This is a genomic window from Burkholderia gladioli (assembly GCF_000959725.1).
Taxonomy (GTDB): Bacteria; Pseudomonadota; Gammaproteobacteria; order Burkholderiales; family Burkholderiaceae; genus Burkholderia; species Burkholderia gladioli.
On sequence record NZ_CP009322.1, the window covers coordinates 401,970 to 459,640 of the forward strand.

Genomic DNA, 57,671 nt, shown 5'->3' on the forward strand with positions numbered 1-57,671 from the left:
GCGCCAGCGCTCGATCTACACGCTCGAGGCGCACCTGAACTACCTGCACGAGATCAGGCTCGGCACGGCGGTGCATGTCGACGCGTGCGTGCTGGAGGTCGACGCGAAGCGCATCCATCTGTACCTGGAGATGTTCGCCGAAGGCGTGGCGGGGCCCGTGTCGGCCAGCGAGCAGATGCTGATGCACATCGACACCAGCGGCCCGAAGGCCGCGCCCTTCGATGCCGACGTGGCCGAGCGGCTGGCCGGGATGGTGGCGCGGCAGCAGGGGCTGCCGGCGCCCGCTTATGCGGGGCGCGTGATCGGCTTGCCGCCGGCGCGTTCCGCGCGCTGAGCCAGGCACGGGCGATGGCGCTGGAAGCGGGAATCGCCGCCTTCGTCGCGCGCGTGGAGGCCGAGGGCGGCGATGGGGGAGATCCGCACGCGCTGTCGATCGAGGCGCTGCGCGAGGCTTACGAGGCGTTCGCCGCGCGCTGGACGCCGGCCCGGCTGCCGCCCGGCGTGGTCGCCGAGGATGCCGTGATGTTCGCGCCGGCGGGACATCGCCTTGCCTTGCGGCGCTACCGGGCCCGCGAGCAGCCGCGCGGCACGGTGTTGTTCTTCCATGGCGGCGGTTTCGTGCTCGGCTCGCTCGCCAGCCACGCGTCGATCACGGCACGGATCGCGGCCGATACCGGCCTCGACGTGATCGCCGTCGATTACCGGCTGGCACCCGAGCATCGCGCCCCGGCCGCGCACGATGACGTGCGTGCCGTGACGCGCGCCGCGCTGGACGGCAGCCTGCCGTTCGGGCCGACGGCGTTGCCGGTCGCGGTTGCCGGCGATAGCGCGGGCGGCACGCTGGCGGCAAGCGTGGCCGCCTGGTTCGGCGCCGAGCTCGCGGCCGTCGCGCTGGCTTACCCGATGCTCGGCCTCGAACCCGAATCGCCCGCCGCCGAAACCGAGGCGCATGCGCCGATGCTGACGCTCGACGAGGTGCGCCTGTACCGGCGTCTCTATTGGGGCGATGCCGCGCCGCCGGCCGGCACCGTGCCGCTGTTCGCGGCCCGCTTCGAGGGCTTGCCGCCGCTGCTGGCGGTGGGGGCCGAGCACGATCCCTTGCGCGACGACGCGCGCGTCTACGTCGAGCGCATCGTCGCGGCTGGTGGCGAGGCGCATTTCCACTTCGGCTCCGGCCTCGTGCACGGCTGCTGGCGCGCGCTCGACCTCAGCCCGGGCGCGGCCCGGATGCACGTGACGATCTGCGAATTCCTGGAAGCCGGCGTGATGCGGTGCGCGCGGCGCATGTGAAACATGCGAATGGCGCGTTGGTGCTCGAGACAGGCAGCGGCCAGTGCGCGATCGATTTCCTCGTGCTCGGTCGCGACGAGGCGGCGGCCCTGCATTTGCGCTGGACGGTCGCCATCGAGGTGGCCGGCTGATCGATCGGCGGCGCGCCGGAAACCGGCGGCCGGTTCGCTCACGCGTGCCGCAATAGCTGGCACATCGGCTCGTTCGCCATTTCCATGGTCATGCCGCTGCGCTCGTAGTTCTCGTTGCGATAGCTCGCATGCGATCCGACCGGCACGTCCGAGCCGGGGATCATGCCCGCCCCCACGCCCGCCCGATTCAATTCATGTTCGCATTGCCCGACGAACGAACGCAACGCATGGATCTGCTGCGCGTCGTACGAGCCCGTCGCCGGGTTCGGCTGGAGGTAGAGCGTGAACTGGGCGCCCTGCGTCACGCGATCGTTGGCCGGGCTCGGCGTGGCCGCGCCCGCGCGCGCCATGTCGGTCAGCTTGAAGCGCGTGACCGGCGACTGGCTCGAGAACAACAGCGGAGCCAGGGCTGCATAGGCGCGCGCGAACTGTCTCGGGTCCACGCTCAGATGCACCTTGTGGCCGTCGAAGGGCGCATTGGGCGCTGCGTGCTTGGCGCGGACATTGATGAAGTAGTCATTGCCCAGGTTCGAGGTGCTGTGATGGGGTGTTTCGATGGTCGGCGAGCCGAGATCGTCGAGCGAGGGCGGCCGGCTGGTCGGCGCGATGGCCGTCGGCGAGACGCCATGCAGTTGCTGCCTGATCTGCGCAGCCTGCGCGGCAAGGCGCTGGTTGGCGCCCATCACGGGGGAGCTCGGCGAGGCGTGCGCATGGCCGCTCATGCCCAGGCCGCCGAGATTCAGCGACGGCGCCATCGGACGACGCAGGCCGCCGCCGGGGCGCGAGGCGCGCTGGCCCGGCATGCCTGGGAAATTCTGCGCCGTGCCGGCGCTGCGATTGCTCGGCGATGGCGTGGCCGCCGCTGCCGCGTGGCCGGTTTGCGACGGCGAGGCTTGGGCGGTCTGGTTGGTGTTGGGCGTGGGGATGTTCAGTGACAGGGTGGGACGGGGCATGGACCTTCCGCGGCGGTTCGAAAAACGGCCAAGCTTATCGGCGGGCTTCGCGCGAGGCATTTTGTTATACGAAGAAAACCGCCCTGATGCGAACCGGCAGGGCCGCTCGACCTTGGGTGAAAGCCGTGCCTGGCGTGACTTGTCGGTGCACCTGAGCGCGCCGTGCAAGCAAAAAAATACCCCGGACCGAAGCCGGGCCGAGGTGGAGTGCACGCCGTCTGTTGGCACGAGAACAGCTGCGAGTCGAGTATAGAAAGCCGTTCGACGGCTTTCAAAATGAAAAACAGAAGGAATCTTCTGCGATTCGGCTGGCAAAACGTCGATTTGCCGATATTGCGAGAGCGCCGGCGAATAAAGGCTCGCGCTGGTGAGATTGCCCTTGGCTCGAGGAAACAATCGCCTTCCCGGGCCTGGAAATCGTCAGAGGATCCACCGAACCCAAAATGAAAAACGGCACGACCTCGTCGAGGATCGTGCCGTTCGTCACGGCTCGGGATCGTGCTGGAATCCGGCGCGGCGAAACGCGGCTCGCGCCGCCGTATTCCATGATTCCCAGGAAACACATTGTTGCACCACTGGCAACGATGATGCGGGCCTTCTGCAACTCTTCCCGATCGGGACGGGTGCCCCCGGATCGAAAAAAGGCCCGGGCGCCAGGCGCCCGGGCTAAGCCGTCCCTGATGGGGCGGCGGAGGTTTGGGGCCTGAAAACGACGACGAGCCCGTGGCGGGCTCGTCGTCGAAACGGGCTGCCGCCGGGGCAGCCTCGCAGCTACTGCTTAGTGACCGAAGTAGATCGAGTCACGTGCCGTGGCGGCCGGTGCCACCGCGCTGCCCGAACGCACCACCGGCGCTGCCTGCGAGCCGTAGCCGCTGGTGTCCGTGCCCGCCACGCGGGCCTCGGCGGCTTGGATGTCTTCCGGGTAGTACGGGCTCGCGACGCCCGGATGATACCCGGCCTTCTCGAGTTGAACCAGTTGCGCGCGCACTTCGGCGCGGGTCACCGGCTGGTTCGTTTGCGCGAACGCGGCGACCGAGGCGGTAAGGGCAAGAGCGGCAACGACTGCTTGAGTAAGCGACTTCATGATATGACCTCCGTATCTTTGTTTGGTGTGTCGCCTTCGACTGGATGTCGTCAGCGAGTGATGTGAATCGTAGTCCTCGCGATACCTAGGGTAAATACTGGTTTCGGTGATAGATCGTTGCTTAAATCGATAAAATCGCGGGTCGTCAATGGTCGGAGGAATGCATGGGCGGCAACGATGCCGGGACGTCGCCCGAAGGCGCGAGCGGCAACTCGATTCGAGCGACCGAGGCAGAGGACCAGCGGGGTGAGGGAGCGGCAGACGTAAAAGCAAAAGCCCCGCGAATCGCAGGGGCTTTCAGGCATGGCGAGGCATGGAGCGCGTGTGGAAACGCCTGAGGCGGGCGGGCGCCGCAAAAGGAAACGCCGCGAGTGGATCGCGGCGTCCGGCTGGGGGCGGCTTACTTGCCGCTGTGCAGGCCCAGCACCTGGGCGGCGGAGATCATCGCGCCGGCGTTCGCGGGGGCGGGACGCTCGGCAGGGCGAAACACCTCTTCGCCGCGCTGGATGGTCTGTCGCGACAGCGCGCAGGTGCCGGTGCGTTGCGCGAAGCGGCGCCGCCAGCGCTGCTCGCCGTAGTGGCAGCGGCCGGGTTCGACCCAGCGAACCACCAGCAGCGTATCGGATTGTTCGAGAATTTCGACGTGAACGTCGGAGGCGTCGAGCACTGGCCTTGATTGGGAAGACTTCATTTGCCGTTTCCTAAAGCTCGTGCGGTATCGGCCTAGGCAGTATTTGCAACTGCGATTTGTCGATTCCGTAGCGGTTTCCAATAAGAATCTGGGGCTAAATGTAAGCGCCTGCGACAAGAAAAAACATCCTGTCTGGCTCGAATTACATTTTGCCGATTTAGAAACAATCGACGAGCCCTGTCGGGCGCACAAAGAAAAAACCCCGGAGGGGATCCGGGGTGGAAAAAGGAGCGAGCCACACGGCAGACGCCTTACTCGCATAGGCATCTGGGGTGAGGACCGTGTTGAGGTAGCTCGCCCTTGGAGACGGTTCAGTGCACGTCGTACATCGATCGGCCGTTGATCGTGAACGGGTCTTGGGCCCGTTTTCCTGCTTCGGCCGTGTAACGAGGCTGTGCACCATAGCCGGCATTCACGTTCGCGCTGTCCTGCGCTCGCGCCTGCTGGGCGGTGGCGCCGGCGGATTGCGACGGGGCCTGCGCGTCATCGCCGGCCGCGAAGGCGGACGAGGCGAATGCCAGCAGGGCGGACGCCGCGAGGATCGAATAAGGCTTGCGCATCATCATCGGCTCCTTGCGAAAGGTCGGCTGGCGACCGGCTGTTTCCACCGTGCCTGCCGTCGAACGTTTCCGGACAACAGGCGCAATGATGCAATGCGCAAGCCGCTAGCAGCGTGACGCGTGGATGGCAGTCCTGTCAGGAAAGGTAGGTCGGAATGGATACGACGGCTAAGCGGTTGGACGATCGAAACGCAGTGTCTTCATTTCCTGAACACTGCGTTGCGCATTTGACGCCATTCACGGCGCGACGCAATGGATTGGCAATGCTTTATGCGCCGGTTAATCGCGCGGGGACGAATGCCGATTCGAATCGTCATTGCCTCAGCGTATGAAGCGCGTCGCGCTGAACGGCGCGAGATCGATCTCCGGCGTCTCGCCGCAGATCGCCTGCGCGAGCAGCCGGCCCGTGATCGGGCCGAGCGTCAGCCCGTGATGGTTGTGGCCGAACGCGAACCACATGCCGCGATGGCGCGGCGCCGCGCCGATCACCGGCCGCATGTCGGGCGTGCAGGGGCGAAAGCCGAGCCAGGGTGCCGCGTCGAGCCGCTCGCCCAGGCCGAAGCTCGGGCGAGCGATGCGTTCGGCGCGCGCCAGCTGGATGCCCGTGGGCGGCAGCGAGCGGGCCGCCAGCTCGATGCCGGTGGTCAGGCGCAGGCCGCGCTGCATCGGCGCGATCACGTAGCCGTGCTCGATGTCGACCACCGGCGCCGACAGGCGCGGCAGCCCGGCCGGCGGCGCGTAATGCATGTGGTAGCCGCGCTTGTCGCGCAGCGGGATGCGATAGCCGAAGCGCGAGAACACCAGGTCCGACCAGGGGCCGAGCGCGATCACCACTTGGCGCGCCGAGGCCTCGCCGTCGGCGGTGTTCACGCGCCAGCCGCCATCCACCTGGGCCAGCGTGGCCGCGTCGCCGCGCAGCAGGGTGCCGCCGTCGCGCTCGAATTGCGCGGCATAGGCGGCCACCAGCGCGCCGGGATTCGATACGGCCTTCGGATCGAGCCAATGGATGGCGCCTGCGAAACCTTCGCCGAGCGAGGCTTCGCGCGAGCGTAGCGCCGCGGCGTCGAGCGCCGCGTAGCGCAGGCCGTGGCTGCGCGCCAGCTCGGTGGCCTCGGCGACGCCGCGTTCGAGCGCGCGCGGCGAGCGGAACGCCTCGAGCCAGCCGCTGCCGTGGATCAGTTCGGCAGCGCCGGGGCTGCGCGCGGCCAGCGCCTCGTGCTCGATCACGCTGCGCTCGATCAGCGGGCGCAGGTCGCGCGCGGCCGCGGCATGGCGGGCCGGCGCCGATTCGTGCCAGAAGCGCAGCAGCCAGGGCGCGAAGGCCGGCAGCGAACGCGGATGCCAGTACAGCTCGGTGGCGCGGTTGGCCGCGTAGCGCAGCAGGGCCAGCGGGCTGCGCGCAAACGCATAGGGCATCACCGACGAACGCTCGATCAGCCCGGCATTGCCGAAGCTGGTGCCCTGGCCGGGCGCCTGATGATCGACCAGCGCGACGCGGCGGCCGCGCTCGCGCAGATGGCGGGCAATCGACACGCCGACGATGCCGGCGCCCAGAACGATATCGTCGAAATCCATGTCGGTCGGTGGGTGAGGGAGAGTCGCTGAGGAAACCGAAACAGTGGCTAGCGCGAGGATGATCGGGACAGCTCGACATCGGCCTCGTATTCGATCACCAGATCCGATTCGGCGATCGCCACGCAGGGCAGGATCCAGCCTTCGCGCTTTTCCTCGGCGCTGAGCCCCGGCCATTCGATCCGGTAACGGATCCGGCCTTCGCGCAGCCGGCACAGGCAACTGCGGCAGGTGCCGTTGCGGCAGGAGCGCGGCAGCGAGATGCCATCGAAGCCGGCCGCCTCGAGCAGCGACAGCGAATCGGGCGACTCGAAGCTGAGGCCGATCGGCTCGATACGGACCTGGAACGCGGATTCGGATTCGCTCATCAGGGGCGGCAGAGGGTTCGGGGCGGGATCGCCAGCATACCCGATGCGCGCCCGGTCCGGCGACGCGCTCAGGCCGCGCCGCGCCGCCGCCGCAGATGCCGGTAGACGGTATTGCGCGCCAGGCCCAGTTCGCGCGCGGCGGCCGAGATATTGCCGTGATGGCGGGCCAGCGTGCCGTCGATCAGCGCGGCCTGGTGCGCGTCGAGCGTGGTGGCGGCGCGCTCGGCGAGGGCGCCTGCCGGCGGCGCCTCGGCGATCGAGGGCCCCGGCTCGTCGGCCTGCCGCGGGCAGTCGAGCCAGAAATCCTCGGGCAGGTGTTCCAGGTCGATCTCGGGCGCGTCGTCGGCCAGCATGCCGGCGGTGCGCAGCACATTGGCCATCTGCCGGAGGTTGCCCGGCCAGCGGCAGCGCGCGAAGGCGGCCAGAACGGCCGGGGACACACGCTCCGGCAGCGCGTCGGTGCGCGCCAGCCGGGCCAGCATGCGCCGCACCAGTTCCGCCAGGTCGCCGCGCTGCGCGAGCGGCGGCAGCGTCACCGACAGCCCGTTGATGCGGTAGTAGAGATCCTCGCGGAAGTCCTGCCCGGCCATCATCGCGCGCAGGTCGCGATGGGTCGCGCAGACCACGCGCACGTCGACGGGCTGGGCGCGCCCGCCGCCGAGCGGCACCACCGCGCGCTCCTGCAGCACCCGCATCAGCCGCACCTGCTGCGCCAGCGGCATGTCGCCGATCTCGTCGAGGAACAGCGTGCCGCCGTCGGCCTGCACGATGCGCCCGGCGCTGCCGCGCCGGCGCGCGCCGGTGAAGGCGCCGTCCTCGTAGCCGAACAGCTCGGCCTCGATCAGCGAATCGGGCAGGGCCGCGCAGTTGACGGCCACGAAGGGTCCGTCGCGGCGCGGCGAGGCGTGATGCAGCGCGCGCGCCAGCCATTCCTTGCCGGTGCCGGTCTCGCCGAGGATCAGCACCGGCAGGTCGCGGCCGCGGATCTTGGCGACACGCTGCAGGATCGTCGCCATGCGCGCGTCGCCGGTGTCGAGCGTGGCCAGCGTGATCGCGTCGGGGCTGTCCTCGCGCGCGGCGGGGGCCGGCGCCGGCTGGCGGGCCGGCGTCGCCAACGGCGCGCGCGGCGCGATGCGGGTCTTGCGCGCATCGGCATAGTCGCAGCGCGCGATCACGCGCACGCCGCTGGCCAGCGTCAGCGCGAAGCTGGCGCCCGGTTCGCGTGCGGCCTGGTCGGCGAGCCGCGCGAAGGGCAGGCCGAACAGCTCGTCGCAAGCGCGATCCTGCAGCGCCTCGAGCGGCGCGCCGAGCTGGAACTGCGCGCTGCGGTTGGCGGCCAGCAGGCTGCCGTCGGCGCGGAACGCCACCAGCCCGCCGAACAGCGAGTCGACGAACTCGGCATGGGCATGGAACTGCACGCGCAGCGCCGCCTCGCAGGCGTTCGCGAACAGGTGGTTCTCGATCAGTTGCGACGACATCTTCACCAGCGCCAGCGTGTGCGGGCCGAAGCCACGCGGGTCGCCGCTCACGTCGAGCGCGCCGAGCGGGCGGCCGAAGGGATCGGCGATCGGCGCGCAGGAGCAGGACAGCACGTGGTTGGCGCGCAGGAAGTGTTCGCCGCCGTGCACGGTGATGGCCTGCTGCGCCGCCAGCGCGGTGCCGATCGCATTGGTGCCGCGCGCCTGCTCGGCCCAGGAGGCGCCGGGGCGCAGCGCGACGCGGTTGGCCTTCTCGACGAAATCCGCGTCGCCGATGCTGTGCAGGATCATGCCGTCCTGGTCGGTCAGGAGTACGAGGCTTTGGGTATCGGCGATCTGGGCGTGCAGCGCCTCCATCACGGGACGCGCGTGCGTGTAGAGCGAGCGGCTGCCGTCGATCAGTTCGCGCAGCGCGCCGGCCGACAGCGGCGTGTAGTCGGGCCGGTCCGACACGCGCAGCCCGACCGAGGCCGAGCGCGCATGGGCCTGCGCGAGGACGTCGAGTCGGCTGTCCGCGGCGGGCAGCACGGAGGATTGCGGCATGTCTTGTCTCCTGGGTCGCCGTCGGCGCGCCCTTGTTGGGTTCGCGGGCCTTGGCCGAGGCGCCGCAGGTGCCCATCATACAAGCGCGAACGGGCCGGCGCGATGGCGATTCGCCTCGGCGTGCGATGCCCCGGCCTTCGCGAGGCGAGCGGTGCCGAACGGTTTTTTGCACCGCAAGATGAGGCGATCGGCCCGGCGCGCAAGGGCGATCGCGGCACGGCTGCCACGCGGCTTGCGGCACGCGCGCATTAAGCAGCGGCTGCTGAATTGCGGCGCCCCGCGACGCTGCCCGGCACCACCGCGGGGCACGGCTCGGGGTTTCTCCGAGCCGGCCTTGCGTGTCGGCGCAAAGCGTCTACAGTGAATGCAACCGGCTCGTTCCGGGCGCGCCCCTCATGACTCGCGCACCGCCTGCCGGCCGTCCCGCGTTCACCCCTGGCCCCGGAGGCCGTCCTGGTGTGCGCGGCCTTTTGCATTCTCGTCACGGCAGAGGCGGCGCCATGCAGATCCATTTCCCGAACGAAGCCCCCGAGTATTCGGGGCGTGAACTGACGCTGGCCTTCGCGGCGCTGGTCGACGGCGAGCGGGTGTGGTGCGAGATCACCGCCGAGGCGCTCGAATCGCATTTCGGCGCGGCGTCGCCGAGCTTCGAGGACATGCTGGGCGCCTTCGCGAACCACCGCCCGCGCATCGAGGCCGCCGCCCGGCGGCTGCTGGCCGATACGCGCGCGCGGTGCGTGACGCTGCGCAGCGGCTACGTCCGTTTCCACGAGGCCCATCAGCGCTGAACGCGGCGCGCGGGGCCGACGCTTCTCGCGGGAAGCGTGCGTTTTCATTCCTTCGGATTGCAGACGGCCGGCTCGACCGCTTCGGCGGGGCTAGCGCGCCTAGCGCGAGCGCGACATCGAGCGGCGCTCGCCGCCGTCCGCGCTGCTTGAGGAGGCTGCCGCCGCGGCGGCGGGCCGGTCGGTGTCGAGCGCGCGATCGAACTCCTGGGCGCGCAGGCGGATCTTCTGCGCATAGGCCTGCGAGCCGCCGTAACGGCGCATCGCCACGTCGAGGTCGCCGTTCGCGCCCTGCATGTAGCCATAGAGGATGGCCGAGCCGATCTTGATGTTGGTGGTGGGCTCGGTCAGGTCCTGGTTGCGCACCAGGCCGCGATGCACCGAGGGCACCACCTGCATCAGCCCGGTCGCGCCGTTGGCGCCCTTGGCCTTTTCCCGGAAGCGCGATTCGATCGAGATGATCGCCAGCAGCACGGCGGGCGGCAGCGAGTACTTGGCGGAGGCGAGCGTGACGGCGTCGGAGATCTGCTCGGCCTTCTGCCGGGCGACGCCGAACTTGCGGATCAGGTAGGTGGTGACGGGGCCGTGGTTCGCTTCGGCGCCCTGCGCCAGCGGCCCCGAGGCGGCCATGCCGGAGGCGGCGGAGGCCAGGGCGGGCGCGGCGGCCAGCATGGCTGCATCGCTGCGGTCGGGCGCGGCGGGATCCGCGAACGCCGTGGACGCGCAGCCTAGCAGGAAGACGATCGAACAGGTGAGCCGCCGCATGGATCTCGGGAACGATACCGGGGCGCATAGTATAGCCATCCCGGCCGGCCGGAACATATCGGCACGATCCAGGGGCCGGCGGGCCGCGCGAGGCGTTCGCCGGGCCGGAAACGGCGACGCCGCCCGAAGGCGGCGTCGCATGCCGGGCGGGGCGCGAGGCTTATTCGCCGCCCAGGTAGAAGTAGCGGAACAGGAACACGATCGCGATGATCCACACGATCGCCTTGACCTCCTTCGCGCGCCCGGTCAGCAGCTTGAGGCCGGCATAGGCGATGAAGCCGAAGGCCACGCCGTTGGCGATCGAGTAGGTGAAGGGCATCAGCAGGGCGGTCAGCGCGGCCGGCACGGCCTCGGTGGCGTCGTCCCAGGACACGTCCACCATGTCGCGCAGCATCAGGCAGGACACGTAGAGCAGGGCCGGCGCGGTGGCATAGGCCGGCACCACGCCGGCCAGCGGCGCGATGAAGAGGCAGGCCAGGAACAGCACGGCCACCGTCACCGCCGTCATGCCGGTGCGCCCGCCCGCCTGCACGCCCGAGGCGCTCTCGATGTAGGCGGTGGTCGACGAGGTGCCCAGCACCGAGCCGGCCACGATCGCGGTGCTGTCGGCCAGCAGGGCCTTGTTCAGGCGCTGCATCTTGCCTTCCACCAGCAGGCCGGCGCGGTTGGCCACGCCCATCAGGGTGCCGGTGGCGTCGAACAGCTCGACCAGGAAGAACACCAGGATCACATTGATCACGCCGGTCGACAGCGCGGCCTTGATGTCGAGCTTGAACAGGGTGGGCTCGATCGAGGGCGGCATCGAGACGATGCCGTGGAACTGGTTGCCGCCGAAGAAGAACGACAGCACGGTGACCGCCACGATGCCGATCAGGATCGCGCCGCGCACGCGCAGCGCATCGAGCGTGACGATCAGGAAGAAGCCGACGATCGCCAGGATGGTGGTGGGCTGGTGCAGGTTGCCGAGCGTGACCAGGGTGGCCGGGCTGCCGGTGATCACGCCGGCCGTCTTCAGCGAGATGATGCCGAGAAACAGGCCGATGCCGGCCGTGATCGCCACCCGCAGCGTCTTGGGGATGCCGTTGATGATCGCCTCGCGCACCCGGAACAGGGTGACCAGCAGGAACAGGCAGCCGGAGATGAACACCGCGCCGAGCGCGGCCTCCCAGGTGAAGCCCATGCCCTTGACCACCGCGTAGGCGAAGTAGGCGTTCAGGCCCATGCCCGGCGCGCAGGCCACCGGGTAGTTGGCGTACAGACCCATGATCAGCGAGGCGAGCGCGGCCACCAGGCAGGTCGCGACGAACACCGATTCCTTGGGCATGCCGGCATCGCCGAGAATCGCCGGATTCACGAAGATGATGTAAGCCATGGTAAGGAAGGTGGTCACGCCCGCCAGCAGTTCGGTGCGCAGGTCGGTTCCGGCTTCCTGGAAGCCGAAATACCGTTTGATCGAGTCCATGAAGAGGGTTCTCCGGTCGGTGGTCGTCTTGCTCGACGTTTCGTTCGTGTGACTGGTTTTCGTGGCGGCTCGCGCCGCGCGCGCGTCCTTCGGGACCGCGACGGGCGGGATTGTAAACGCAGCACGAGCGCGCGCCTACGATTGCCGGGCACGGCACCGACCCGCTACGATGGCGGCTCGTGCGCGCTCGCCCGGCCCCGGACGAACGCCGACATACGATAAGTCGCCAAAAATACCCGAGAGAGCATGTCGAACCATTCCGAACCGAGGCACGCGCGCCGGCTGCCGCGAGCCTGCTGCCAGGCATTTCGAGTGCCGCGTGCGTTGACTTGTGCTGGGTCGTTGCCGGCCATCCCCGCGATCCTTTCGATTTCGTTGCGCGCGCATCGATTGGTGTCGAGACCGGCGCTGGCACGCGACGCACGCATGGAGGGCAGGCGATGAAGCCCGAACGCCACCGCATCGATGCGGCAACGCCGCCGTGGATGCCGGTCGCCTTCGCCGAGGCAGGCATCGCGCGCTACGGCGCCGGCCGCAGCAATCCGCGCATCGTCGAATACAACGGCGCCACCAACCTGGCCGGCTACGACGACAAGATCTCCTGGTGCTCCTCGTTCGCGAACTGGTGCATGACGCGCGCCGGCCTGGCCGGCACCGGCTCGGCGCTGGCGCGCTCCTGGCTCGACTGGGGACGCGAACTGGCCGAACCCGTTTACGGCTGCATCGCCGTGCTGATGCGCGACGATCCGAACAGTTGGAAAGGACACGTCGGTTTTTATCTGCGCCACGAAGGCGACTCGATCGTGCTGTTCGGCGGCAACCAGCTCGACGAAGTGCGCGAGCTGGCCTATCCGCGCGCGGAACTGCTCGCCTATCGCTGGCCGCACGAGATGCAGGGCCGCTGAACGCGGGAAGCGATGGATTTCACGCGGCCGCAATGGCGGCGTCCATCGTTGCAGGCGGCTCGCACCGCGATTGTGCATCGCGTCGGGCACGAAAACTGTTCCGTATCGTCCACGCGACACCCGCCGGAAACGCGTTCGTGAAGCCATCCCTTGCCACGCCTGGATTCACGGGCTTTACACATCCGACAATTAACAATGGATCGGAAAGAATCGCATTTTGGATGTAAAAGATTGCAAGGCGCTATCGCGAAAAAGAGGATTGGACTCTAGGATGTGATGGTGGGTCGGACGACTTGGAGGACGCCGATGCAGCGACACGAGATTCGCCGCGTCGACGTCCCGGCAGCAGGCAAAACCGGTATTCGCCGGGCCATGGTGGCCTGGATTCCCGTTCGAATTCATCGGTCGATACGGAGGTAAGCATGTTGAACTGGATCAGTCGTTGGGCGATGCGGCATGCCCCCACTCCCGAGAAAACCGCCGCCTCGATGCTCGTCACGGCGCGCATGGAGTTGTTCACCGCCGAGCAGCGCGTGATCGACGCGAAACTGCAGGCCGACTACTGGCGCACGCGCGTGTCCTTCCTGGAAGAGGTGCAGAAGCAGGGCATCGATCCGTGGGTCACCGCTGCCGCGCAGCCGGCCGCGGAACCCGCGCCGTCCGCTGTCGCGCGCGGCCAGGGCGGCCCGCGCCTGGCGGCCAGCACCTGACATGACGGCGTGCTTCGCCGTCTCGCGCGCCAAGGCGTGATGGCGTGTCCATCCTCTCATTGCCGAATCGAACGGGCTCGCCACGCGCGCCCGTTCTCCTCGCGCATCGCTTCATTCAGCCGGGCCGCTTAGCCCTGTCCGCCAGTTCGCGCTCGCGATAGGCGGCTGGGCTCAGCCCGCTCCATCCCTTGAAGGCTCGATAGAACGCGCTCGGCTCCGCGAAGCCGGCCGCGCTCGCCACGTCGGCCACCGTCAGCTCGCTGTCGGCCAGCGCCGCGCAGGCGATCTCGTAGCGCAGCGCATCCTTGATCTCCTGGTACGAGGCGCCTTCCTGGCGCAGCTTGCGCCTGAGCGTAGCCTCGGCCACGTGCAGGCGTGCGGCGATGCCGGCCGCATCGGGCCAGTCGGCCGGCAAGGCTGCGCGCAGCACCGCGCGCACGCGGCTCGCCAGCGAATCGGGGTTGCGGTACTTGACGATGAAGTTGCCGGGCGCGTTGCGCAGGAAGGTCTTCAGCGAGGCGCCGCTCTGTACCACCGGCAGCGTCGCGAAGGCCGGATCGAACTCGACGCAGGACTCGGCCTGGTCGAAGCGCAGGTCCTCGCAGAAGATCTGTTGATAGTCGCGCGCGACCTCGGGCGGCGCGCTGCGCAACTGCGCGCGCAGCACCGGGATGCGCCGCCCGATCAGCCAGCAGGTCAGCCCATACACCACGATGAAAAAAGTCGCGTAGGCGAACACCGGCGGCCTCGCGTCCGCCTCGCGATGCACGAAGCGCAGCCGCACGCGCTGCGCGTCGACATCGAGTTCGGCGTGCAGGTCGTCGAGCACGCCGCGCATCACGTTGAGCGCGCGCGACAGCGCGCTCAACCCGCTGCGCGCGCCCAGCGCCGCCTGGCTCATGGCGATGAAGGTGCCGCTGCGCATCGGGTGAGAATCCTGGCCGAAGAACTCGTCGTCGAGCGTGCGCGCGATCGCGTTCCAGAGCGCGCCGTACTGGCGCGCGCTCACATGCGCCTCGGGATCGGCCAGCGCATCCGGCGCGATGCCGGCCTGCGCGAGCAGCGCGTCGGGGTCGGCGCCGCCCTGGCGCGCGAGCGCGATGCTGGTGGCGACCAGGCGGATCGAGACGGTTCCTTTGTCGGCGGCTTTCATGCGGGGTAGGTCCGAGGTGCGGGCGGCGCGGCCCCTGGCGGCGAGGCACGCGCTTTGGGGGCGAGATTCGGGGCGATATGGCACGCACGAACCTGCTATGGCAAAAACGATCATTGTAATTGAGTGCGGCGAGCATCGAAACACCGGCCCGCCTTGCCTACACTGAGGTCATCGACGAACGAATCAGTTACCGGCTGCCGCGGCGCGGCACCGGATCAGGAGACAGGCCCCGCCATGGATGCGCTCTATACCGAAGACCAGCGGATGATTCGCGACAGCGTCCGCGATTTCTCCACCGAAGTGCTCGCGCCGAACGCGGCGCAATGGGACCGCGAGGGCGCGCTGCCCGATCGCGTGGTCGCGCAGATGGGCGAGCTGGGCCTGCTCGGCATGGTGGTGCCGGCCGAGTGGGACGGTTCGTATACCGATTACACCGCTTATGCGCTGGCGGTGGAGGAAATCGCCGCCGGCTGCGCGTCCTGCGCCACGCTGATGAGCGTGCAGAACTCGGTGTGCTGCGGCCCGATCCTGAACTACGGCACCGACGCGCAGCGCGATCGCTGGTTGCGCGAGCTGGCCTCGGGCCGGATGGTCGGCTCGTTCTGCCTGACCGAGCCGCAGGCCGGCTCCGAGGCGAACAACCTGCGCACCCGCGCGGTGCTGCAGGACGGCCGCTGGGTGCTGAACGGCAGCAAGCAGTTCATCTCGAACGCCTCGCGCGCCGGCGTGGCGATCGTTTTTGCCATGACCGATCCCGAGCAGGGCAAGCGCGGCCTGTCGGCCTTCATTGTGCCGACCGACACGCCCGGCTTCAATGTCGGCAAGCCCGAGAAGAAGCTCGGCATCCGCGCCTCGGACACCTGCCCGATCACGCTGGAGAACTGCGCGATCCCCGAGGAGAACCTGCTCGGCGCGCGCGGCGAGGGCCTCAAGATCGCGCTGGCGAATCTCGAGGGCGGGCGCATCGGCATCGCCGCGCAGGCGGTGGGCATCGCGCGTGCCGCCTTCGACAAGGCCTGCCGCTACGCCGCCGAGCGCACCCAATTCGGCAAGCCGATCAAGGAGCACCAGGCGATCGCCGAGAAGCTCGCCGACATGGCCACCCAGCTGAGCGCGGCGCGCCTGCTGGTGCATCACGCCGCGCGGCTGCGCACCGAAGGGTTGCCCTGCCTGTCGGAAGCCTCGCAGGCCAAGCTGTTCGCCTCGGAGATGGCCGAGAAGGTCTGCTCCGATGCGATCCAGGTCCACGGCGGCTACGGCTACCTGGCCGATTACGAAGTCGAGCGCCATTACCGCGATGCGCGCATCACGCAGATCTACGAAGGGACCAGCGAAGTGCAGCGCATGGTGATCGCGCGGCAGCTCTGATCCGGCACGCGAGGCCGGCGTATGATCACCACCACACGACGACGCACGAACCAACGTTGCGCGACGAGACGGAAGGAGACGAAACGATGACGGCACAGGCTTTCCTCGATGCCCGCGATTTCCTGCTGCGGCACCGGACCGACTACGACACGGCCTATCGCGATTTCCGCTGGCCGCAGCTAGCGTCGTTCAACTGGGCGCTCGACTACTTCGACGCGACGGCGCACGGCAACGAACGCCCCGCGCTGTGGATCGTCGATGCCGCGACGGGCGCGGGCGAGCCGGTTTCGTTCGCGCGCATGTCGGAGCAATCGTCGAGGATTGCCAATCATCTGCGCCGGCTCGGCGTGGGCCGCGGCGACCGCCTGCTGCTGATGCTGCCGAACCGCGTCGAGCTGTGGGAGACCATGCTGGCCGCGATGAAGCTCGGCGCGGTGGTGCTGCCCGCCACCACCCAGCTGCCCGCCGAGGAGATCCGCGATCGCGTGACGATCGGCGGCGCGCGCTACGCGGTGATCGACGCGGCCGAGGCCGCGAAATTCGACCAGGCCGGCGTGGAGGTGACGCGCATCATCGTCGGCGGCGCGCGCGAGGGCTGGCTGCGCTACGACGAGGGCTACGCCGCCTCGGCCGAATTCGCGCCCGACGCGCCCACCCACGTCGACGACACGCTGCTGCTCTATTTCACCTCGGGCACCACCTCCAAGCCGAAGCTGGTCGAGCACACCCATCGCACCTACCCGGTCGGCAGCCTCTCCACGCTGTACTGGATCGGCCTGCAACCGGGCGACATCCACTGGAACATCAGCTCGCCGGGCTGGGCCAAGCATGCCTGGAGCTGCTTCTTCGCGCCCTGGAACGCGCAGGCCTGCGTGTTCGCCTTCAACTACACGCGCTTCGATCCCAAGCAGGCGCTCGACGCGCTGGTGCGCTACGGCATCACCACGCTGTGCGCGCCGCCGACGGTCTGGCGTATGCTGGTGCAACAGCCGCTGGCCTCCTATGCGGTCAGGCTGCGCGAGATCATCGGCGCGGGCGAGCCGCTCAATCCCGAGATCATCGAGCGCGTGCGCCGCGCCTGGGGCATCACCATCCGCGACGGTTACGGCCAGACCGAAACCACCTGCCTGATCGGCAATTCGCCGGGCCAGCCGGTGGTGGCCGGCTCGATGGGCCGCCCGCTGCCGGGCTACCGCGTGGCTCTGCTCGATCCCGACGGCGCGCCGGTGGAGGAGGGCGAGATCGCGCTGCCGCTGGACGGCGAGCGTCCCGCCGGCCTGATGACCGGCTACGCCAACCACGCCGAGGCCACCGCGCGCGCGATGCGCGACGGCTACTACCGCACCTCCGACATCGCGCTGCGCCGCGACGATGGGTATTACCTCTACATCGGCCGCGCCGACGACGTGTTCAAGTCCTCCGACTACCGCCTGAGCCCGTTCGAGCTGGAGAGCGTGCTGATCGAGCATCCGGCGATCGCCGAGGCGGCCGTGGTGCCGAGCCCCGATCCGCTGCGCCTGTCAGTGCCCAAGACGGTGGTGATGCTGCGCACCGGCTACGAGCCCGATGCGGCGCTGGCCCGCGAGATCTTCCGCTTCTCGCGCGAGAAGCTGGCGCCCTACAAGCGGATCCGCCGGCTGCAGTTCGCCGAGCTGCCCAAGACCATTTCCGGCAAGATCCGCCGCGTCGAGCTGCGCCGCCGCGAGCTGGAGCGCGATGCCGATCCCTCGCTGCGCATGCCCGACGAATACTGGGAGGAGGATTTCCCCAATGAGTGAAGCGGGGCCGGCCGGCCCACGAGGATTGCCGATCGCCGTCGCGCGCGCCGTATAGAACGGCGCGCGTGCGTCATTCACCGGCCGCCGCGCGTTTCGCGCGACGGCCTTCAAGGAGAGCCGAACCATGAACGCAACGCCGATGCCCCGCGCGGGGCAGTCCCTGCCGACGGTCAAGCTGCTGATCGACGGCGAATTCGTCGAGTCGGACACTCGCGAGTGGCGCGAGATCGTCAATCCGGCCACCCAGGAGGTGCTGGCGCGCGTGCCCTTCGCGACCGTCGCCGAGGTGGACGCCGCCGTGCGCGCCGCGCATGCCGCGTTCGCGCAATGGAAGAGCACGCCGATCGGCGCGCGCATGCGCATCATGCTGAAGTACCAGGACCTGATCCGCGCCAACCAGCAGCGCATCGCCAGGACGCTGACGGCCGAGCAGGGCAAGACCCTGCCTGATGCCGAGGGCGACATCTTCCGCGGCCTCGAGGTGGTCGAGCATGCCTGCTCGATCGGCTCGCTGCAGCTCGGCGAGTTCGCCGAGAACGTGGCCGGCAGCGTCGACACCTACACGCTGCGCCAGCCGCTGGGCGTGTGCGCCGGCATCACGCCGTTCAACTTCCCGGCCATGATCCCGCTGTGGATGTTCCCGATGGCCCTGGTCTGCGGCAACACCTTCGTGCTGAAGCCTTCCGAGCAGGACCCGCTGTCGACCATGGAACTGGTCGAGCTGGCGATCGAGGCGGGCGTGCCCAAGGGCGTGCTCAACGTGGTGCACGGCGGCAAGGAAGTGGTCGACGCGATCTGCACGCACGAGCTGGTGAAGGCGGTGTCCTTCGTCGGCTCGACGGCGGTCGGCACCCACGTCTACCGGCTCGCCGGCGAGCACGGCAAGCGCGTGCAGTCGATGATGGGCGCCAAGAACCACGCGGTGGTGCTGCCCGACGCGAACCGCGAGCAGACCCTCAACGCGCTGGCGGGCGCCGCCTTCGGCGCGGCCGGCCAGCGCTGCATGGCCACCTCGGTGGCGGTGCTGGTGGGCGCCGCGCGCGACTGGCTGCCGGACCTGGTGGCGCGTGCGAAGACGCTCAAGGTCAATGCCGGCGTCGAGCCCGGCACCGACGTCGGCCCGCTGGTGTCGAAGGCGGCCAAGGCACGCGTGCTGTCGCTGATCGAGGAGGGCGTGGCCGCCGGCGCGACGCTCGCGCTCGACGGCCGCGGCGTGACGGTGCCCGGCTACGAGGACGGCAACTTCGTCGGGCCCACGGTGTTCACCGACGTGAAGACCGACATGAGCATCTATACCAAGGAGATCTTCGGGCCGGTGCTGGTGGTGCTGAGCGCCGACACGCTCGACGAGGCCATCGCCCTGGTCAACGCCAATCCGTTCGGCAACGGCGTGGGCCTGTTCACGCAGAGCGGGGCGGCGGCGCGCAAGTTCCAGAGCGAGATCGACATCGGCCAGGTCGGCATCAACATCCCGATCCCGGTACCGGTGCCGTACTTCAGCTTCACCGGCTCGCGCGGCTCCAAGCTCGGCGACCTCGGCCCCTACGGCAAGCAGGTGGTGCAGTTCTACACGCAGACCAAGACCGTCACCGCGCGCTGGTTCGACGACGACGCCACGGCCGGCGCGGTCAACACCACCATCCGGCTCGGCTGAGACGGGACAAGACAGCGATAGCTACATCGGGAGACACGTCATGAAGATCGGATTCATCGGCCTCGGCCACATGGGCGCGCCGATGGCGCTCAATCTCGTCAAGGCCGGCCACGAGGTGCGGGCCTTCGACCTCAGCGAGGACGCGCTGCGGCTGGTGGCCGACGGCGGCGCGACGCTGGCGGGTTCGGCGCGCGAGGCGGCCGAGGGCGCCGAGTTCGTGATCACCATGCTGCCGGCCGCGGTCCACGTGCGCCGCGCGCTGACGGACGAGAACGGCGTGCTGGCCGGGCTCGCGCCGGGTGCCACGGTGATCGACTCGAGCACCATCGACCCGGCCAGCGCGCAGGCCTTCGGCGAGCTGGTGCGCGAGCGCGGCGGCGCCTTCGTCGACGCGCCCGTGTCGGGCGGTACCGGCGGCGCCGCGGCCGGCACGCTGACCTTCATGGTCGGCGGCAGCGTGACCGAATTCGAGCGCGTCACGCCGGTGCTGACCGGCATGGGCCGCAACGTGGTGCATTGCGGGCCGACCGGGATGGGGCAGGTGGCCAAGGTCTGCAACAACCTGGTGCTCGGCATCTCGATGGCCGGCGTGGCCGAGGCGATGTCGCTGGGCGTGGCGCTCGGCATCGACCCGAAGGTGCTGGGCGGCATCCTCAATACCTCGACCGGCCGCTGCTGGAGCGCGGACACCTACAACCCCTACCCGGGCGTGATCGAGACCGCGCCGTCCTCGCGCGGCTACACCGGCGGCTTCGGCACCGACCTGATGTTGAAGGACCTGGGCCTGGCCAACGACGCCGCGAAGCAGGTGCGCCAGCCCGTCTACCTCGGCGCGCTCGCGCAGCAGCTCTACCAGACCGTGAGCAGCCGCGGCGACGGCCGGCTCGATTTCTCGGCGGTGATCCGCCTCTACCAGATGCCCGCTTCCAAGGATTCCCGATGATCGAACTCACTGAAATCGACGGCGGTGCGATCGCGTTGCTGACGCTGTCGCGGCCGCCCGCCAACGCCTTCACGGCCGAGGGCCTGGCCGAACTGGAGCGCAGCGTGGCGCGGCTCGAGGCGACGCCCGCGCTGCGCGCGCTGGTGATCACCGGCGCCGGCCCGAAGTTCTTCTGCGGCGGCGCCGACCTTGACACCTTCGCCGGCGGCGACCACGCCGTGGCGCGCGCCATGGCCGCGCGTTTCGGTGCCGCCTTCGCGAAGCTGCAGGCCGCGCGTTTCGTGACGATCGCCGCGATCAACGGTTATGCGATGGGCGGCGGCCTGGAGTGCGCGCTGGCCTGCGATATGCGGATCGCCGAGCGGCATGCGCAGATGGCGCTGCCCGAGCCGGCGGTCGGCCTGCTGCCCTGCGGGCTCGGCACCCAGACGCTGCCCTGGCTGGTCGGCGAGGGCTGGGCCAAGCGCATCGTGCTGGCCGGCCTGCGCGTCGATGCCGAGACGGCGCTGCGCATCGGCCTGGTCGAGGAGCTGGTGGAGACCGGCGCCGCGCGCGAGGCCGGCATCGAGCTGGCGCGCCGCGTGGCAGCTCTCGCGCCGCGCGCCACCGAATCGAGCAAGGCGCTGATCGCGCTGGCGCGGCAGGGCGTGCCCTTCGATGCCGCCGTCGCGCTGGAGCGCGAACGTTTCGTCGACCTGTTCGACACCGGCGAGCCGCGCGAAGGCGTGGCCGCCTTCTTCGGCAAGCGTCGCCCCGACTGGCACGCTGCCCATCACGGAGACAAGCAATGAGCATGGCGCTACAGGCATCCATGGTTTCTTCCGCCTCGGCGCCGGCGGCCGAGGCGTCAACGGCGTCCACCTCGGCCGGCGCGGCTGCTGCGGCCAGCAACGGCCCCGACGTGACGATGCGCGTGATCAATCGCGTCGCCGTCATCACGCTCGACCGGCCGGCCGCGCTGAACGCGCTCTCGCACGCGATGGTGCGCGAGCTCGCGGTGCTGGTGGAGCGCTGCCGCGCTGACCCGCAGATCCTCGCCATCGTGCTGCGCGGCGCCGGCGAGAAGGGCTTCTGCGCGGGCGGCGACGTGCGCGCGCTGTATCACGAGGCGAAGGCCGGCTCGCGCGACTGGCTGCAATTCTTCATCGACGAATACCGGCTCGACTACGCGCTGCACACCTTTCCGAAGCCGGTGGTGGCGCTGATGGACGGCATCACCATGGGCGGCGGCATGGGGCTCGCGCAGGGCGCCGCGCTGCGCGTGACCACCGAGCGCAGCAAGCTGGCGATGCCGGAAACGCGCATCGGCTTCGTGCCCGACGTGGGCGCCACGCACTTCCTGTCGGCGCTGCCGGTGGAGCTGGCGCTCTACATCGGGCTGACCGGCGTGACCTTGTCGGGCGCCGATGCATTGGTCGCCCGTCTCGCCGATCTTTGCGTGCCGGCCTCGTGGCTGGAGACCTTCGAGCAGCGCCTGGAACGTGCCGAGCTGGGCGGGCCCGACCTGCCGGGCGCGCTGCGCGCGGTGTTCGAGCCGCCCTGCAACATCGTTCCGCATGCCGCGCTGGATGGTCAGCTACCCTGGATCGTCCGGCACTTCGACCGGCGCTCCAGCGTCGAGCGGATCGTCGCCACGCTGCGCCACGATCTCGGCCGCGAGGAGAGCAGCCGCGAATACCGGCAATGGCTGCAGGCCACGCTCGATGCGCTGACCGGCCATTCGCCGACCATGCTGCTGGTCACGCGCGATGCGCTGCTGCGTGGGCGCCAGATGACGCTGGCCGAATCGTTCCGCATGGAGCTGTCGATCGGCTCGCGCGCGATCGAGGACGGCGATTTCGTCGAGGGCGTTCGCGCGCACCTGGTGGACAAGGATCGCCGTCCGCGCTGGGCGCCGGCCACGCTGACGGAAGTGCGCGGTGAGCGGGTGCGGCATTTCCTGAGCTCGCCGTGGAAGCTGGAGGCGCATCCGCTGGCGGACCTGGGGCAGGAGTGAGACGCGCGATCCGGATCAACGCCGGATCGAAACGAAAGGGGTGGAGAGCGAAAGCTTTCCACCCCTTTTTTCTTGACGATCCCTGCTCCGGCATTGGCAATGCCTATTGATTGATGCAAATCGTTTTATCTCGGAATGAACCCGGTCCGTGAAAATAGGTAGAACGGTTTTTGCGATCCTGAAATGAGGGATTCAGCTGAAAGGCTGGTGAAATGAATTTTGCTTTCATCAATTAATCGATGAATATTTAAGGATTCCATCGACAATCGAAATTCGAATATTTATCGCTTCTGGTCGATTGGGTTGTTGATATAATCGCTCCGCCTGTCACGCCCCGGCCTCATGGGCGAAGGGTTTGCCGGTTGACGTTCCCCACGAAGGGGCATGGCGCGCCGGCGGCCGATACACAGGAGCGCTCTCGCAGTATTTCAATACGCACCTCGCGTGGTCTCGCCTGTAGTCATCATCCGTGGCTGTTCATGGCGGCATATCGCCTAGGGCGATGTGTCGTCATTATTACGATCAAGGACGTGTATGAAAGACCTGACTCAAGGATCCATTACTCGCCATATTGTCACGATGGCGGTGCCGATTGCGATTGGCATGATATTTCAGGCCCTATATTATCTGGTCGATCTGTATTTCGTCGGCCGACTCGGCGAGGACGCGCTGGCCGGGGTGGGCGCGGCGGGCAACGTGACCTTCCTGGTGCTCGCGCTCACGCAGGTGCTCGGCGTCGGCACCGTCGCCCTTATCGCGCAGGCCGCCGGCCGCAAGGATCGCGACAGCGCGAACCTGGTGTTCAACCAGGCGGTGGCCTTGTCGGCCGTGAGCGGCATCGTGGTGCTGGTGCTTGGTTATGCGCTGACCACCCTCTATCTGCGCTCGATTTCGTCGGACGCGGCGACCATCGCCGCGGGCCGCACCTACCTCTACTGGTACATGCCCGGCCTGGCCCTGCAATTCGCCCTGGTGGCGATGGGCTCGGCGCTGCGCGGCACCGGTATCGTGCAGCCCACGCTGACGGTGCAGTTGCTCAGCGTCGTGCTCAACGCGATCCTCGCCCCGATCCTGATCGCGGGCTGGCTGACCGGCGCGCCGATGGGCGTGGCCGGCGCCGGCCTCGCCACCACCATCTCGCTGGCGGTCGCCACGCTCGCGCTGTGGGGCTATTTCCGCAAGCTGGAGCGTTTTGTCGGTTTCGACGGCTCGCTGCTCACGCCGCGCCTGGGCGAGTGGCGCCGCATCCTCGGCATCGGCCTGCCGGCCGGTGGCGAATATGCGCTGCTGTTCCTGTTCTCGGCGCTCGCCTACTGGGCGATCCGCGATTTCGGCGCCGCGGCCCAGGCCGGCTTCGGCGCCGGTTCGCGCCTGCTGCAGGGCTTGATCCTGCCGGGCCTGGCGATTTCGTTCGCGGCCGGCCCGATCATCGGCCAGAACTTCGGCGCCGGCAACGTCGAGCGCGTGCGCGGCACGTTCCGCTCGGCCGTGGTGCTGGTGAGCGTCGTCATGGTGCCGCTCGCGATCGCCGTCTACGCCTTCGCGCCGAGCCTCGTCACGGTGTTCTCGAAGGACGCCGGCGTGATCGGCCAGGGTAGCGCGTTCCTGCATATCGTGGCCTGGAACTTCATCGCCCAGGGCATCATCTTCACCTGCTCTAGCGTGTTCCAGGGGCTCGGCAACACCCGCCCGTCCCTGCTCAGCTCGTCGGTGCGCCTGCTGGCCTTCGCGCTGCCCACCATCTGGATCGCGATGCGCGGCAATTTCGCGATCGAATTGATCTGGTATTTCTCGCTGGCCAGCATGTTCATCCAGGCGGCCGTCAGCCTGCTGCTGCTGCGGCGCCAGTTCGACCTGCGCCTGTCGGGCGCGATGCCCGCCGCGACCTGAGGCAGACCCGGGGCAGGCTGCCCCGGGCGGCCGGCACCGGCCGGCCGCCGATTCGATTAGGAGGCTCGCAGGTGAACCAACCCGGCATCGCATTCCTGTTCTCCGGGCAGGGCGCGCAGTACCACGGCATGGGCCAGCCGCTCTACGAGCAGGCCCCGGTGTTTCGCCGCGAGATGGACCGGCTCGACGCGGTGGTGCGCGATCTGGCCGGCCTGTCGCTGGTCGATCGACTCTATCGCGAGGGGCGCCCCAGGTCCGAGCCGCTGGATCGAACGCTGTACAGCCATCCCGCGATCTTCATGGTCGAATATGCGCTCGCGCGCCTGCTGATCGAGTCGGGCGTCGAGCCCGATGCGGCGCTCGGCGCGAGCCTCGGCGCATTCATCGCGGCGGCGGTGGCCGGCTGCCTCGCGCCCGACGATGCGCTGGCGCTGCTGATCGGCCATGTTCAGGCGCTCGAGGCGCATTGCGAGCCCGGCACCATGATCGCGGTGTTCGCGCCGTCCAGCTGGCTCGAAGCCTCGGGTTTCGGCGATCGTGCCGAACTCGCGGCGCTCGGCATCGACGCGCATTGCGTCGTGTCCGCGCGGCTCGCCGACGCGCTCGAGATCGAGCGCTGCCTGGGTGAGCAGGACATCGTCTACCAGCGCCTGCCGGTTTCGTTTCCGTTCCACTCGCGCTGGACCCGCGCGGCCGCCGCGCCGATGGCCGCGCGGCTCGACGCGATCGGCCTGCGCGCCGGCCGGTTCCCGATCGCCTGCTCGACCGGGGAGGGCCTGGTCTCGCCGCTTCGAGGCGAGCACCTGATCGCCGCGCTGCGCGAACCGATCCGTTTCCAGCATACGCTGCGCATCGTCGATGCGGCGCGCGAGTTCGCCTATGTCGACGTCGGGCCGTCCGGCACGCTCGCGGCGCAGGCGCGCTCCGCCTGCACGCAGGCCGCGGCGGCCGGCCGGATCCATACCACCATGTCGATGTATGCCCGCGATGTCGAGAACGTCGCGGCGGTGGTGTCCGCGCTCGGCGGCCGGCACCGGTCGGCGGCCTGAGCCCGGTCGGCCAGCGGCGGCGCGGGCGTCATGAACGAGCTTCCCGGCAGGTCCTGCCCGTCTTTCGACGCCACGCCGCGCGTCGATCTCTGGTGCGCGTGCCCGGCCGATATCGACGATCCCCGGCTGCTCCACGCCTATCGCGCCTTGCTCAGCGAAGCGGAGCGCGAGCGCCAGGATCGCTTCCTGTTCGCGCGCGATCGGCATCGCGATCTCGTCACGCGCGCGCTGGTGCGCATCGTGCTCTCGCGCTACGCCGACCTCGCGCCCGAGGCCTGGCGTTTCGTGCCGAACCGCTATGGCCGTCCCGGCATCGCCAACCCGGCCGCGGGCTTGCGCGATCTCTCGTTCAACATCTCGCACGGGGGCGCTCGCGTGATCGTGGCGGTGGCGCGCGGCATCCAGGTCGGCGTCGATACCGAGAGCATTGCCGCGCGCCCGGCCCCGCTGGCGATCGCCGAGCGCTACTTCTCGCGCGACGAGGCGGAGGCGCTCGAGGCGCTTCCGGCCGCGCTGCGGCAACAGCGCTTCTACGAGACCTGGACCCTCAAGGAAGCCTATGTGAAGGCGCGCTCGATGGGGATGTGGCTGCCCTTCGAGCAGGTCGCGTTTCACTTCGAGGGCGAGCGGCACGTGCGGCTCGCCCTCGGCGCCTCGCTCGGCGACAGCGCGTCGCGCTGGCAACTCTCGCAGCTCTGGCCCGACGACGAGCACGTGGTGTCCGTCTGTGCCGGCTGCGGGGCGGATACGATGCCGTCGCTGCATGCGACGGCGATCGTGCCCTGGGTCTCGGAGGCGCCGCTCGGCTTTCGCCTCGCTCGCAGCTCGACGGCCGCGGCGATGCCGGCTCAGGCTCAGGCGGGCCGAACCTCGGTCAGGTCGAAATAACCGTGGTACCCCTCCAGGTAGATCGCCGCGCGATGACCGAACAGCGGAACGGCCGGCGTGCGCGTGACCAGCACGGAGTCGTAGGTATCCACGCGCACGCGGGTGCCGACGGGATGCAGGCGGTTCCAGGCGCTGATTCGCTGCTGCACGTCCTGCAGCAACGCGGCGCGGTCGTAGCGCGGCGCCGCTTCGTGAGTCGCGTCATGAGCCGACTCATGAGCCGACTCATGAGCCGACTCGTGCCCCGGGTTCCGCGCCTCGGCCGCGAGGCCCGTCGCGGCCGGTAGCACCGCGGGCGCGACGTCCGCCGGCAGCGGATGCTTGCGGATCTCGGCGACCAGGCGTGTCAGGACCTGCCCGGGTCCGATCTCCACGTAGTCGGTCTCGCCGGTGGCGAGCAGCGTCTGGATGGTGCGCGTCCACTGCACCGAATGCGTGATCTGCCGGGCCAGGCGCGCGGCGATGTCGTCGCCCGGATAGGGACGGGCGTCGACATTCGCGATCACCGGTATGGCCGGCGTGGTGAAGCGAATCTCGCTCAGGAAGGTCTCGAATTCGCGCCGGGCCGCATCCATGTAGCGGGAATGGAACGCGCCGCTGGTGTTGAGCGGCACGTAGCGCGCGATGCCGTCGAACGCGCGTTCGGCGCTCGCGATATCGGCGACCAGTCCGGACAGGATCGTCTGGTTCGGCGAATTGAGATTGGCGATGTCGATCGTCTCCAGGCCGGCCTCGCGCAGCACCGCGCGGATGCGCGCCTCGTCGACGCCGATCACGGCGGCCATCGCGCCTTTCGGCGCGGTGCTCATCAGCGCGCCGCGCCGCGCGACCAGGCGCAGCCCGTCCTCGAACGACACCGCGCCGGCGGCTTGCAGCGCGTTGTATTCGCCGAGGCTGTGGCCAGCCAGCCAGGCCGGCGCGGCGCCGCCCTCGTCGCGGTAGCGCCGGAACGAAAGGGCGTTGACGACGTAGAGCGCGGGTTGCGTGTAGCGCGTGTTGTTGAGCTGCCGCTCGGGATCGTCGACGCAGAGCGCGCGGATCGAATAACCGAGGATCCCGTCCGCCGCGGCGGTCAGTTCCGGATACCGATCGAACAGGGCTTCGCCCATGCCCTTCGCCTGCGAGCCCTGGCCGGGAAACATCAAGACGCTCATCGTGCCACCTCCGGTGTCGTATCAGTGATGGAAGCGCTGCCGTCCACCGGCGCGGGCGGACGGCGGCATTGCAAGGCTGCCGGCGCGTGCTGCGGGCGCTGGCGTGTCAGTTGCCGGGCGGCGTTCGCACCGTGCCGATGCGCTCGGCGATCGCCTCGGCCGCGCGCAGCAGCGCGGCATCGCCGCCAGGGCGGCCGAGCGCCTGCAGCGCGATCGGCAGGCCCGCCGCATCCTGGCCGATCGGGATGGTCACGCTCGGGCATCCCAGCAGGTTCGCCGCGAACGCGTAGCCGCCCGCCGCGTTCCAGTAGCCGGCCTGCACGCGCTTGCCTTCCGAAACCAGGTTCAATGCGCGCGCGCCCGACTGGTGCGGGAAGGCGACCGTCGGCGTGGCCGGGATCACCCAGGCGTCGATGCCGTCCGCGAAGGCCTGGTAGGCGTCGATCTGCGTGCGCTGCCAGGCCTTGACCTTGGCGTAGCTGCCCGCCAGGCCGCCGCCGAACAGCGAACGCAGCGTCTCGGCCAGGCGGAACGCGAAATGCACGCCGGGCTTGAGTTCGCGCGGCGTGAACTCGTACAGGCTGAGCAGCAGGTAGTGGTAGTTGACGCGGCGCGGGTCGAACGGCGGCTCGCGGCGCTCGACCTGGAGGCCGGTGGCGGACAGCAGGTCGCGCGCGCGGGCGAGCGCGGCCCGCACCGAATCGTCGACCGGCACGGCGGCGAACGGGTCGGTCCAGGCGATGCGCGTGGCGGCGGGCGCGGGCGCGTCGGCCAGGGCGTCGCCCGACAACACGCGATAGGCCAGCCGCAGGTCGCGTACCGAGCGCGCGATCGGTCCGATCGTCGTCAGGCTGTCGGCATGACCTTCGCCGCTTGCCAGTGGGGGAATCACGCCGTCGCCGGGGACCGCCGCCAGCGAGGGCTTGAAGCCGTAGACGCCGCAATAGGCGGCCGGCACGCGGATGCTGCCGCCGGTGTCGGTGCCGATGCCGAGCGGCACCAGGCCGAGCGCCACGGCCGCCGCGTCGCCGCCCGAGCTGCCCCCGGCGGTGCGCGAGGCGTCCCAGGGGTTGCTGGTGCGCCCGAACACGGGGTTGTTGGTCTGCAGGTCGCTGCACAGCGTCGCGCAGTTGGTCTTGCCGATCACGATCGCGCCGGCGGCCCGCAGGCGGGCCACCGCGGTGGCGTCGCGCTCGGGCACCTGGTCGCGCAGCGGCGCGTGGCCGGCCGTGGTGCGCATTCCCTCGGTGAAGATCGCGTCCTTGACCGTGATGGGCAGGCCATGCAGCAGCCCGGCCGGCTGCCCTGCCGCGAGCCGGGCGTCGGCCGCGCGCGCCTCGTTCATGGCTCGTTCGGCGTCGAGCGTGACGATCGCGTTGACGCGCGGATTCAGCCGTTCGATGCGGGCCAGGCTCGCCGCGACGGCATCCTGCGCGGTGCGCCGCCCGCCGCGGAGGTCCGCCAGCAGCGCGCTGGCATCGGTCGATTCGAGGTCGAGTTCGGGAGTCATGACGAGGTGTCCTCAGTGTTGGCCGAGGCGCTCGAGCGCCTGGTCGAGGTCGGCGACGAAGAACACCTGCCGTCCACGATTGCTCTCGACGATGAAGTCGTGGAGCGGGCCGTGGTCGAAGCGCGAGAAATCGCCGACGATCGCGATTCGCGTGCGGTAGTTGACGAACATCTGCAGGATTTCGCCGGCCACGCCGGTGCGCAGCACCAGGAAGTCGGGATGCAGGCAGCCTTCGTCGATCGCGATACCGGCCAGGTCGCGGTGGCCGTGGCCGAAGATCACGTCCAGCGCGTCCTGGCGCGAGCGCACCGGCGCATCGGTCGCGCTCACGTGCACCACGCGGGTTGCCTGTCGTTCGATCAGATTCGCTTCCATCAATGCACTCGTTGGGGTTGAGGATCGGGAACCGGGCGCTCGATGTCCTCGTCGAGCAAGGTGTCGAGTCGCGCCTGAAGGTCGTCGTCGCCGAGTTCGCTGCCGATCTCGGCAAAGCGCGGCTGCAGCGCGGCGAGGCGCTGGGCGTCGCCGGCCCGGGCCGCGCGAGTCCAGACCCGGGCGAGATGGGGCAGGGCATCGGCATGACGTCCGCGCTGGATGTCGAGATCGGCTTGCAGCCCCGCGATCGCCTCCTCGAGCGCGGCCGCGTCCTCGCGCGCGCGCAGGCGCTCGAGCAGGCCCAGCGCGGCCTCGGTCTCGCCGCGCTGGGCGCGGGCCATCGCGATCTCGAACCATTGCCGCGCGCGCAGGCCCGGCGGCGCTCCGGCATCGGGAATCTCGTCGAGGCAGGCGTTCTCGCAGGCTCGCGCGCGCTCGGGCGAGCCGTTCGCGAGATGGCAGCGCGCCAGCGTGCGCAGCAGGTTCGCCATCGGCAGCCAGGCCTCGCGGCGGCGGTACAGCGCCAGCAATCGCTCGTCGACGTCGATCGCCTCGCTCCATTCACGGCGGCGCTGGTGCAGCCGCGAGACGAAGCCTGCCGCCTGCTCGAACACGCCCGCCTCGCGATCGTCGAGCGAGCCGTCGTGCGCGTCGAGCCAGCCGCGCCACGCGCGCGCGCCCTCGGCCAGCGCATCCACCTCGAGCGAATCGCCGCCGGCCAGCGCGTCGCCGGCCAGCACCAGCCAGGCCAGCGCCTGGTCGGTGCGGTCGTCGGCGGGCGCGGCGGGCGTGCGCGCCAGCAGGTCGACTGACCATTCGGCGATTTCCGCGCCCAGTCCCGCGCGGCGCATCAGTTGCTCGAAGGCGCGCTTGGTGTTCAGGAAGGCACGCGGCTCGCCGCCGAACCAGAGCGACTCGAAGGCGCCGCGCCAATGGCGGCGGTTCAGCAGCAGGTAATGCGTGAGCGGCGGATTGTCGTTGGCGGCCAGGTGCAGGCTCAGCAGCCGCAGCCCCTCGGCCAGCATCCGGCCGAAGGCCGCGTCGATGGCGGCATCGGCCTGGGTATCGAGGTCGGCCTGCGCATCGAGACGGCGCAGGAACGGCAGGCTGCGGGCGTGGAGATGCCGGCCGTGCAGGCCATGCGCGACGAAGCCGTTGCGCTGCCAGTGCGCGAGCCAGTCCGAGAAGCGCGAGCCGGCTTCGGCGCCCGCCAGCGTCATCAGCGGCTGCGCGCGCGGGTCGGGCTCGGGCCGGTCGATCGCGATCATCGGTATTTCGAGCAGTAGCCCCTCGACGCGCGCGGCCGCCCGCAGCACGGTGCGCGAGGCCGCCGGCAGGCTGCGCCAGCGCCAGGCGAGAAAGGTCTCGACCGCGTCGAGCGGCGACACGTGCTCGCGCAGCCCCGCCGCGATCGTTTCCGGCGAGTCGAGTTCGCTCAGGGCGACGGCCCGCTCGATCAGCAGCGGATTGCCGGCGCAGGCCGCGAGCAGCGCGTCCCAGCCGGCCCGCTGCGCCGCGGGCGGCGGCTCGCGGTCGCTCTGGCTGGCCAGCCGCCGCGCCAGCCGCCGGCTTTCGGGTTCCGACAGCGGCGTGGCCAGGATCGCGTGCGCGCCGGCTTCGCGCTCGATCTCGAGCACGATGTGGCCGTCCGCGGCCCAGCCCTCGAGCAGGTCGTCGAGCGTGCCGACGCTCTCGTCGGCCGCGTCGCGATCCTGCCGCGCGGCCTCGTCGGGCGGCGCGGCATCCTTGCGCTGATCGAGCACGAAGCAGCACTGCAGCGAGCGCAGGGCATCGCGCGCGGCCTCCGGGCGATCGGCCGGCAGGCCCAGCACCGGCGCGATCATCTGCAGCAGGTGGCGAGCCGTGTAGGACGTTTCGCGGAAGTCGAAATAGAAGGCGTGATCGATCCGCCCCGCGCAGGCCAGGGCCAGCGCCAGGCGATGGGCCGCGCGGGTCTTGCCGATGCCGGGCGCCCCTGCCAGGGCGAGCCGGCGGCGGCCGTGCGCGAGCGCGAGCAGCAGCGGCAGGGCGGCACCGTCCGAGCCCTCGCCGGCGGTGGGCGGCAGCAGCGCGGCCTGGAACCCGAGCAGACGCGCGCGCGCGGCGGCGAGCCGTTGCGATTGGGCCAGTTCGAGCCAGGGATGCGGCGAGTCGAACAGGGTGACGGGTTGGCCACCGTGATGGATCAGTGCCACCCCGCTTTGGCGTCGCGCGGCCTGTACCGCCGCGCTCAGCGGCAAGCCCGCCGCGAGCTGGGCCAGCAGCGCGCGAAACGCCCGCGCGCCGGCATAGGGGGCATCGAGTGCGCCGGGCATGTCGGCGGACCTCTCGGCCTGGTGCGCCACGCCGATCAGGTTGCCGATGCCGGCCGCATGCGCGGCGCGAGCGGTGGCGGCCAGCGTCGCGCCGTCGATCGCATCGCCGGTATCGATCCACAGTGCCGCGACGCGAGCCTGGGCGAACTGGCGCAGCAGCGCGCCCAGGCCGCCGAGCTCGGCATCGCCGGATGCGATCGGCCCGTCGTAGCGCACCAGGTGCGGCGCGGTGGAGCGCTCGGCCAGATGGGCGCGCAGCGGCTCCGGATCGAGGCCGAGTACCGTGTAGTCGATCGCGTGTTCGCCGCGACAGGCGTCGAGCGTCGAGTCGAGGGCGAGGCTGGTGTCGTCCTGTCCCGCTTCGCGGGCCACCAGATGCAGCACGCGCAGCGGCGCATCCGGCCGCTGCGGGTCGGCCGCGCGGCCGGATGGACCCGCGGCGGCGGCCGACCCGGCGCCGGGCTGCATCGCGCCCAGCGCGTCCGGCAGTGCGGTCGCGACATGCAGCCCGAAATCGAGCTCGATATCGAGATCGCGCGACGCGACGCCGGTCAGGCGCCGCACGAAGCCGGCCGCCTGGCGCGACAGTGGCGCCGCCTCCGCCTCGGCCACGGCGGGCGGCGGCAGCGCGATGGCATCCCAGGGCAGGGCGAGGAATGCCGTGTCGGCGGATTCGATCCGGACCTCGATCCGATCGATGCCCTGCGCGGCGATCCGCGCTGCCAGCGCGGGCCAGGCCGGCGTGGCCCGCGCGAGTGCCGCGCCGAATGCGGCGGCGAAATGGGCCGCGTCGCCGTCGCGGGCGCATGCGCGCGCATCGAAGGCCAGCGGGCAGGGCGCGCCGCGTTCGAGACGCAGTTCGAGAGCGGGCTCCGCGTCGGAGCTCGGAGTGGAATCGTGCAGGCTCAGCAGCATCGTATGGCGTTCTGTATCAATTGCCGAACAGGGTGCGGATGCGCTCCCTGACTTCGTCCTGGTGGAAGGTTTGGGCATGCATGGCGACCTCCTGCTCGGTGATGGCGGGCAGGCGCGAACGCAGGTCGCCGACCAGATGGTCTTTCAGGATGCGCAGCGAATCACGCGGCTTCTCGGCCAGTTGGCGGGCCTGCTCGATCGCATGGGGCAGCACCTCCTGGCGCGGCAGCACCGGGAACGGAATGCCCCGCTGGGCCAGGTCGGCGCCGCGATGGGTGCCCGCGCCCATCAGCATTTCCTGGGCGAGCGCGAGGCCGAGCTTCTCGCGCAGCACCAGCGTCGAGCCGAAGCCGGGCGTGAACCCGTACTTCATGAAATTGGTGGTGTAGATGCTTTCGCGGCTCAGCACCACCAGGTCGGCGAACAGACCTAGCACGAAACCGCCGCCGATGCCGTGTCCCTGCATCGCCGCGATCACCGGTACCTCGCACTCGAGCGGCAGGTTGTAGATGGGCGTGTCGGTGAATTTCGAGCCGCCCTCGGACAGTTCGAGCAGCCCCTCGCGCGTGCCGCCCGAGCAGAAATAGGTGTCGTAGCCGGTCAGTACCACCGCCTTGCAGGCTGGCTCGGCGGCCACGTCCCGGAAGGCGGCGGCGAGGTCGCGGCAGAAGCCGGGCGAGAAGGTGTTCTTGTTGGCACGATCCTCGAGCGTGATCTGGATGATCGACGGCTCGATGCGGGTGCAATGGACCACGGGCGCCGTCATCAGCTTGCCTCCCAGGGAAAGATCCCGCTTTCGACGAAACGCACGATGCGCTCGAGGTTCGTCGGATCGGAGAACACCTCGCGGTTGGCGGCGAGCGCCAGTGACCGGTCGCTGTCGAAGCGCCCGGTCAGGGCGTTCGCGTAGCGCTTGTAGCGCGCCACGGCCACGCCGTCGAGCCGGCGCAGCCGCGCCAGGTGTCGCCGCAGCAGCGCCTCGCCATTGGCGTCGTGCGCATCGACGAGGCCCCAGGCGAGCGCGCGCGCCGCGTCGAGCGGCTGCGTCGACAGCGTCATGTAATGGGCCCGCTGCCAGCCGATGCGCCGGATCAGGAACGGCAGCACGCAGGCCGGCATCAGGCCGAACAGCAGCTCGGACAGCGAGAAGGTGGCGGTGTCGTCGGCCAGCACGATGTCGCTGGCGGCGACGAAGCCGACGCCGCCGGCATTGACCTTGCCGCGCACGTGCGAGATCACGATCCGCGGCCCGGTGGCCAGGCGGTGCCAGAGGTCGAACAAGGGCCCGGGGTCGCCTGCCGCGCGAGCCGCCTCGGAAGGCGCGCCGGCATGCGCGGCGCGGATCTCGGCGAAGTCGGCCCCCACGCAAAACGCATCGGCCTGCCCTTCCAGCACGATCACGTGGGTGGCGGCATCGCAGCGATCCAGCACGTCGGCCATTTCCTCGAGCAGGGCCGCATTGATCGCGTTGTCGACCTCGGGGCGCTCGATGCGCACGAAGGTGACGCCGCCTTGCCGGCGCACGCGCAGCGTGCGGTAGTCGATCGCCGTGCTCATGTCAGCCACTCGTATTCGCGATGAAAGCCGCGGATCGCGCGCAGCCGCAGTTGCGCGAAACCCGGCAGGGGGCGCCGCGTGCCCTCGATCACGCCGTCGTCGACCTCGATGTCGCGCGTGCCGAAACGCAGCTGCCCGTTGCCGCGCAGCAGGTAGTCGTACTCGCTCATCGTCAGCGCATGGCGTGCGTCGAGCCGTTCGCGGATGCGATAGGGCGCGAGCGCCATCTGACTCTCGTGACGCACCACGCCGCTGAGGAATTCCGAGCAGCAGCCCGAGCCGTACGAGAAGTAGCCGATCCGCGCCGGCCGCGCGAAATCGCCGTGATCCACGGTGCTGGCCAGCGACATCAGCACGGTCGCGCCCATGATGTTGCCCACTCGCCGGCAATGCGCGAGCCCCGGCGCGACGCGGCGCTCGAAGTCGGCCTCGATCTCGGCGGGTTTCGCGCCGGCGAACTTGCGCATCATGGTGCGATGCGCGCCCTTGACCATGCCGCCGAACGGCGTATGGAAGGCCAGGTAATGAAACGAGCGCGCGTAGTCGACGTCCTGCACGCGGCGCCGGTATTCGGCATAGGCGTTCTCGCAGCAGTCGAGATAGGAGAGCAGCGACAGGTCGGCATCGCCGGCCTCCATGTCGGGCGCGGGCCGGCAGGTGTCCATCACTTCGTAGCCGTAGCAGCCGCTGGCGCCGACGTCGACCTGGAAGATCCGCGGCTGCTCGCTGACCAGTATCGCGACGGCGCCCGCGCCCGCCGTCGGCTCCGCGAAGGCCCACTCGTCGGAGGGGCGCTCGGCGTCGGCGTCCAGCGCATAGCGCGCGATGTCGGTGGCCACCACCAGCACCTTGGCGCCGGGGGAGACCTGGGACAGCACGAAGTTCACGGCGGTCTGCAGGCCGGCGGTGCCCGAGTAGCAGGCCTGCTTGATCTCGAACAGGCGGCAGTTGCGATTCAGGCCGAGGTGATGATGCAGGTAGGTGCTCAGCGACTTGCCGAAGTCGATGCCGGATTCGGTGCAGGTGATCAGCATCTCGATGCGATCGCGTTCGGCCGGCGACAGCGCATCGACGATCGGCCGCGCCGCGTTCGCCCCGAACGTGACCGGGTCCTCGAAAGGCAGCGCGACCGACTTCTCGCTGATCAGCAGGCCCTGGAAGCGGCCCGTGTCGAGACCGCGGTGCCTGGCGAGCTGCCCGACGTCGATGCATGCCGTTCCGCCGAACACGTTGATTGCTTCAATTCCGACCGACATCATGCGATGAGTCTCCCGGGATTCAGGAACAGTTGGACAGGCAGACGGCGGTGTTGATGCCGCCGAAGCCATGGCTCAGGGACAGCGCGGTGCGCACGCGCACGTGCGAGCCCGAGGCGGGCACCCAGTTCAGCGACGGATCGATCGGCTGCGCCAGGTTGCGCGTCGCATGCAGCCGGCCCGCGCGCATCTGCAGCAGCGTGGCGACGAGTTCGAGGGCGCCGGCCGCCGATAGCGCGTGCCCGGTGATCGACTTGGTGGCGTTGAGGGCCGCGTGGGCGAGTCCGCATTCGCGCAGCGCCTGCAGCTCCACCTCGTCGCCGAGCGGCGAGCCGGTGCCGTGGGTATTGACGTAGTCGATGTCGGCGGCGGTGCAGCCGGCATCGCGCAGGGCCATGCGGATCGCGCGGGCTTCCCCCGCGGGGCTCGGGTCGGGCTGGCGATTCGCGTCGGAGGCGAGGCCCGCGCCGTCGAGCCGCGCATAGGCCGCGACGCCGCGCGCGCGTGCCGAGCGTTCGCTCTCGACCACCAGCGCCGCGCAAGCCTCGCCGAAGATGAAGCCGTCGCGGTCGCGATCGAAGGGCCGGCAGGCGAGCCCGGGCTCGTCGGCGTGGCGGGTCGAGCCCATCGCACCCAGCGAACGCAGGCCCTGGCATTCCCAGTAGGACAGGTCGCTCGGCGCGCCCAGCGCGATGCAGGCATCGAGCTCGCCCGAGCGCACCGCGCGCAGCGCCTCGATCACCGCCAGCTGGCCGCTGGCCGATGCGCCGCCGACCGTGTAGGCCGGGCCGCGGATGCCGAACTGTTCGGTGCAGAAGCCGCACAGGTCGCTGTCGAGCCAGGCCAGTCCATAGGATGGCGAAAGATATTCGGGCTGCGCGGCGTGGGCCTCGCGCATCAGCATCAGTTCGCGCTGCTGCGTGTTGGAGCCGCCGACCACCAGCCCGATGCGTTCGGTATCGACCGCATCGAGCCGCGCGTCGCGCCAGGCTTCGTCGAGCGTCGCCAGCGCCGCGCGCGAGCTGAACGAGGCGCGCCGCAGCGTCTTCGCATCGAAGCGCGGCGGCATCACGAGCTCGTCGATCTCGGCGCCCAGGAACGCGCTGTCGCGCTGCCGGCCGGGCCGGCGCATCACGCGGAACGCGGCGCGCGCCTCGAGCAGCGCGTCGAGGAACGGCGCGCTGCCCTGGCCGATCGCCGAGACCACGCCGAGCCCGGTCACGACCGCTTCATGCATGCTGGAGGCGGGCATGGAGCAGGTCGGCGAGTTCGCCGAGATTGTTCGGTCCGGAGGTTTCGACCAGGGGCAGTCGCAGCGACAAGGACTCGAGCGTGAGCATCACGATCTCGGCGCGGTCTACCGAATTGGCGCCGAGATCGGCGAGACGGTCCTCGGAGCGGATCTGCCGATCGCCGAGCTCCGGCAGGATCTCACGGGTGTGCCCGACCAGCACGTCGAAGATGGCGTCGCGATTCATGTCTATTGCCTCTGGAGTTGAAGTGACGGGCGCTGCCCGCCCGAATCGGCCATCGAGGCGAGACGCGCCTCGAGCCAGGCCGCCGTGCCCTGCATGATGCGTTCGGCCAGGTCCGCGACATGGCGGTTCTGCCAGGACTCGAGCGGGGTGCCGCGCACCCAGCGGTTGAATGCGCCGAGCGCGGGGCCGCAATGCACCTGGAAGTCGGTGAGCCGCGTGTCGTCGCCGCTCAAGGCGAGTTGCGTGGAGTGGGCGAAATACCAGCGAAACACGGCCGCCATCTTTTTCTTCGGACTGCGTTCGATCTCGGCGATCTGGTCGGGACGGCTGCTCGCATAATGGCGGCGCGTCTCGTCCCAGATCTCGTCGAAGCCGCGCCGGAAGAATTTCTGCTCGATCTGGCTGCGCATCGCAGGATCGATTTCGTCGAGCGAGGCGTGCTGCTGGTAGAGCTCGTGCAGGCGGCTCGCGCGCGCCGCGAAGAACAGGCCGCGCCGCGCCACCTGGACCTTGGCGCCGAGTTCGAACATGTCGCCGGCCGGCGCGTAGGCGGTGTCCTGCACGTCGAGTTCCTGCAGCAGCGCCTTCACCACGTCGCTGGTACCCGCCTCGCGCGTGCACTGGTTGATCGAGCCGGTGACGATGAAGTCCGCACCCATCACGAACGCGGCCGCGGCCGCCTGGGGCGTGCCGATGCCGCCCGCCGCGCCGATCCGGATACGCTTGGCGTATCGATGCCGCGTCATCAATTCGTCACGCAGGGACTGCATCGCCGGGATCAGGACATAGGCCACGCCGCGATCGGTATGACCGCCCGAATCGGCCTCCACGCAGATGTCGCCGGCCAGCGGCAGTTGCGGCGCGAGTTCGGCCTCGCGGGCGTCGAGCCTGCCCGCGGCCACCAACTGCTGCACCAGCGCCGGCGGCGCGGGCTGCATGAACTGGCTGGCCACCTCGGGGCGCGATACCTTCGCGACCACGTGATGACGCGCCACCGCGCGCCCGTCGGCGCCGATGCTCGCGCCGCGCAGCCGGTAGCGCACCAGCGCCGGCGTCACGCGCATGTAGGCGGCCGCTTCGACATGACGCACGCCGTGGCGCAGGTACAGGTCGACGGTGGCTTCCTCGCGCTCGGGGCGTTCGAGATCCGCTAGCAGGTTCATGCCGTACACGCCGTCCACGCCGAGCTCGGCCTGGATCTGCAGGATCGCCGCCTCGATGTCGTCCAGGCGCAGTCCGCCGGTGCCCAGGAAACCCATCAGGCCGGCCTTGCCCAGCGCGACCACCAGCTCTTTCGAAGCAATGGCGCGATACATCGCGCCCGCGAGGTACGCGTATTTGATTCGGTAGTCGTTTCTGAAATCGGCGTTGCCAAGCGATGATGCGGTAATCATTGCCATTTGCTTCCCGGACGCGGCGCCAGACGCGAAGCGTCAATAACGCGTGAACTGTCGATGACGCCCGCGGAGTATCGGGCGCGAGAATGCCAGCGAGAATAATCTATGAAAGATATTGAGGCAGATAAACCACGTCGAGCGCGAAGATCATACCTTCGCTAATCGTGCGCTTGCAACAGTAAATGAAAGTGGATTCGGTTTCATAGGCTCATCAGCTAATACGTATTTATAGGTAGGATTGCATCAATGTGAATGAAGTCGATGATTGTTCCGTGGGCAATGCACCGCCGCGGATCACCGGAAATTTTGATCGATAAGCTCGCGTTGTTTCGAAAGTAAAGTGCAAGCCAATGAATTGTTGAGGGATTTGTAGATTGAGGGTCGCGTCGGATCATTTTAAAGAGATGGTTAATGCGGTTCCAGGTCGTTTTTTTAATTTCGATCCAGATCGGATATTTCGGAATTGCGGCAAATAAATTGGTTGCTGCCTGCGTTCAACTTCGTTATTGTTCGTGCTTGCGGCGGCGCAACGAAGCGACTGTTGAATAATGCGGTTCATTGCATGTCGTCGTGTAGGGAATGAGTTCCATGGCCCTGAGGTATCAGTTTCATTTGGAATTAATGAGGGTGCGCGAGCCGGCGCGCGCCGTGAAATGATTTTTGTCCGCGAATTTTGTTGATATATTCGTCCGGTAGTTTGATTTGACATGTGCCGCACCGTTGCGTCGATATTCCAGTGTCGTTCGCCCGCGCCATGCAGTCATGATGGTCAAGTTCGGATCGGGGCGAATTGCCACACTCGCTGCATAACCTGTCAGCCGTCTGGTGATTTCATGCAAGACAAAATTCAGCAATTCCTGTCGGACCGCTTGCTGGTCGATTTCGATCGCGATGTCGACGCCGACAGCGATCTGTTCCAGTTGGGCCTGATGGACTCGGAAACCTACGCCGAACTCATCCAGTTCATCGAAAAGACCTTCCACCTGCAGTTCAGCGACGAGGAGATCCTCTCGAACGTCGTCGCCTCCCTGTCCGGAATCGTGTCGTTCGTGTCCGAAGCCCTGGAGCATCGGGCCGCCGGCAGCTTCGTGCGCGCATGACCGCGCTCCTGTTCCCCGGCCAGGGGGCGCAGGAGGCGTCGATGTGCGAGGGAGTCGCCGCAATGCCGGCGTTTGCATCCCGTTATCGGTTCGTCTGCGACGCGGCCGGCGCGGATATTCTCGACGCCGTCGCGCGCCACGGCGAGCGCGTCCTGCATCGCAACCTGTTCAGTTCGCTGCTGACCGTGCTGGTCGCCTCGCTGTCGCTCGACGCGTTCCGGGCGCGCGAGGCCGCCGCGCCGGAAGCGGTGGCGGGATACAGCGTCGGCCAGTGGACCGCGCTCTATGCCGCCGGGGTTGTCGATTTCGAACAGCTCGTCGGCCTGATCGTCGAGCGTGCGCGAGCGATGGACGCCTGCTTCGAGGAAACGGCGGGCGGCATGAGCGCGGTGATCGGTGTGCGCGAGGAGGCGCTCGAACGCGAACTGGCCTCGTTGCGGGAGTCCGGTCACGCGGTGTTCATCAGCAATATCAACTGTGTCGGCCAGTATTCGATCGCCGGCACGCTCGATGCGCTCGATCGTGCCGAGCAGCGCATCTCGGGCCTGCGTCCCAAGAAGCTCGTTCGGCTGCCGGTCAGCGGCGCCTGGCATTGCCCGTTGCTGGCCGAGGCCGAGCAGCGCTTCGCCGCCGTGCTTGCACGCGTGAGGCTGGCCTCGCCGCGCCTGCCGGTTGCCGACAACGTGACGGGCGGCTGGTTGCCCGAGGCGCCGGACGCCCTGCGCGCCACGCTCGCCGCGCATCTGACGCGGCCGGTGCGCTGGCGCGACTGCGTCAGGACCCTGATCGCGGCAGGCAGCACGCGCTTGGTCGAGGTCGGCTTCGGCAAGCAGTTGAGCCGCTTCGGCATCTTCATCGACCGACAGGTCGAATTCAGCACCACTTACGATTGACTTGGGGAGCGCGCCGGCCCGCGCAAGCGGTGCCGGACGTTTCGAAAGGGCCGGGCCGCGAGGCCGGGCGGTAGAAGCTGCTGCTTGTGAGCGGGGGTGACCGTGTGCGGAATCGCCGGATTGTTCGACCTCGACGCCTCGCGTCGACCTGAGCTGGCCTGCCTGAAGGGGATGCTGGCGCGGCTGCGTCATCGCGGCCCCGACGAGATGGGCTATTACATTGACGACACCGTCGCGCTGGGCAACGCGCGGCTCAGCATCGTCGATCTCGCGGGCGGCCAGCAGCCAGTCGGCGACGACGCCGGGCGGCACTGGATCGTCTTCAACGGCGAGATCTACAACTATCGCGCGGTGCGGCGAGAGCTGGAGGCGCGCGGCGTGCGCTTCCAGTCAAATTCGGATACCGAAGTGCTGTTGCGCGCCTGGATCGAATGGGGGCCGGCCGCGCTGGAGCGCCTGAATGGCGCCTATGCGTTCTGCCTCTACGACCGCGCGGATCGTTCGATCGTGCTGGCGCGCGATCGCTTCGGCAAGCGTCCGCTGTTCTACACGAAGCACGACGGCATGCTGATGTTCGCCTCGGAAATGAAGTGCTTCCTGGCCAGCGACAGCTTCCGCTTCCGCTTCGCGCCGGAGCGGCTCGCCTCGGTGTTCCGCATCTGGACGCCGCTCGACGATCACGGCGGCGCGTTCGCGGAGATCGACCAGGTGCCGGCAGGCAGCTACCTGCGGGTGCGCGACGGCCGTTTCGAAACCGTCTGCCACGCGCCGCTGCGGCTCGATGTGGAGCCGCTCGCGGTGGACGAGCAGGAGGCCGCCGAGCGCGTGCGGGAGGCGCTGTCCGATAGCGTGCGGCTGCGGCTCGACGCCGACGTCGAGGTGGGCATCTACCTGAGCGGCGGGCTCGATTCGGCGATCGTCGCCTCGCTCGTGCGCGAGCAGAAGGGCGACGGCACGCGCAGCTTCTCGATCGGCTTCGACGACGGCGAATTCGACGAATCGGGCGACCAGCAACTGATGGCGCGCCATCTCGGCACGCGCCACGTGTCGGTCGACATCACGCATCGCGACATCGCCCAGGCGTTTCCCGATGCGCTCTGGCACGCCGAAACGCCGGTGTTCCGCACCGCCTTCGTGCCGATGTACCTGCTCTCGCGGGAGGTGAGGCGAAACGGCATCAAGGTGGTGCTGACCGGCGAGGGGGCGGACGAGGCCTATCTCGGCTACGACATCTTCAAGGAAACCCTGCTGCGCGAGGCATGGCACGAGCTCGACCCCGATTCGCGCCACGCGCGCCTGGCGCGCATGTATCCCTACCTGCCGCAGTTCGACGAGCGGAATCGCGCCTCGATGTACGGCTTTTTCAACCAGTTCGCCGGCGGACGCGACAAGGCGTTCTTCTCGCACGACCTGCGTTTCCACAACTCCCAGCTCTCGATGCGGCTGCTCGCGCAACGCGACGATCCATTGCGGGCGCTGGACGCGCAGGCCGGCGCCGATCCGCGCTTCGCCGCGCTCGCGCCGGTGCAACGCGCGCAATGGCTCGAATTCCGCACCCTGCTCGGCGGTTATCTGCTGTCGACCCAGGGCGATCGCATGAGTCTGGCGCATGGCGTCGAGAATCGCTGCCCGTTCCTTGACCCGGCGGTGGTGCGGCTCGGCTTCGCGACCAACCTGCGCTTCGGCGACGCCTACGACGAGAAGTACCTGCTCAAGCGCGCGTTTGCCGCGCGCCTGCCCGAGCGCCTGCTCAGCAAGCCCAAGCAGCCGTATCGCGCTCCCGACGCGAGTGCCTTCCTGTCCTGCCGGCCCGATTACCTCGAGGCGCTGCGCTCCGAGCACGAGCTGGCCAGGCTCGGCGTGCTCGATGCGCGATTCGGCGCGGCCTTCGTCGAGCGGCTGCTGGCGCGGCCGGCCGGGCGTATCGGCCAGGCAGAGAACCAGACCTTGTTGTTTCTGCTGTCGACCGTGTTGCTGCATCGGCAGTTCGTCGAGCGGCAGGCGCCGCCGCCGCCGGCGATCGAGCCGCTCCTCACCCGACAAATCGATGGACGCGTGACGGTATGAAAAGCAAGGACCTCAAGGACAGCAAGCGCACGGCCGCGAGCGTGGCGTCGCGCGGCGACGACGATCGCGACGACGTCGCGGTGGTTGGGATCGGTTGCCGCTTTCCGCAGGCCGCCAGTCCCGAGGCGTTCTGGGACAACCTGCTGGCCGGGCGCAATGCGATCACGTCGGTGCCCGACGGACGCTGGAGCGACGCGCGCAGCGCGGCGGCGTTCCGCGGCGGCTTCATCGACCATGCCGATTGCTTCGACGCCGGCTTCTTCCGCATCTCGCCGAAGGAAGCCGAGTTCATGGACCCGCAGCAGCGCGTGCTGCTCGAGGTGCTCTGGCATACGCTCGAGGATGCACGGGTGCGGCCGTCCTCGCTCGCGGGCCGCAAGGTCGGGGTGTTCATGGGCGTGTGCAACAACGACTATGTCGATCTGCTGGCCGAGTTCGGGGTCGGCGATTCGTCGGGGCTCTACGGCTCGACCGGCACATCGAGCGCGATCCTCTCGAACCGCGTGTCGTTCGTGTTCGATTTCCGCGGGCCGAGCGTGACGGTCGACACCGCCTGCTCGAGTTCGCTGGTCGCGGTGCTGATGGCCGCCCGCGCGATCCGCTCGGGCGAATGCGAGGCGGCGCTGGCCGGCGGTGTCAACATCTGCTGGGCCGCCAGCCGCTTCCTGGCGTTCGCCCAGGCCGGCATGCTGTCGAAGGACGGGGTGTGCCGCACCTTCGATGCGCACGCCAACGGCTACGTGCGCGGCGAGGGCGCCGGTGCCGTGCTGCTCAAGCCCTTGCGACGGGCGCTGGCAGACGGCAACGAGGTGTATGGCGTGATCCGCGGCGGCGCGATCAATCACGGCGGCCGCACGCGCGGCCTGACCGTCACCAATCCCGACCAGCAGCGCCAGTTGCTGATCGACGCCTATCGCGACGCCGGTGTCGATCCGGCGATGGTCGGTTATATCGAGGTGCATGGCACCGGGACCTCGCTGGGCGATCCGATCGAACTGCTCGGACTCAAGCAGGCCTTCGAATCGACCCACCTGGCGGCACCGGCCGGCCGCGCGCGCTCGCGAACCCGTGTCGAACCAGGGCAGTGCGTGCTCGGCGCGGTCAAGACCAATATCGGCCACCTCGAAGGCGCGGCCGGGATCGCCGGCCTGATCAAGGTGCTGCTGGCGCTGCGGCATCACACGATACCCGCCAACCTGAATTTCCAGACGCTGAATCCGCGCATCAAGCTCGAGGGCACGCGCTTTCGCATTCCCACCGAAACGCTCGCGTGGCCCGCGCCGACGAGCGGTCGCTCGCGCCTGCGCCGGCGCGCCGGCGTGAGTTCGTTCGGTTATGGCGGTGCCTATGCGCACGTGGTGGTCGAGGAGTTCCGCCGCACCGGCGCGGCGTCCCGGCGCAAGCCGGTCGAGGCGGGCGAGGGGCCCTGGCTGGTGGTGCTGTCGGCCGGCGACGAGGCGCGCCTGCGCGACTGGAGCGCGGCGGTGGCGAAATATCTGCGCGAGGTCTGGCCGGCGAGCGGTGCGGCGTTCGCCGATTTCGTCTATTGGTTCGATGTGGCCAAGGAGGAGTTCGACGAGCGGGTCGCGTTCGTCGTCGATGGCGTCGATGCGCTGTTGGCGGGGCTCGACGCCTTGGTGGCCGGCGCGGAGGACGCGGCCGCCGCGGTGCCGACGATTCGCGGCCGCGCGCGGCGCGAGCGCGCCACGCGTGCCGACGAGGCGACGCTCGCCGCGCTGATCCAGCGCCGCGAATACGCCTCGCTCGCGCGTCTCTGGGCCGACGGTCAGCCGATCGACTGGGCGCGGCTGTTCGAGGGCGCCCGCCCGGGGCCGCTGGCCCTGCCGCGTTATCCGTTCGTGCGGCGCCGCTATTGGATCTCGCCGCCGGCGCCGGGCACGGTGTCGCGCGCCGCCGTGCTCGACGGCGTGCGTCTTCCCGCGCAGCGGGCCGTGCCGGAAGGCGCGGGGGCCGCCAAGCCAGCCGGAATCGCGCTGCTGTCGCTCGAGCGCGAGGAGGCGGCCGTGCCGCCCGAGCGGCCCCGGCCCGCCTTGCCCGCCGTGGACGCGCCGGCGGCGGCGAGCCCGCAGCCCCTGCCGGCCTTGTCGTCCTCGTCGCCCTTGTCGCCGGCCGTATCCGAGGCCGAGGTCGAGCCGGCCGCGTCGATGCCCGATCGCGCGGCGGCATTGCCGAAGGCCGCGGTCGCGCCCGCCAGCCGCGCGGTGGTGGCGGCATCCGCGAAACCGGTCCGCGACCTGGCGGCCGAACTCGCGCGCGGGCTGGCCCAGGCGCTCTGCATGGACGACGAAACCGGGGTCGACGCCGATCAGCCGTTCTTCGAGCTGGGTCTCGATTCGATCACCGGCGTCGAGTGGACGCGGGCGATCAATCGCGCCTACGGCCTGCAATTGCCGGCGACGCGTCTCTACGATCATCCGACCATCGCGCAGTTGACGCGGTATCTCGAGACGCTGCTGGCTGCTCCAGAACCGGAACCGGAACCGGAACCGGAACCGGAACCGGAACCGGAACCGGAACCGGCTGAGGCGGGGAACGTGGCGGTCCAAGCCACGGACGCGGATTCATTTGATCTTAATATTTCGCACGACGAAATTATTGAAAGATCGGTTGCGCCGGACGCAGCGACGTCGCGCCGGCGTACGATCGATTCCGGTCCGGATCTGATTCTCGAGCGCGAGCTTGCAGAAAGCCTCGGCCAGTCGCTCTATCTGCCTGCCGACGAGATCGATCCCGAGCGGCCGTTCGTCGAGCTGGGCCTCGATTCGATCGTCGGCGTCGAGTGGGCGCGGGCGATCAACAAGGCTTACGGGATCGCCCTGCCGGCGACGCGGCTCTACGATCATGTGACGATCCGCCTGCTGGCCGCGCATCTCGTCGAGCAATGGGGCGTCGCGCGGCGCGATTCGGCGAGGCCAGCCGAGCCACCGGTCGGGCTGGTCGCCCCGGTCACGCGGGCGCCGATCGCCGCTGCGCCTTCGCCTTCCGGCGAGGCGAGCACGCCGCTGCCAGCGGGCGACTACGGCCTGGTGGTGCGCACCGTGCACGCGCTCGACGAGCTGTCCGTCGAGCCCTGGACGCCCGGCGAGCCCGGCGACGACGAGGTGCTGATCGAGGTCCGCGCCTCGGCGCTCAACTTCCCCGACGTGATGTGTGTGCAAGGCCTGTATCCGACTCAGCCGGCTTACCCTTTCGTGCCCGGTTTCGAGGTGGCGGGCGTGGTGGCCGCCGTCGGTCGGGCGGTGGTGGGGATCCGGGTTGGCGAAGCCGTGCTGGCGCTGACGGGCGAGCGCATGGGCGGGCTGGCGAGCCGGGTGGTGGTGCCGGCCGCCAACGTGCTGCCCAAGCCGTCGCGGCTCGGCTTCGAGGAGGCCGCGAGCCTTCCCGTCGCGTTCCTGACCGCGCATCACGCCTTCGAGACCGGCCGGCTCGCGGCCGGGGAGCGCGTGCTGATCCAGACCGCCACCGGCGGCTGCGGTCTCGCCGCGATCCAGTTGGCGCGCCTGCGCGGCGCGCGCGTGTACGGCACCTCGAGTCGAGCCGCCAAGCGCGCGCTGCTGGAGCGCATCGGCGTCGAACATGTGCTCGATTACCGTGCCGCGTTCGATCGCGAACTGGCCGGCTTGACCGACGGCCGGGGCGTCGACGTGGTGCTGAACATGCTGTCGGGCGACGCGATCCAGCGCGGCCTGGACAGCCTCGCGCCGGCCGGCCGTTATGTGGAGATCGCCGTGCACGGCCTGCGCACCAGCGGGACGCTCGATCTCTCGCGGCTGGTCGACAACCAGTCGTTCCACAGTATCGATTTGCGCCGCGCCCGCGCGCGCGGCCTCGATTGGGGAGAAACGCTGGCCGGCTTGCTGCCGCTGTTCGAGACCGGGGCGCTGGTGCCGATCGTCTCGCGCGTCTATCCGGCCGAGCAGCTCGGCGAGGCGTTGCGCTACGTCGCCACTGGCGAGCATGTTGGCAAGGTGGTGATCCGCCATCGCGGCGGCGCGCTCGACGATTGCGTCGAGGCCTGCGTGTCGCGGCTGGTCGCGCAGCGCGAGATCGCCGCGCGCGAAGCGGCGCGGCCAGCCCCGTTGCCTGTGGTGCCGCGCCGAGCGTCGGCGGCCGCGCAGCCGGCCAGCGAGACGCATGCGCCGCGTGAGGGGCAGCCCGGCCGGATCGCCGTGGTGGGCATGTCGGGCGCTTTTCCGAAATCGCCGGATCTGGCGCGCTTCTGGGACAACCTCGCCGCCGGCCGCGACTGCGTGTCGGAGGTGCCGGCCTCGCGCTGGGATGTCGAGGCATATTGCGACGGTTCCGGCGCCGCCGGGCGCAGCGCGAGCCGGTGGCTCGGCCTGCTCGACGAGGCCGATCGCTTCGATCCGCTGTTCTTCCGCATCTCGCCGGTGGAAGCCGCCGCGATGGATCCCCAGCAGCGGCTCTTCCTCGAGCACGCGTGGGCCTGCGTGGAGTCGGCCGGCATCGATCCGCGGCGTCTTGCCGGCAGCGCCTGCGGCGTGTTCGCGGGCTGCGTGCACGGCGACTATCACCGCGGCTTGCCGGCGGCGTCGCTGACGGCGCAGGACCTGATGGGCGCCTCCTCCTCGATCCTCGCCGCGCGCATCGCCTATGCGCTCGACCTGAAGGGGCCTTGCCTGTCGATCGACACCGCGTGCTCGTCGTCGCTGGTCGCCGTAGCGACCGCCTGCGACAGCCTCGCCGAGGGCCGCAGCGAACTCGCGCTGGCCGGTGGTGTCTGCGTGCTGGCCGGGCCGGACCTGCACATCATGGCCAGCGACGCCGGCATGCTGTCGCCGACCGGCCGCTGCCACAGCTTCGATTCGCGCGCGGATGGATTCGTGCCGGCCGAGGGCGTCGGCGTGGTACTGCTCAAGCGGCTCGACGATGCGCTGCGCGATGGGGATCCCGTGCATGGCGTGCTGAGCGGCTGGGGCGTGAACCAGGACGGCCGGACCAACGGCATCACCGCGCCGAGCGTGGCCTCCCAGGCCGCGCTGCAGGCCGGGGTGCACCGGCGCTTCGGTATCGATCCGGCAAGCATCAGCCTGGTCGAGGCGCATGGCACGGGCACTCAGCTCGGCGATCCGATCGAGCTCGAGGCGCTGACGGCGTCGTTCGGCGCGCATGCCGCGTCGCGCGCCGGCTGCGCGCTCGGCTCGGTCAAGAGCAACATCGGCCACTCGCTCGCGGCGGCCGGCATTTCCGGGCTGCTGAAGGTGCTGCTCGCGCTGCGGCATCGGCAGTTGCCGCCGAGCATTCATTTCGTCACGCCGAACCCGCATCTCCTGCTGGAGAGCAGCCCGTTCCGCATCAATACGGCCTTGTGTGATTGGACGGTACCTGCGGGCGGCCTGCGGCGCGCGGCGATCAATTCGTTTGGTTTCAGCGGCACCAACGCCCATCTCGTGGTGGACGAGGCGCCGACGCACCGGCTCGCCCCGGGCGACGGCGATGCGGGGCACGACGCGCGAGCTCAGCTGATCGTGTTGTCGGCGCGCGATGGCGAGCGTCTGCCGTTGGTCGTCGAGCGCCTTGCGGGCTGGCTGCGCGCGAATGCGCACGCGGATCTCGCCGCGCTCGCCCATACCCTGCAAGTCGGGCGCGAGGCGATGAGCGAGCGGCTCGCCTTCGTCGCGCGCGACCCGGCCGATGCGCTGCGCATCCTGGATGGCCTCGGGCACGCGCCGGCGCGCGGGCGGGCGAAGGCATCCGCCGGCCGGGTCGACGAGGCGGAGATCGGCCGGCGGCTTCGTGAGGCCGGCGCGACCGAACGCGAGGCCGTGCTGCGCGAGCTGGCCGCGCAGTGGGTGCAGGGCGCCCACTGCGACTGGGACGCGTTGTACGAGGATAGCGCGCGGCGCCCGGTGCGCTTGATGCTGCCGACTTATCCGTTCGCCCGCGAGTCTTACTGGGCGGCCTCGTTCGGCTCGCCCTACGCGGCAGGCAATGCGGCGCAGGCGGGCACGGGCGGGCCGGCGGTTCCGTCGGCGCGGATGCTGGAGCCGGTTTGGCTGGCCGGTGCGGCAGCAGCGGCTGTGGATGTGCCGGCGGCGCGCTGGATGCTGGTGGAAGGCGAGGCCGCGCGCGTGAGCGTGCCTGACGGGGCGTCGACGCGCGTGATCGCACTCGTCGGCAGCGCTGCGTCGAGCGTGCGCGACTCGCTTGCCCGGCGCTACACGGCGCAGGTCGGGCAGGTGTTCGCGCTGCTGCGTGAATGGCTGGCCACGCATCCGCGCACGCCGCTGCGGGTGCAGCTCGTGCGGTTCGGCGAGCAGGCCGAGGGCGCCGCGCTGGACGGCGTGATTGCCTTGATCAAGAGCCTCGCTCGAGAAAATCCGCTGCTGTCGGGCCAGGCGATCCGGATGCCGGTGGATGTCGCGCCGGCCGTGCTCGCGCAACGACTGGACGACGATGCGCGCCGTCACGGCGATCGCGAGATCCGCTATCGGGCCGATGGTGTACGCGAGGTGCTGACGTTGCGCGCCTGGCCTGAGACGGAAGCGCCATCCTCGCCGTGGCGCGAGGGCGGCGTGTACCTGATCACGGGCGGCGTGGGCGGGCTGGGTCGGCTGCTGGCGGGCCGTCTGGTGGACACGGTACAGGGCGTGAAGCTCGTGCTGGCCGGGCGGCGCGCGGCCTCGGCCGAGACGGACGAAGTGATCGGGGCACTGCACGCGCGTGCGGTAGTGAGCGGCGGCAGCGTGCGCTACGTATCGCTGGACGTGACGGATGCGCCGGCGGTGCATGCCGCGCTGTCGGATATCGTGGCGCGCGAGGGCGCCTTGCACGGCGTGCTGCACGCGGCGGGCCTGATCGATGACGCCTACGCCCTGCGCAAGACAGCGGCGAGCCTCGACGCGGTGCTGGCGCCAAAGGTGGCGGGCACGGTGAACCTGGACGCGGCGAGCGCGCAACTGGACCTGGACTGCTTCGTGCTGTTCTCGTCGATCGCCGGCGTATGGGGCAATGTGGGGCAGGGCGATTACGCGGCGGCGAACGCGTTCGAGGACGGATTCGCGCGCTACCGGGCGAGCCTGGTGGAAGCGGGGCTGAGGCGTGGCGCGTCGGTATCGGTGGCGTGGCCGTGGTGGGCCGATGGCGGCATGCGGCTGGGCGAGGAGGCGGAGCGGGCGCTGCGGGAGGCGGGATGGCCGGGGCTGGGCAAAGAGCCGGGAATGCGGCTGCTGTCGCAGGCGGTGACGTCTGGGCGGCCGTGCGCGGTGGTGCTCGGCGGCGAGCCGGCGGGCCTGGGCCTGGATCTGGCGGCGACCGCGCCGGTTGCCGCGCTTGCCGCGCGAGAACCGGGGCGTGGGGTGGACGCGCCATTGCGCGAACGCGTCGTGCAGCGTCTGAAGGTGCTGTTCGCGTCGGTGACGCAACTGCCGGTGTCGCGCATCGACAGCGAGGAAGCGCTCGAAAGTTACGGCATCGATTCGGTGCTGATCACGCGCTTGAACCGCGAGCTGGAGAAGACCTTCGAGGCGATCCCGAAGACCTTGTGGTTCGAATATCCGACGCTCGCCGGATTGGCGGGTTACCTGAGCGAGCATCACGCGGCGGCGTGCCTGGGCTGGGTGGGCCCGGTTCGCGCGGCGGCTGCGGCCGCTGCCGAGGCCAGGCCGAGGGACAAACTGGCCGTCGAGGCGCGCAAGCCGGCGCCGACGCTTGCAGCCGAAGCACGCCCTCGCGAGGGCGTCGCGATCATCGGGCTGGCGGGCCGCTACCCGCAAGCGCCGGACCTGAACGCGTACTGGGAGAACCTGCGCGAGGGACGCGACTGCATCACCGAGATCCCTGCCGAACGCTGGTCGCTCGACGGCTTCTATTGCGAGGACGTCGAGCAGGCGGTGGCGCAGGGCCGCAGCTACGCCAAATGGGGCGGCTTCGTCGAGAGCTTTGCCCAGTTCGATCCATTGTTCTTCAACCTGTCGCCGCGCGACGCCGAGGATATCGATCCGCAGGAACGCCTGTTTCTCGAAACCTGCTGGCACGTGATCGAGGATGCCGGCTATACGCGCGACAGGATCGCGCGCCGGCACGGTTCGCGGGTCGGCGTGTTCGTCGGCGTCACCAAGACCGGCTTCGACCTGCACGGGCCGGGTGCACGCCGGGACGACCCGCTGCGCTTCCCGCATACCTCGTTCAGCTCGGTGGCGAACCGCGTGTCGTACTTCCTGAATCTGCACGGCCCGAGCCTGCCGATCGACACGATGTGCTCGTCCTCGCTGACGGCGATCCACGAAGCCTGCGAACATCTGCTGCGCGACGAGTGCGAGCTGGCGATCGCGGGTGGGGTCAACCTGTACCTGCACCCGAGCAACTACGTCGAACTGTGCCGGCATCGCATGTTGTCGCCGCGAGGGCGGTGCCGCAGCTTCGGCGAGGGCGGCGACGGGATGGTGCCGGGCGAGGGCGTGGGCGCGGTGCTGCTCAAGCGCCTGGGCGCGGCCGAGGCGGACGGCGACCGGATCCATGGCGTGATTCGCGCGAGCGCGATCAATCACGGCGGCAAGACCAATGGTTTCACGGTGCCGAACCCGAATGCGCAGGCCGAGCTGATCGTCGAGGCACTGACGCGTGGTGGCATCGATTCAGCGGCCGTCGCCTATCTCGAGGCGCACGGCACGGGCACCGCACTGGGCGATCCGATCGAGATCGCGGGGCTCGCCAAGGCCTTCGCCCAGGCTTCGCGGCAGACGCACGAGCGGGCCCTGCCCTGCGCGATCGGCTCGGTGAAGTCGAACATCGGCCATGCCGAAAGCGCGGCCGGCATCGCCGGACTGACCAAGGTGCTGCTGCAGATGCGTCACGGCGAGCTGGCGCCGAGCCTGCATGCCGACCACACCAACCCGTTGATCGACTTCGGCGCCACGCCGTTCCGGGTCCAGCGCGAGCTGGCCCGGTGGCCTCGTGCGCGTGCGACGGCGGCGGGCATCGAGCGCGAGCTGCCACGATTGGCTGGCATCTCGTCGTTCGGGGCGGGCGGTGCGAACGCGCACCTGATCGTGGAGGAGTACCTCGATTCGCGCGAGTACCACCAGGCCGATCCGCGTGAGCCGGTGGCGATCGTCTTGTCCGCCCGCGAGCAGGCGCCGTTGAGAGAGGCTGCGCAACGCCTGCTCGCCGCCTTGCGGCGGGGCGATCATGGCGACGCGACGCTCGGCGAGATCGCCTTCACCCTGCAGACCGGTCGCGAGGCGTTCGAGCATCGGCTCGCCTTCGTGGCCGGCTCGATCGACGAAGCGATCGACGAACTCGAACGCTTTGCCGGCGGCGAGGCATCCGAGCGCGGGCGCCACCAGGGCGATATCCGCGCGCATCACGGCGCGCTGGCCGTGTTCGCCGGAGACGAGGACGCGGCGCGCACGCTCGACAGCTGGCTCGACAAGCGCAAGTACGCGCGTCTGCTCGAGGCCTGGACCCAGGGCGTCGAGTTCGACTGGCAGCGCCTCTATGCGGGACGGCGCATGCGCGTCGCGTCGCTGCCCGGTTATGCGTTCGTGCGTGGGCATTACTGGGAGGTCGCCACGGAGCCGGGCATGGCTGCCGGGCCGTCGCGCCATCCGCTGCTGCACGAGAACAGCTCGACGCTGTATGGACAGCGTTTCGACACCTGGCTGGACGGCAGCGAGTGGTTCCTGGCGGATCACCGGGTGGGCGGGGCGAGGGTGCTGCCTGGCGTGGCCTATCTGGAGATGGCGCGTGCGGCGGTGCAGGCCTCGCTGACGCTGCCCGACGGCGGCGCGGCACCGGCCGTGGCGCTCACGCACGTGGCCTGGTCCGAGCCGCTGGTGCATGACGGCGCGGGGCCGTTGCAGGTGCGCATCGGGCTGGAGGCGAGCGGCGCGGGGGCGGTGCGCTACGAGGTCTATCGCGAGGTGGAGGGCGTGCGTACCGTGCACGGCCAGGGCTATGCGTCGACGGTGGACGAGGCGGACGTCCCCGGCCCGCTCGATCTGGGCGAGCTGCTGTCGCGGGTGGAAGCCTGGAGGAGCGGCGAGGCCTGTTATGCCGGGTTCGACGCCAGCGGAATCCATTACGGCCCGGCGCATCGCGGCCTGGTCGAGCTTGGGACGGGTCGCGACGCGCAAGGCCTGCGCTTCGCGCTCGGCCGTCTGCGGGTGCCGGATGCGGCAGCGGGCGCGGGCAGCGAGGCGTATGTGCTGCATCCGTCGCTGCTCGACAGCGCGTTGCAGGCCGGAGCCGGGCTGGACGAGGCGGAAGCGGGCCTGAGCCTGCCGTTCGCGCTCGATCGAATTCGCATCCACGCCAGGCCGCCGCGCGAGGCGTATGTGGTGGTGCGGGAGGCGGCGGGCTCGGGTGAGACGACGAGCAAGCGCGACCTGACGATCTGCGACGCGCAAGGACAGGTGTCGGTGGTGCTGGAGGGGCTGACGAGCCGGGCGCATCGAGGAGAGGGCGCGCAGTTGCTGGCGCCGGTCTGGCAGGACGCGCCGCGCGAGGCGCAAGGCGACGGGAAACCCCGTCACGCGCGCCGGTACGTGCTGGTCGATCCGGCCTTGCTGGGTAGCGGGAGCGGGGCGCTGGAAGCGCTGGGCGCGGCGTTGCCGGGCGTCGAACTGTCGGGCCTGGCGCTTGAGCAGGCCGAGGCGGACCCGGCGGCCGCCTTCGGCGCAGCGCTGGAGCAATTGCTGGGCGTGGTGGGCGAGTTGCTGCGCGAGCGCGATGCCGGCGACGTGCTGCTGCAAGTGGCGGTGCGCGGCGGCGAGACGGCGGCCTGGAAGCGCGGCCTGGCGGGCCTGCTGAAGACGGCGCGCGAGGAGAACCCGCGAATCTCGGCACAGCTGATCGAGATCGAGCCGGCGATGAGCACGATCGATCTCGCCGCTTGCCTGGATCTGGAGGCCGATGCCGAGCCCGAAGTCGTGGAGCGGCGCCATGCACCGGGTAGCGGCCGCTCCGAACTGGGCTGGCTGCCGTCGACGCCTTCCATGCCGGAGGGGCTGCCGTGGCGCGAAGGCGGCGTGTACCTGATCACCGGTGGAGCAGGGGGCTTGGGCCGCCTGTTCGCCCGGGAGATCGCGAGTCGGACGCGGCGTGCGACGCTGGTCCTGAGTGGGCGTAGCGAACTCGATGCCGAGGCGCGCGAGGCCTTGCGCGCGCTGGCGGGCGAGGGCGACGCGCGCGTCGAATACCGCCGCCTCGACCTGGGCGACGCGGCGGCGGTGCGCGCGGCGGTCGACTCGGTGGTGGCCGATCACGGCCGCCTGGACGGCGTGCTGCACAGCGCGGGTCTGCTGCGCGACGCGTTCCTGTTCAACAAGCAGCCGTCGCAATTGCGCGAGGTATTGGCGCCGAAGGTGGCGGGCCTGCAGGCGCTGGATGCGGCCACGGCGGCGCTGCGGCTGGATTTCCTGGTGAGCTTCTCGTCGACGGCTGCCGTGTTCGGCAACGTGGGCCAGGCCGACTACGCGAGCGCGAACGGCTTCATGGACGGCTTCGCGGCGATGCGCAACGCGCGGGTTCGCGGGGGGCAACGGCATGGCCGGACGCTGTCGATCAACTGGCCGCTGTGGGCGCAGGGCGGGATGCGGGTGGACGCGGCGACGGCCGAGCGTCTGCGCGAGCGCTACGGCGTTCGGCCGTTGTCGAGCGAGGCGGGGCTGGCGGCGTTCTATCGCGCTTTCGCCTCGGGCCTGGACCAGGTCTGCGTGCTGCCCGCCGGCCAGACGCCGCCGGCTCGGGCCGGCGCGCCACGCGTCGCGCCGGCACGGCCGGTCATGAGCGCGGCCACCGCCACGGTTCCGACCACCGTGACGACTCCGACAGCGACCGAAAACGACGCACTCGCCGCACGCGCGATCGAGTATTTCCGCAAGTGGCTGGCCGCGCAATTGAAGGTGGGCGCGGACCAGCTCGACGACGATGCACCCCTCGACCGCTACGGCATCGATTCGGTGCGCGTGATGCAACTGACCTCGGCGCTGGAAAGTCGCTTCGGCCCGCTGTCGAAGACGCTGTTCTTCGAATACCGCAATGTCGCCGAGTTGAGTCGCCACTTCGTCCAGGCGCATCGCGAGCGCATGCTCGATCTGCTCGGGCTCGCGTCCCCGAGCGCGGCACCGCTGCCGACGAGCCGCCCCGCCGGCCCGGCCCCGCGTCCGGTGCCGTCCTCCGGGCCCGCGATCGAGGCATCGTTCGCGAACCGCCTGCGGTTCGCCCGGGCCGCGCGCGCGCCGGCAGACGGCCCGGCTGGCGGCCTGGCTGACACCCGGATCGCGATCGTCGGCCTCGGCGGCCGTTATCCACAGGCGAACGACCTCGATGCGTTCTGGGACAACCTCGAGAGCGGTCGCGACGCGATCACCGAGATCCCGCCCGAGCGCTGGGCGCTGACCGGTTTCTACGATGCCGGCAAGGATCGCCGCGGCATGAGTTACAGCAAGTGGGGCGGCTTCCTCGACGGCGTGGACGAGTTCGATCCGCTGTTCTTCAACATCTCGCCGCGCGAGGCCCAACTGATCGATCCGCAGGAGCGCCTGTTCCTGCAGTGCGCCTATCACACGCTGGAGGATGCGGGCCATACGCGCGAATCGCTCGGCACGGATCGCGTCGGCGTGTTCGTCGGCGTGATGTACGAGGAATATCCGCTGCTCGGCGTGCAGACGCAGCGTGGCGGCGGCGGTGGCGTCGCCTTGAACGGCAACCCGTCCTCGATCGCGAACCGCGTGTCGTATTGCTTCGATTTTCGCGGGCCGAGCATGGCCGTCGACACGATGTGCTCCTCGTCGCTGACGGCGATTCACCTGGCGCGCGAGAGCCTGTTGCGCGGCGAGTGCGACGCGGCGTTGGCCGGCGGCGTGAACGTGTCGATTCATCCGAACAAGTATCTGAGCCTGAGCCAGGGTCATTTCGCCTCCAGCGACGGCCGCTGCCGCAGCTTCGGCGCGGGCGGCGACGGCTACGTGCCCGGCGAGGGCGTGGGCGCGGTGCTGCTCAGGCGGATCGACGACGCGCTGGCCGACGGCGACGTGATCCATGCCCTGATCCGCGGCTCGAGCATCAATCACGGCGGCAAGACCAACGGCTACACGGTGCCCAACCCGGGCGCCCAGCGCGAGCTGATCGAGGCGGCGCTGGCCGCCGCCGGCGTGCGTGCCGACGAGATCAGCTATGTCGAGGCGCACGGCACCGGCACCGAGCTCGGCGATCCGATCGAGATCGCCGGGTTGACGCAGGCTTTCGGCGACGCGCATGCCGCAGCCGGACGTCGTTGCGCGATCGGCTCGGTGAAATCGAACATCGGCCATGCCGAAAGCGCGGCGGGCATTGCCGGGCTGACCAAGGTGCTGCTGCAGATGCGGCACGGCCGGCTGGTTCCGAGCCTGCATGCCGACACGCTGAATCCGCATATCGATTTCGAGCGCACCGCCTTGCGCGTGCAGCGCGAGCTGGCCGACTGGGTGCGCCCGCGCGCGACGGCGGCGGGCATCGAGCACGAGCTGCCGCGGATCGCCGGCATCTCGTCGTTCGGTGCGGGCGGGGCCAACGCGCACCTGATCGTCGAGGAGTACGCGGCGAGCACGCACGACGAGGCCGGGGAAGACGCGCCTCGCGCCACGCCCGAGATGATCGTGCTGTCGGCACGGACTCCGGCGGCCTTGCGCGGTCGGATCGCGCGCCTGCGCGATGCGCTGGCGCGGCGCGCCTGGCGCGATGTGGAACTGCCGGCGCTGGCCTACACGCTGCAGGTGGGACGCGAGGCGCACGAGCATCGCTTCGCCTGTCTCGCCGGGTCGATCGACGAACTCGTCGCAAGGCTCGTGGCCGCGCTCGACGGCGCCGCTAGCGGAGCCGAGGACGGAATGCTGTGGTTCGGCGAGGTTCGACGCGGCGAGGTGGGCGAGACGATGGCCTTGCTCGGCAGCGCCGACGAATTGCGCGCGACGCTGGACGACTGGATCGCGCGTGGACGGCTCGATCGGCTGCTGGCCCTCTGGGTGCGCGGGCTGCGGGTCGACTGGCGCGCGCTGATGCGCGAGCGGCCGGCGCGGCGCGTCTCGCTGCCCGGTTATCCGTTCGCGCGCGAACGCTACTGGATTCGCCAGGCCGAGGCGGCCGCTGTCGAGACCGGGCCATCGCGCCATCCGCTGCTGCACGAGAACAGCTCGACGCTGTATGGACAGCGTTTCGACACCTGGCTGGACGGCAGCGAGTGGTTCCTGGCGGATCACCAGGTGGGCGGGGCGAGGGTGCTGCCTGGCGTGGCCTATCTGGAGATGGCGCGTGCGGCAGTGCAGGCCTCGCTGACGCCGCCCGACGGCGGCGCGGCACCGGCCGTGGCGCTCACGCACGTGGCCTGGTCCGAGCCGCTGGTGCATGACGGCGCGGGGCCGTTGCAGGTGCGCATCGGGCTGGAGGCGAGCGGCGCGGGGGCGGTGCGCTACGAGGTCTATCGCGAGGTGGAGGGCGTGCGCACCGTGCACGGCCAGGGCTATGCGTCGACGGTGGACGAGGCGGACGTCCCCGGCCCGCTCGATCTGGGCGAGCTGCTGTCGCGGGTGGAAGCCTGGAGGAGCGGCGAGGCCTGTTATGCCGGGTTCGACGCCAGCGGAATCCATTACGGCCCGGCGCATCGCGGCCTGGTCGAGCTTGGGACGGGTCGCGACGCGCAAGGCCTGCGCTTCGCGCTCGGCCGTCTGCGGGTGCCGGATGCGGCAGCGGGCGCGGGCAGCGAGGCGTATGTGCTGCATCCGTCGCTGCTCGACAGCGCGTTGCAGGCCGGAGCCGGGCTGGACGAGGCGGAAGCGGGCCTGAGCCTGCCGTTCGCGCTCGATCGAATTCGCATCCACGCCAGGCCGCCGCGCGAGGCGTATGTGGTGGTGCGGGAGGCGGCGGGCTCGGGTGAGACGACGAGCAAGCGCGACCTGACGATCTGCGACGCGCAAGGACAGGTGTCGGTGGTGCTGGAGGGGCTGACGAGCCGGGCGCATCGAGGAGAGGGCGCGCAGTTGCTGGCGCCGGTCTGGCAGGACGCGCCGCGCGAGGCGCAAGGCGACGGGAAACCCCGTCACGCGCGCCGGTACGTGCTGGTCGATCCGGCCTTGCTGGGTAGCGGGAGCAGGGCGCTGGAAGCGCTGGGCGCGGCGTTGCCGGGCGTCGAACTGTCGGGCCTGGCGCTTGAGCAGGCCGAGGCGGACCCGGCGGCCGCCTTCGGCGCAGCGCTGGAGCAATTGCTGGGCGTGGTGGGCGAGTTGCTGCGCGAGCGCGATGCCGGCGACGTGCTGCTGCAAGTGGCGGTGCGCGGCGGCGAGACGGCGGCCTGGAAGCGCGGCCTGGCGGGCCTGCTGAAGACGGCGCGCGAGGAGAACCCGCGAATCTCGGCACAGCTGATCGAGATCGAGCCGGCGATGAGCACGATCGATCTCGCCGCTTGCCTGGATCTGGAGGCCGATGCCGAGCCCGAAGTCGTGGAGCGGCGCCATGCACCGGGTAGCGGCCGCTCCGAACTGGGCTGGCTGCCGTCGACGCCTTCCATGCCGGAGGGGCTGCCGTGGCGCGAAGGCGGCGTGTACCTGATCACCGGTGGAGCAGGGGGCTTGGGCCGCCTGTTCGCCCGGGAGATCGCGAGTCGGACGCGGCGTGCGACG

General features: G+C 69.8%; 41 protein-coding genes (2 of these 41 cut by a window edge). 19 read left to right on the forward strand and 22 right to left on the reverse strand.

All coding sequences use genetic code 11. The annotated features are described in order from the left end of the window. The 3 genes in view from BM43_RS03045 to BM43_RS42460 are tightly spaced (at most 14 nt apart) and all read left to right on the forward strand, a layout consistent with a single transcriptional unit that may run on beyond the window. Positions 1-334, forward strand: partial view of a thioesterase family protein gene (locus tag BM43_RS03045; protein ID WP_036053967.1) — the 3' portion only. It extends 167 nt beyond the left edge of the window; the window shows 334 of its 501 coding nt (coding positions 168-501); the start codon falls outside the window, past its left edge; the stop codon is at positions 332-334. A 14-nt stretch (positions 335-348) separates the two neighbouring features. Then, the gene (locus tag BM43_RS03050; RefSeq protein ID WP_036053965.1) at positions 349-1,290 is read left to right on the forward strand and encodes an alpha/beta hydrolase; all 942 of its coding nucleotides are present in this window, start codon (positions 349-351) and stop codon (positions 1,288-1,290) included. Continuing rightward, positions 1,287-1,421, forward strand: a complete 135-nt coding sequence (locus BM43_RS42460) for a hypothetical protein (protein ID WP_255222492.1) — start codon at positions 1,287-1,289, stop codon at positions 1,419-1,421. The genes BM43_RS03050 and BM43_RS42460 overlap by 4 nt, the downstream gene beginning before the upstream one ends. 38 nt (positions 1,422-1,459) lie before the next feature. Here the strand turns inward: BM43_RS42460 and BM43_RS37405 are convergent, their stop codons facing one another. The 8 genes from BM43_RS37405 to BM43_RS03085 form a co-directional block, all read right to left on the reverse strand. Next, a complete protein-coding gene (locus tag BM43_RS37405) occupies positions 1,460-2,374 on the reverse strand; it encodes a hypothetical protein (protein ID WP_052409162.1) in 915 nt (304 codons plus the stop codon). 271 nt (positions 2,375-2,645) lie between these two features. Continuing rightward, positions 2,646-2,978: a hypothetical protein gene (locus BM43_RS41240; RefSeq protein WP_157693239.1), complete on the reverse strand. Its 333-nt coding sequence runs from the start codon at positions 2,976-2,978 to the stop codon at positions 2,646-2,648. 174 nt (positions 2,979-3,152) lie between these two features. Next, on the reverse strand, positions 3,153-3,458 hold the full coding sequence (locus tag BM43_RS03060) for a DUF4148 domain-containing protein (RefSeq protein ID WP_013689671.1): 306 nt from the start codon (positions 3,456-3,458) through the stop codon (positions 3,153-3,155). A gap of 400 nt (positions 3,459-3,858) precedes the next feature. Continuing rightward, positions 3,859-4,149 carry a DUF3331 domain-containing protein gene (locus BM43_RS03065; protein ID WP_013689672.1) on the reverse strand — a complete coding sequence of 97 codons (291 nt, stop codon included), beginning with the start codon at positions 4,147-4,149 and terminating at the stop codon, positions 3,859-3,861. A 311-nt stretch (positions 4,150-4,460) separates the two neighbouring features. Continuing rightward, entirely contained in the window at positions 4,461-4,715 is a 255-nt protein-coding gene (locus BM43_RS03070) for a hypothetical protein (protein ID WP_036053964.1), read from the reverse strand. A gap of 315 nt (positions 4,716-5,030) precedes the next feature. Continuing rightward, positions 5,031-6,284, reverse strand: a complete 1,254-nt coding sequence (locus BM43_RS03075; RefSeq protein WP_036053963.1) for an NAD(P)/FAD-dependent oxidoreductase — start codon at positions 6,282-6,284, stop codon at positions 5,031-5,033. A gap of 47 nt (positions 6,285-6,331) precedes the next feature. Then, positions 6,332-6,649: a 2Fe-2S iron-sulfur cluster-binding protein gene (locus tag BM43_RS03080; RefSeq protein ID WP_036053960.1), complete on the reverse strand. Its 318-nt coding sequence runs from the start codon at positions 6,647-6,649 to the stop codon at positions 6,332-6,334. A 68-nt stretch (positions 6,650-6,717) separates the two neighbouring features. Then, the gene (locus BM43_RS03085; RefSeq protein ID WP_036053958.1) at positions 6,718-8,670 is read right to left on the reverse strand and encodes a sigma-54-dependent Fis family transcriptional regulator; all 1,953 of its coding nucleotides are present in this window, start codon (positions 8,668-8,670) and stop codon (positions 6,718-6,720) included. Between the two features lie 500 nt (positions 8,671-9,170). Between BM43_RS03085 and BM43_RS03090 the strand changes: the two genes are divergently transcribed. Then, positions 9,171-9,458 carry a DUF1488 family protein gene (locus tag BM43_RS03090; RefSeq protein WP_013689676.1) on the forward strand — a complete coding sequence of 96 codons (288 nt, stop codon included), beginning with the start codon at positions 9,171-9,173 and terminating at the stop codon, positions 9,456-9,458. 99 nt (positions 9,459-9,557) lie between these two features. Here BM43_RS03090 and BM43_RS03095 read toward each other — a convergent pair whose 3' ends face one another. Beyond that, positions 9,558-10,220, reverse strand: coding sequence for a transglycosylase SLT domain-containing protein (locus BM43_RS03095; RefSeq protein ID WP_036053954.1), 663 nt, complete (start codon positions 10,218-10,220; stop codon positions 9,558-9,560). A 160-nt stretch (positions 10,221-10,380) separates the two neighbouring features. Further along, positions 10,381-11,682, reverse strand: a complete 1,302-nt coding sequence (locus BM43_RS03100; RefSeq protein WP_036035609.1) for an NCS2 family permease — start codon at positions 11,680-11,682, stop codon at positions 10,381-10,383. A gap of 440 nt (positions 11,683-12,122) precedes the next feature. Here BM43_RS03100 and BM43_RS03105 point away from each other — a divergent pair, with 440 nt between their 5' ends. Together BM43_RS03105 and BM43_RS03110 are read left to right on the forward strand one after the other, a co-directional pair. Next, complete coding sequence (locus BM43_RS03105; protein WP_036053953.1) at positions 12,123-12,587, forward strand: NlpC/P60 family protein; 465 nt, start codon at positions 12,123-12,125, stop codon at positions 12,585-12,587. 422 nt (positions 12,588-13,009) lie between these two features. Further along, positions 13,010-13,297, forward strand: coding sequence for a hypothetical protein (locus tag BM43_RS03110; RefSeq protein ID WP_013689680.1), 288 nt, complete (start codon positions 13,010-13,012; stop codon positions 13,295-13,297). A 115-nt stretch (positions 13,298-13,412) separates the two neighbouring features. Here BM43_RS03110 and BM43_RS03115 read toward each other — a convergent pair whose 3' ends face one another. Continuing rightward, complete coding sequence (locus BM43_RS03115) at positions 13,413-14,450, reverse strand: AraC family transcriptional regulator (protein ID WP_036053952.1); 1,038 nt, start codon at positions 14,448-14,450, stop codon at positions 13,413-13,415. Positions 14,451-14,684: 234 nt separating this feature from the next. On the opposite strand from BM43_RS03115, the gene BM43_RS03120 reads away from it, so the two are divergent. The 9 genes from BM43_RS03120 (at position 14,685) to BM43_RS03160 (ending at position 26,016) form a co-directional block, all read left to right on the forward strand. After that, the gene (locus BM43_RS03120; RefSeq protein ID WP_036053951.1) at positions 14,685-15,818 is read left to right on the forward strand and encodes an acyl-CoA dehydrogenase; all 1,134 of its coding nucleotides are present in this window, start codon (positions 14,685-14,687) and stop codon (positions 15,816-15,818) included. An 86-nt stretch (positions 15,819-15,904) separates the two neighbouring features. Continuing rightward, positions 15,905-17,596 (forward strand): AMP-binding protein, encoded by a 1,692-nt coding sequence (locus tag BM43_RS03125; protein WP_036053950.1) that lies wholly within the window; start codon positions 15,905-15,907, stop codon positions 17,594-17,596. A 124-nt stretch (positions 17,597-17,720) separates the two neighbouring features. After that, positions 17,721-19,250 carry a CoA-acylating methylmalonate-semialdehyde dehydrogenase gene (locus tag BM43_RS03130; RefSeq protein WP_036053949.1) on the forward strand — a complete coding sequence of 510 codons (1,530 nt, stop codon included), beginning with the start codon at positions 17,721-17,723 and terminating at the stop codon, positions 19,248-19,250. Between the two features lie 40 nt (positions 19,251-19,290). Further along, complete coding sequence (gene mmsB / locus BM43_RS03135) at positions 19,291-20,193, forward strand: 3-hydroxyisobutyrate dehydrogenase (RefSeq protein WP_036053948.1); 903 nt, start codon at positions 19,291-19,293, stop codon at positions 20,191-20,193. Beyond that, positions 20,190-20,984, forward strand: coding sequence for an enoyl-CoA hydratase (locus BM43_RS03140; protein WP_025100515.1), 795 nt, complete (start codon positions 20,190-20,192; stop codon positions 20,982-20,984). The genes mmsB and BM43_RS03140 overlap by 4 nt, the downstream gene beginning before the upstream one ends. Beyond that, a complete protein-coding gene (locus tag BM43_RS03145) occupies positions 20,981-22,189 on the forward strand; it encodes an enoyl-CoA hydratase/isomerase family protein (protein ID WP_036053947.1) in 1,209 nt (402 codons plus the stop codon). Before BM43_RS03140 ends, BM43_RS03145 begins: the two co-directional genes overlap by 4 nt. 579 nt (positions 22,190-22,768) lie before the next feature. Next, positions 22,769-24,079 (forward strand): MATE family efflux transporter, encoded by a 1,311-nt coding sequence (locus BM43_RS03150; protein WP_255222493.1) that lies wholly within the window; start codon positions 22,769-22,771, stop codon positions 24,077-24,079. A gap of 71 nt (positions 24,080-24,150) precedes the next feature. Continuing rightward, positions 24,151-25,128, forward strand: a complete 978-nt coding sequence (locus BM43_RS03155; RefSeq protein WP_080742097.1) for an acyltransferase domain-containing protein — start codon at positions 24,151-24,153, stop codon at positions 25,126-25,128. A 30-nt stretch (positions 25,129-25,158) separates the two neighbouring features. Beyond that, positions 25,159-26,016, forward strand: a complete 858-nt coding sequence (locus tag BM43_RS03160; protein WP_052409163.1) for a 4'-phosphopantetheinyl transferase family protein — start codon at positions 25,159-25,161, stop codon at positions 26,014-26,016. Here the strand turns inward: BM43_RS03160 and fabD are convergent. From fabD to BM43_RS41245, 11 genes are all read right to left on the reverse strand, one after another. Continuing rightward, a complete protein-coding gene (gene fabD, locus BM43_RS03165; RefSeq protein ID WP_036053944.1) occupies positions 25,983-27,170 on the reverse strand; it encodes an ACP S-malonyltransferase in 1,188 nt (395 codons plus the stop codon). The two genes, BM43_RS03160 and fabD, sit on opposite strands and share 34 nt — an antisense overlap. A 106-nt stretch (positions 27,171-27,276) precedes the next feature. After that, the gene (locus tag BM43_RS03170; RefSeq protein ID WP_052409164.1) at positions 27,277-28,680 is read right to left on the reverse strand and encodes an amidase; all 1,404 of its coding nucleotides are present in this window, start codon (positions 28,678-28,680) and stop codon (positions 27,277-27,279) included. Positions 28,681-28,692: 12 nt separating this feature from the next. Next, on the reverse strand, positions 28,693-29,055 hold the full coding sequence (locus BM43_RS03175; protein WP_042285164.1) for a DUF4180 domain-containing protein: 363 nt from the start codon (positions 29,053-29,055) through the stop codon (positions 28,693-28,695). Next, positions 29,055-32,285: a hypothetical protein gene (locus BM43_RS03180; protein WP_036053943.1), complete on the reverse strand. Its 3,231-nt coding sequence runs from the start codon at positions 32,283-32,285 to the stop codon at positions 29,055-29,057. The genes BM43_RS03175 and BM43_RS03180 overlap by 1 nt, the downstream gene beginning before the upstream one ends. A gap of 16 nt (positions 32,286-32,301) precedes the next feature. Then, entirely contained in the window at positions 32,302-33,051 is a 750-nt protein-coding gene (locus BM43_RS03185) for a polyketide synthase (RefSeq protein WP_036053941.1), read from the reverse strand. Beyond that, positions 33,051-33,842: an enoyl-CoA hydratase/isomerase gene (locus BM43_RS03190; protein ID WP_036053939.1), complete on the reverse strand. Its 792-nt coding sequence runs from the start codon at positions 33,840-33,842 to the stop codon at positions 33,051-33,053. Before BM43_RS03190 ends, BM43_RS03185 begins: the two co-directional genes overlap by 1 nt. Beyond that, entirely contained in the window at positions 33,839-35,101 is a 1,263-nt protein-coding gene (locus BM43_RS03195; RefSeq protein WP_036053936.1) for a hydroxymethylglutaryl-CoA synthase family protein, read from the reverse strand. The genes BM43_RS03190 and BM43_RS03195 overlap by 4 nt, the downstream gene beginning before the upstream one ends. Before the next feature lie 19 nt (positions 35,102-35,120). Continuing rightward, entirely contained in the window at positions 35,121-36,350 is a 1,230-nt protein-coding gene (locus tag BM43_RS03200) for a beta-ketoacyl synthase N-terminal-like domain-containing protein (RefSeq protein ID WP_036053934.1), read from the reverse strand. Then, the gene (locus BM43_RS03205) at positions 36,328-36,576 is read right to left on the reverse strand and encodes an acyl carrier protein (RefSeq protein WP_036053932.1); all 249 of its coding nucleotides are present in this window, start codon (positions 36,574-36,576) and stop codon (positions 36,328-36,330) included. The genes BM43_RS03200 and BM43_RS03205 overlap by 23 nt, the downstream gene beginning before the upstream one ends. A gap of 2 nt (positions 36,577-36,578) precedes the next feature. Further along, complete coding sequence (locus BM43_RS03210; RefSeq protein ID WP_308729523.1) at positions 36,579-37,976, reverse strand: PfaD family polyunsaturated fatty acid/polyketide biosynthesis protein; 1,398 nt, start codon at positions 37,974-37,976, stop codon at positions 36,579-36,581. A gap of 605 nt (positions 37,977-38,581) precedes the next feature. Then, on the reverse strand, positions 38,582-38,812 hold the full coding sequence (locus BM43_RS41245; RefSeq protein ID WP_157693238.1) for a hypothetical protein: 231 nt from the start codon (positions 38,810-38,812) through the stop codon (positions 38,582-38,584). Here BM43_RS41245 and BM43_RS03215 point away from each other — a divergent pair. From BM43_RS03215 to BM43_RS42465, 4 genes are all read left to right on the forward strand, one after another. Further along, positions 38,807-39,073 (forward strand): acyl carrier protein, encoded by a 267-nt coding sequence (locus BM43_RS03215; protein WP_036053930.1) that lies wholly within the window; start codon positions 38,807-38,809, stop codon positions 39,071-39,073. The two genes, BM43_RS41245 and BM43_RS03215, sit on opposite strands and share 6 nt — an antisense overlap. Then, positions 39,070-39,966: an ACP S-malonyltransferase gene (locus BM43_RS03220; protein ID WP_052409166.1), complete on the forward strand. Its 897-nt coding sequence runs from the start codon at positions 39,070-39,072 to the stop codon at positions 39,964-39,966. The genes BM43_RS03215 and BM43_RS03220 overlap by 4 nt, the downstream gene beginning before the upstream one ends. Positions 39,967-40,068: 102 nt before the next feature. After that, complete coding sequence (gene asnB, locus BM43_RS03225; RefSeq protein WP_036056888.1) at positions 40,069-42,033, forward strand: asparagine synthase (glutamine-hydrolyzing); 1,965 nt, start codon at positions 40,069-40,071, stop codon at positions 42,031-42,033. Next, positions 42,030-57,671 carry the 5' portion of an SDR family NAD(P)-dependent oxidoreductase gene (locus tag BM43_RS42465; RefSeq protein ID WP_052710559.1) on the forward strand. It continues 774 nt past the right edge of the window, so only the first 15,642 of its 16,416 coding nucleotides appear in the window; its start codon is at positions 42,030-42,032; the stop codon falls past the right edge of the window. Before asnB ends, BM43_RS42465 begins: the two co-directional genes overlap by 4 nt.

Coding starts and splice junctions, on each gene's coding strand:
- BM43_RS03050 (WP_036053965.1), top strand. CDS start 349: ATGGCGCTGGAAGCGGGAATCGCCGCCTTCGTCGCGCGCGTGGAGGCC.
- BM43_RS37405 (WP_052409162.1), bottom strand. CDS start 2,374: ATGCCCCGTCCCACCCTGTCACTGAACATCCCCACGCCCAACACCAAC.
- BM43_RS03060 (WP_013689671.1), bottom strand. CDS start 3,458: ATGAAGTCGCTTACTCAAGCAGTCGTTGCCGCTCTTGCCCTTACCGCC.
- BM43_RS03065 (WP_013689672.1), bottom strand. CDS start 4,149: ATGAAGTCTTCCCAATCAAGGCCAGTGCTCGACGCCTCCGACGTTCAC.
- BM43_RS03070 (WP_036053964.1), bottom strand. CDS start 4,715: ATGATGATGCGCAAGCCTTATTCGATCCTCGCGGCGTCCGCCCTGCTG.
- BM43_RS03075 (WP_036053963.1), bottom strand. CDS start 6,284: ATGGATTTCGACGATATCGTTCTGGGCGCCGGCATCGTCGGCGTGTCG.
- BM43_RS03080 (WP_036053960.1), bottom strand. CDS start 6,649: ATGAGCGAATCCGAATCCGCGTTCCAGGTCCGTATCGAGCCGATCGGC.
- BM43_RS03085 (WP_036053958.1), bottom strand. CDS start 8,670: ATGCCGCAATCCTCCGTGCTGCCCGCCGCGGACAGCCGACTCGACGTC.
- BM43_RS03090 (WP_013689676.1), top strand. CDS start 9,171: ATGCAGATCCATTTCCCGAACGAAGCCCCCGAGTATTCGGGGCGTGAA.
- BM43_RS03095 (WP_036053954.1), bottom strand. CDS start 10,220: ATGCGGCGGCTCACCTGTTCGATCGTCTTCCTGCTAGGCTGCGCGTCC.
- BM43_RS03100 (WP_036035609.1), bottom strand. CDS start 11,682: ATGGACTCGATCAAACGGTATTTCGGCTTCCAGGAAGCCGGAACCGAC.
- BM43_RS03105 (WP_036053953.1), top strand. CDS start 12,123: ATGAAGCCCGAACGCCACCGCATCGATGCGGCAACGCCGCCGTGGATG.
- BM43_RS03110 (WP_013689680.1), top strand. CDS start 13,010: ATGTTGAACTGGATCAGTCGTTGGGCGATGCGGCATGCCCCCACTCCC.
- BM43_RS03115 (WP_036053952.1), bottom strand. CDS start 14,450: ATGAAAGCCGCCGACAAAGGAACCGTCTCGATCCGCCTGGTCGCCACC.
- BM43_RS03120 (WP_036053951.1), top strand. CDS start 14,685: ATGGATGCGCTCTATACCGAAGACCAGCGGATGATTCGCGACAGCGTC.
- BM43_RS03125 (WP_036053950.1), top strand. CDS start 15,905: ATGACGGCACAGGCTTTCCTCGATGCCCGCGATTTCCTGCTGCGGCAC.
- BM43_RS03130 (WP_036053949.1), top strand. CDS start 17,721: ATGAACGCAACGCCGATGCCCCGCGCGGGGCAGTCCCTGCCGACGGTC.
- mmsB (WP_036053948.1), top strand. CDS start 19,291: ATGAAGATCGGATTCATCGGCCTCGGCCACATGGGCGCGCCGATGGCG.
- BM43_RS03140 (WP_025100515.1), top strand. CDS start 20,190: ATGATCGAACTCACTGAAATCGACGGCGGTGCGATCGCGTTGCTGACG.
- BM43_RS03145 (WP_036053947.1), top strand. CDS start 20,981: ATGAGCATGGCGCTACAGGCATCCATGGTTTCTTCCGCCTCGGCGCCG.
- BM43_RS03150 (WP_255222493.1), top strand. CDS start 22,769: ATGGCGGTGCCGATTGCGATTGGCATGATATTTCAGGCCCTATATTAT.
- BM43_RS03160 (WP_052409163.1), top strand. CDS start 25,159: ATGAACGAGCTTCCCGGCAGGTCCTGCCCGTCTTTCGACGCCACGCCG.
- fabD (WP_036053944.1), bottom strand. CDS start 27,170: ATGAGCGTCTTGATGTTTCCCGGCCAGGGCTCGCAGGCGAAGGGCATG.
- BM43_RS03170 (WP_052409164.1), bottom strand. CDS start 28,680: ATGACTCCCGAACTCGACCTCGAATCGACCGATGCCAGCGCGCTGCTG.
- BM43_RS03175 (WP_042285164.1), bottom strand. CDS start 29,055: ATGGAAGCGAATCTGATCGAACGACAGGCAACCCGCGTGGTGCACGTG.
- BM43_RS03180 (WP_036053943.1), bottom strand. CDS start 32,285: ATGCTGCTGAGCCTGCACGATTCCACTCCGAGCTCCGACGCGGAGCCC.
- BM43_RS03185 (WP_036053941.1), bottom strand. CDS start 33,051: ATGACGGCGCCCGTGGTCCATTGCACCCGCATCGAGCCGTCGATCATC.
- BM43_RS03190 (WP_036053939.1), bottom strand. CDS start 33,842: ATGAGCACGGCGATCGACTACCGCACGCTGCGCGTGCGCCGGCAAGGC.
- BM43_RS03195 (WP_036053936.1), bottom strand. CDS start 35,101: ATGATGTCGGTCGGAATTGAAGCAATCAACGTGTTCGGCGGAACGGCA.
- BM43_RS03200 (WP_036053934.1), bottom strand. CDS start 36,350: ATGCCCGCCTCCAGCATGCATGAAGCGGTCGTGACCGGGCTCGGCGTG.
- BM43_RS03205 (WP_036053932.1), bottom strand. CDS start 36,576: ATGAATCGCGACGCCATCTTCGACGTGCTGGTCGGGCACACCCGTGAG.
- BM43_RS03210 (WP_308729523.1), bottom strand. CDS start 37,976: ATGGCAATGATTACCGCATCATCGCTTGGCAACGCCGATTTCAGAAAC.
- BM43_RS03215 (WP_036053930.1), top strand. CDS start 38,807: ATGCAAGACAAAATTCAGCAATTCCTGTCGGACCGCTTGCTGGTCGAT.
- BM43_RS03220 (WP_052409166.1), top strand. CDS start 39,070: ATGACCGCGCTCCTGTTCCCCGGCCAGGGGGCGCAGGAGGCGTCGATG.